General features: G+C 44.2%; 58 protein-coding genes, 1 other RNA gene, 1 riboswitch and 1 other annotated feature (1 of these 61 running past the window's edge). Of the genes, 9 read left to right on the top strand and 50 right to left on the bottom strand.

Going from position 1 to position 57,671, the window contains the following annotated elements:
* From dusB to PGZ10_RS13220, 11 genes are all read right to left on the bottom strand, one after another.
* Nucleotides 1–885, bottom strand: the 5' portion of a protein-coding gene (gene dusB / locus PGZ10_RS13270) for a tRNA dihydrouridine synthase DusB (RefSeq protein WP_182450865.1). 84 nt of this gene lie to the left of the window's left edge; the window shows 885 of its 969 coding nt (coding positions 1–885); the start codon lies at nt 883–885; the stop codon falls past the left edge of the window.
* A complete protein-coding gene (locus PGZ10_RS13265) occupies nt 882–1,220 on the bottom strand; it encodes a DUF6145 family protein (RefSeq protein WP_008370111.1) in 339 nt (112 codons plus the stop codon). Before PGZ10_RS13265 ends, dusB begins: the two co-directional genes overlap by 4 nt.
* Nucleotides 1,221–1,231: 11 nt before the next feature.
* Nucleotides 1,232–2,212 (bottom strand): biotin--[acetyl-CoA-carboxylase] ligase, encoded by a 981-nt coding sequence (locus PGZ10_RS13260; protein ID WP_118217392.1) that lies wholly within the window; start codon nt 2,210–2,212, stop codon nt 1,232–1,234.
* A gap of 5 nt (nt 2,213–2,217) precedes the next feature.
* Entirely contained in the window at nt 2,218–4,266 is a 2,049-nt protein-coding gene (argF, locus tag PGZ10_RS16855; RefSeq protein WP_117557488.1) for an ornithine carbamoyltransferase, read from the bottom strand.
* 39 nt (nt 4,267–4,305) lie between these two features.
* Nucleotides 4,306–5,097 carry a TrmH family RNA methyltransferase gene (locus PGZ10_RS13250; RefSeq protein ID WP_118217393.1) on the bottom strand — a complete coding sequence of 264 codons (792 nt, stop codon included), beginning with the start codon at nt 5,095–5,097 and terminating at the stop codon, nt 4,306–4,308.
* 31 nt (nt 5,098–5,128) lie between these two features.
* Complete coding sequence (locus PGZ10_RS13245) at nt 5,129–5,818, bottom strand: response regulator transcription factor (RefSeq protein WP_008370100.1); 690 nt, start codon at nt 5,816–5,818, stop codon at nt 5,129–5,131.
* Nucleotides 5,811–6,968, bottom strand: a complete 1,158-nt coding sequence (locus PGZ10_RS13240; protein WP_055249057.1) for a sensor histidine kinase — start codon at nt 6,966–6,968, stop codon at nt 5,811–5,813. The genes PGZ10_RS13245 and PGZ10_RS13240 overlap by 8 nt, the downstream gene beginning before the upstream one ends.
* 169 nt (nt 6,969–7,137) lie before the next feature.
* Nucleotides 7,138–8,325: a methionine adenosyltransferase gene (gene metK, locus PGZ10_RS13235; protein ID WP_118217395.1), complete on the bottom strand. Its 1,188-nt coding sequence runs from the start codon at nt 8,323–8,325 to the stop codon at nt 7,138–7,140.
* Nucleotides 8,326–8,464: 139 nt separating this feature from the next.
* Nucleotides 8,465–8,564: riboswitch (SAM riboswitch) on the bottom strand.
* A 102-nt stretch (nt 8,565–8,666) separates the two neighbouring features.
* Complete coding sequence (locus PGZ10_RS13230) at nt 8,667–9,959, bottom strand: UDP-N-acetylglucosamine 1-carboxyvinyltransferase (RefSeq protein WP_008370094.1); 1,293 nt, start codon at nt 9,957–9,959, stop codon at nt 8,667–8,669.
* A gap of 267 nt (nt 9,960–10,226) precedes the next feature.
* On the bottom strand, nt 10,227–10,727 hold the full coding sequence (locus PGZ10_RS13225; protein ID WP_117835063.1) for a shikimate kinase: 501 nt from the start codon (nt 10,725–10,727) through the stop codon (nt 10,227–10,229).
* Between the two features lie 66 nt (nt 10,728–10,793).
* Nucleotides 10,794–11,189, bottom strand: coding sequence for a hypothetical protein (locus PGZ10_RS13220; RefSeq protein WP_055249050.1), 396 nt, complete (start codon nt 11,187–11,189; stop codon nt 10,794–10,796).
* A gap of 556 nt (nt 11,190–11,745) precedes the next feature.
* On the opposite strand from PGZ10_RS13220, the gene PGZ10_RS13215 reads away from it, so the two are divergent.
* Nucleotides 11,746–11,985, top strand: coding sequence for a hypothetical protein (locus PGZ10_RS13215; protein WP_118217397.1), 240 nt, complete (start codon nt 11,746–11,748; stop codon nt 11,983–11,985).
* An 18-nt stretch (nt 11,986–12,003) separates the two neighbouring features.
* Nucleotides 12,004–12,663 carry a DUF2185 domain-containing protein gene (locus PGZ10_RS13210; RefSeq protein ID WP_270541606.1) on the top strand — a complete coding sequence of 220 codons (660 nt, stop codon included), beginning with the start codon at nt 12,004–12,006 and terminating at the stop codon, nt 12,661–12,663.
* 167 nt (nt 12,664–12,830) lie between these two features.
* Here PGZ10_RS13210 and PGZ10_RS13205 read toward each other — a convergent pair whose 3' ends face one another.
* The 16 genes from PGZ10_RS13205 to PGZ10_RS13130 all read right to left on the bottom strand — a co-directional run bounded on the left by PGZ10_RS13205 (nt 12,831) and on the right by PGZ10_RS13130 (nt 29,692).
* Nucleotides 12,831–15,032: a DNA topoisomerase III gene (locus PGZ10_RS13205; protein ID WP_270541604.1), complete on the bottom strand. Its 2,202-nt coding sequence runs from the start codon at nt 15,030–15,032 to the stop codon at nt 12,831–12,833.
* Nucleotides 15,033–15,052: 20 nt separating this feature from the next.
* Nucleotides 15,053–17,008: a diguanylate cyclase gene (locus PGZ10_RS13200; protein ID WP_270541602.1), complete on the bottom strand. Its 1,956-nt coding sequence runs from the start codon at nt 17,006–17,008 to the stop codon at nt 15,053–15,055.
* A gap of 363 nt (nt 17,009–17,371) precedes the next feature.
* Nucleotides 17,372–17,773 carry an ATP synthase F1 subunit epsilon gene (gene atpC / locus PGZ10_RS13195; RefSeq protein ID WP_008370075.1) on the bottom strand — a complete coding sequence of 134 codons (402 nt, stop codon included), beginning with the start codon at nt 17,771–17,773 and terminating at the stop codon, nt 17,372–17,374.
* Nucleotides 17,774–17,785: 12 nt separating this feature from the next.
* Nucleotides 17,786–19,177 (bottom strand): F0F1 ATP synthase subunit beta, encoded by a 1,392-nt coding sequence (atpD, locus tag PGZ10_RS13190; protein WP_008370073.1) that lies wholly within the window; start codon nt 19,175–19,177, stop codon nt 17,786–17,788.
* Between the two features lie 30 nt (nt 19,178–19,207).
* The gene (atpG, locus tag PGZ10_RS13185; protein ID WP_173687943.1) at nt 19,208–20,074 is read right to left on the bottom strand and encodes an ATP synthase F1 subunit gamma; all 867 of its coding nucleotides are present in this window, start codon (nt 20,072–20,074) and stop codon (nt 19,208–19,210) included.
* 10 nt (nt 20,075–20,084) lie between these two features.
* A complete protein-coding gene (gene atpA / locus PGZ10_RS13180; RefSeq protein ID WP_008370069.1) occupies nt 20,085–21,596 on the bottom strand; it encodes a F0F1 ATP synthase subunit alpha in 1,512 nt (503 codons plus the stop codon).
* A 36-nt stretch (nt 21,597–21,632) separates the two neighbouring features.
* Nucleotides 21,633–22,178: an ATP synthase F1 subunit delta gene (gene atpH / locus PGZ10_RS13175; RefSeq protein ID WP_008370066.1), complete on the bottom strand. Its 546-nt coding sequence runs from the start codon at nt 22,176–22,178 to the stop codon at nt 21,633–21,635.
* Entirely contained in the window at nt 22,166–22,681 is a 516-nt protein-coding gene (atpF, locus tag PGZ10_RS13170; RefSeq protein WP_008370063.1) for a F0F1 ATP synthase subunit B, read from the bottom strand. Before atpF ends, atpH begins: the two co-directional genes overlap by 13 nt.
* Nucleotides 22,682–22,722: 41 nt before the next feature.
* Nucleotides 22,723–22,989, bottom strand: a complete 267-nt coding sequence (gene atpE / locus PGZ10_RS13165; protein ID WP_117557506.1) for an ATP synthase F0 subunit C — start codon at nt 22,987–22,989, stop codon at nt 22,723–22,725.
* Nucleotides 22,990–23,053: 64 nt separating this feature from the next.
* Nucleotides 23,054–23,773: a F0F1 ATP synthase subunit A gene (atpB, locus tag PGZ10_RS13160; RefSeq protein ID WP_022220233.1), complete on the bottom strand. Its 720-nt coding sequence runs from the start codon at nt 23,771–23,773 to the stop codon at nt 23,054–23,056.
* Between the two features lie 14 nt (nt 23,774–23,787).
* Nucleotides 23,788–24,183 (bottom strand): hypothetical protein, encoded by a 396-nt coding sequence (locus tag PGZ10_RS13155; protein ID WP_117835075.1) that lies wholly within the window; start codon nt 24,181–24,183, stop codon nt 23,788–23,790.
* A 20-nt stretch (nt 24,184–24,203) separates the two neighbouring features.
* Nucleotides 24,204–24,434 carry an AtpZ/AtpI family protein gene (locus PGZ10_RS13150; RefSeq protein ID WP_022220232.1) on the bottom strand — a complete coding sequence of 77 codons (231 nt, stop codon included), beginning with the start codon at nt 24,432–24,434 and terminating at the stop codon, nt 24,204–24,206.
* 231 nt (nt 24,435–24,665) lie between these two features.
* Entirely contained in the window at nt 24,666–25,163 is a 498-nt protein-coding gene (locus PGZ10_RS13145) for a tRNA (cytidine(34)-2'-O)-methyltransferase (RefSeq protein ID WP_117557510.1), read from the bottom strand.
* Nucleotides 25,156–26,193, bottom strand: a complete 1,038-nt coding sequence (locus tag PGZ10_RS13140) for an AIR synthase-related protein (RefSeq protein WP_270541600.1) — start codon at nt 26,191–26,193, stop codon at nt 25,156–25,158. The genes PGZ10_RS13145 and PGZ10_RS13140 overlap by 8 nt, the downstream gene beginning before the upstream one ends.
* A 23-nt stretch (nt 26,194–26,216) precedes the next feature.
* Nucleotides 26,217–27,728 carry a VanW family protein gene (locus PGZ10_RS13135; RefSeq protein ID WP_270541598.1) on the bottom strand — a complete coding sequence of 504 codons (1,512 nt, stop codon included), beginning with the start codon at nt 27,726–27,728 and terminating at the stop codon, nt 26,217–26,219.
* Between the two features lie 203 nt (nt 27,729–27,931).
* Nucleotides 27,932–29,692: a B12-binding domain-containing radical SAM protein gene (locus tag PGZ10_RS13130; RefSeq protein ID WP_270541597.1), complete on the bottom strand. Its 1,761-nt coding sequence runs from the start codon at nt 29,690–29,692 to the stop codon at nt 27,932–27,934.
* Nucleotides 29,693–29,828: 136 nt separating this feature from the next.
* On the opposite strand from PGZ10_RS13130, the gene ffs reads away from it, so the two are divergent.
* Nucleotides 29,829–30,092: signal recognition particle sRNA large type (gene ffs / locus PGZ10_RS13125), an RNA gene on the top strand.
* A gap of 82 nt (nt 30,093–30,174) precedes the next feature.
* Here the strand turns inward: ffs and tadA are convergent.
* The 3 genes from tadA to PGZ10_RS13110 form a co-directional block, all read right to left on the bottom strand.
* Entirely contained in the window at nt 30,175–30,696 is a 522-nt protein-coding gene (tadA, locus tag PGZ10_RS13120) for a tRNA adenosine(34) deaminase TadA (protein WP_172676465.1), read from the bottom strand.
* Entirely contained in the window at nt 30,620–31,687 is a 1,068-nt protein-coding gene (locus PGZ10_RS13115; protein WP_270541594.1) for a hypothetical protein, read from the bottom strand. The genes tadA and PGZ10_RS13115 overlap by 77 nt, the downstream gene beginning before the upstream one ends.
* 120 nt (nt 31,688–31,807) lie before the next feature.
* On the bottom strand, nt 31,808–32,947 hold the full coding sequence (locus tag PGZ10_RS13110; protein WP_173826110.1) for a hypothetical protein: 1,140 nt from the start codon (nt 32,945–32,947) through the stop codon (nt 31,808–31,810).
* Between the two features lie 302 nt (nt 32,948–33,249).
* Here PGZ10_RS13110 and PGZ10_RS13105 point away from each other — a divergent pair, with 302 nt between their 5' ends.
* Nucleotides 33,250–33,588 (top strand): P-II family nitrogen regulator, encoded by a 339-nt coding sequence (locus PGZ10_RS13105; protein ID WP_008370035.1) that lies wholly within the window; start codon nt 33,250–33,252, stop codon nt 33,586–33,588.
* A gap of 123 nt (nt 33,589–33,711) precedes the next feature.
* Nucleotides 33,712–34,962, top strand: a complete 1,251-nt coding sequence (locus PGZ10_RS13100; RefSeq protein ID WP_117824094.1) for an ammonium transporter — start codon at nt 33,712–33,714, stop codon at nt 34,960–34,962.
* Between the two features lie 152 nt (nt 34,963–35,114).
* Here the strand turns inward: PGZ10_RS13100 and PGZ10_RS13095 are convergent, their stop codons facing one another.
* The 13 genes from PGZ10_RS13095 to proS all read right to left on the bottom strand — a co-directional run bounded on the left by PGZ10_RS13095 (nt 35,115) and on the right by proS (nt 48,231).
* Nucleotides 35,115–37,157 (bottom strand): glycoside hydrolase family 13 protein, encoded by a 2,043-nt coding sequence (locus PGZ10_RS13095; RefSeq protein ID WP_117557522.1) that lies wholly within the window; start codon nt 37,155–37,157, stop codon nt 35,115–35,117.
* A 10-nt stretch (nt 37,158–37,167) separates the two neighbouring features.
* Nucleotides 37,168–38,985 (bottom strand): ATP-dependent zinc metalloprotease FtsH, encoded by a 1,818-nt coding sequence (ftsH, locus tag PGZ10_RS13090; RefSeq protein WP_022220226.1) that lies wholly within the window; start codon nt 38,983–38,985, stop codon nt 37,168–37,170.
* A gap of 19 nt (nt 38,986–39,004) precedes the next feature.
* The gene (hpt, locus tag PGZ10_RS13085; protein ID WP_117557526.1) at nt 39,005–39,526 is read right to left on the bottom strand and encodes a hypoxanthine phosphoribosyltransferase; all 522 of its coding nucleotides are present in this window, start codon (nt 39,524–39,526) and stop codon (nt 39,005–39,007) included.
* A complete protein-coding gene (gene tilS / locus PGZ10_RS13080) occupies nt 39,471–40,919 on the bottom strand; it encodes a tRNA lysidine(34) synthetase TilS (protein ID WP_270541593.1) in 1,449 nt (482 codons plus the stop codon). The genes hpt and tilS overlap by 56 nt, the downstream gene beginning before the upstream one ends.
* A gap of 19 nt (nt 40,920–40,938) precedes the next feature.
* Nucleotides 40,939–42,357: a SpoIIE family protein phosphatase gene (locus PGZ10_RS13075; RefSeq protein WP_117824091.1), complete on the bottom strand. Its 1,419-nt coding sequence runs from the start codon at nt 42,355–42,357 to the stop codon at nt 40,939–40,941.
* Nucleotides 42,358–42,429: 72 nt separating this feature from the next.
* The gene (locus PGZ10_RS13070) at nt 42,430–42,753 is read right to left on the bottom strand and encodes an FtsB family cell division protein (protein WP_008370019.1); all 324 of its coding nucleotides are present in this window, start codon (nt 42,751–42,753) and stop codon (nt 42,430–42,432) included.
* 84 nt (nt 42,754–42,837) lie between these two features.
* Complete coding sequence (gene yabQ / locus PGZ10_RS13065) at nt 42,838–43,182, bottom strand: spore cortex biosynthesis protein YabQ (RefSeq protein ID WP_117557532.1); 345 nt, start codon at nt 43,180–43,182, stop codon at nt 42,838–42,840.
* An 11-nt stretch (nt 43,183–43,193) separates the two neighbouring features.
* The gene (gene yabP, locus PGZ10_RS13060) at nt 43,194–43,484 is read right to left on the bottom strand and encodes a sporulation protein YabP (protein ID WP_117557534.1); all 291 of its coding nucleotides are present in this window, start codon (nt 43,482–43,484) and stop codon (nt 43,194–43,196) included.
* A 121-nt stretch (nt 43,485–43,605) separates the two neighbouring features.
* Nucleotides 43,606–43,845, bottom strand: coding sequence for an RNA-binding S4 domain-containing protein (locus PGZ10_RS13055; protein WP_022220222.1), 240 nt, complete (start codon nt 43,843–43,845; stop codon nt 43,606–43,608).
* Between the two features lie 78 nt (nt 43,846–43,923).
* Nucleotides 43,924–44,199 (bottom strand): HU family DNA-binding protein, encoded by a 276-nt coding sequence (locus PGZ10_RS13050; RefSeq protein ID WP_117557536.1) that lies wholly within the window; start codon nt 44,197–44,199, stop codon nt 43,924–43,926.
* Between the two features lie 172 nt (nt 44,200–44,371).
* Nucleotides 44,372–45,367: a CotS family spore coat protein gene (locus tag PGZ10_RS13045; RefSeq protein ID WP_022220221.1), complete on the bottom strand. Its 996-nt coding sequence runs from the start codon at nt 45,365–45,367 to the stop codon at nt 44,372–44,374.
* 77 nt (nt 45,368–45,444) lie between these two features.
* Nucleotides 45,445–46,773 carry a CCA tRNA nucleotidyltransferase gene (locus tag PGZ10_RS13040; RefSeq protein ID WP_117557540.1) on the bottom strand — a complete coding sequence of 443 codons (1,329 nt, stop codon included), beginning with the start codon at nt 46,771–46,773 and terminating at the stop codon, nt 45,445–45,447.
* Nucleotides 46,774–46,785: 12 nt separating this feature from the next.
* On the bottom strand, nt 46,786–48,231 hold the full coding sequence (gene proS, locus PGZ10_RS13035; protein ID WP_008370004.1) for a proline--tRNA ligase: 1,446 nt from the start codon (nt 48,229–48,231) through the stop codon (nt 46,786–46,788).
* A 305-nt stretch (nt 48,232–48,536) separates the two neighbouring features.
* Nucleotides 48,537–48,738: a binding site (T-box leader), on the bottom strand.
* 118 nt (nt 48,739–48,856) lie between these two features.
* On the opposite strand from proS, the gene PGZ10_RS13030 reads away from it, so the two are divergent.
* A complete protein-coding gene (locus tag PGZ10_RS13030; protein ID WP_207733896.1) occupies nt 48,857–49,549 on the top strand; it encodes an RluA family pseudouridine synthase in 693 nt (230 codons plus the stop codon).
* Nucleotides 49,550–49,566: 17 nt separating this feature from the next.
* Nucleotides 49,567–49,902: a hypothetical protein gene (locus tag PGZ10_RS13025; RefSeq protein ID WP_022220217.1), complete on the top strand. Its 336-nt coding sequence runs from the start codon at nt 49,567–49,569 to the stop codon at nt 49,900–49,902.
* Here PGZ10_RS13025 and PGZ10_RS13020 read toward each other — a convergent pair.
* A complete protein-coding gene (locus tag PGZ10_RS13020) occupies nt 49,862–50,533 on the bottom strand; it encodes an HAD family hydrolase (protein ID WP_270247121.1) in 672 nt (223 codons plus the stop codon). The genes PGZ10_RS13025 and PGZ10_RS13020 overlap by 41 nt on opposite strands.
* Entirely contained in the window at nt 50,533–50,694 is a 162-nt protein-coding gene (locus tag PGZ10_RS13015) for a hypothetical protein (RefSeq protein ID WP_008369991.1), read from the bottom strand. Before PGZ10_RS13015 ends, PGZ10_RS13020 begins: the two co-directional genes overlap by 1 nt.
* A 224-nt stretch (nt 50,695–50,918) precedes the next feature.
* Between PGZ10_RS13015 and PGZ10_RS13010 the strand changes: the two genes are divergently transcribed.
* Nucleotides 50,919–51,479 carry a hypothetical protein gene (locus tag PGZ10_RS13010; RefSeq protein ID WP_022220216.1) on the top strand — a complete coding sequence of 187 codons (561 nt, stop codon included), beginning with the start codon at nt 50,919–50,921 and terminating at the stop codon, nt 51,477–51,479.
* A 192-nt stretch (nt 51,480–51,671) separates the two neighbouring features.
* Here the strand turns inward: PGZ10_RS13010 and PGZ10_RS13005 are convergent, their stop codons facing one another.
* From PGZ10_RS13005 to PGZ10_RS12985, 5 genes are all read right to left on the bottom strand, one after another.
* On the bottom strand, nt 51,672–52,532 hold the full coding sequence (locus PGZ10_RS13005) for a deoxyribonuclease IV (RefSeq protein WP_270541591.1): 861 nt from the start codon (nt 52,530–52,532) through the stop codon (nt 51,672–51,674).
* Nucleotides 52,502–54,292, bottom strand: coding sequence for an aminopeptidase P family N-terminal domain-containing protein (locus PGZ10_RS13000; protein ID WP_173826115.1), 1,791 nt, complete (start codon nt 54,290–54,292; stop codon nt 52,502–52,504). The genes PGZ10_RS13005 and PGZ10_RS13000 overlap by 31 nt, the downstream gene beginning before the upstream one ends.
* A gap of 168 nt (nt 54,293–54,460) precedes the next feature.
* Complete coding sequence (locus tag PGZ10_RS12995; protein WP_243002807.1) at nt 54,461–54,598, bottom strand: hypothetical protein; 138 nt, start codon at nt 54,596–54,598, stop codon at nt 54,461–54,463.
* A gap of 51 nt (nt 54,599–54,649) precedes the next feature.
* Entirely contained in the window at nt 54,650–55,027 is a 378-nt protein-coding gene (locus PGZ10_RS12990; protein WP_270247119.1) for a DUF3783 domain-containing protein, read from the bottom strand.
* A gap of 12 nt (nt 55,028–55,039) precedes the next feature.
* A complete protein-coding gene (locus PGZ10_RS12985; protein ID WP_117824116.1) occupies nt 55,040–55,924 on the bottom strand; it encodes a YitT family protein in 885 nt (294 codons plus the stop codon).
* A 217-nt stretch (nt 55,925–56,141) separates the two neighbouring features.
* On the opposite strand from PGZ10_RS12985, the gene PGZ10_RS12980 reads away from it, so the two are divergent.
* Nucleotides 56,142–57,590, top strand: coding sequence for a 4Fe-4S dicluster domain-containing protein (locus tag PGZ10_RS12980; RefSeq protein WP_117824086.1), 1,449 nt, complete (start codon nt 56,142–56,144; stop codon nt 57,588–57,590).
* The last annotated feature ends 81 nt before the right edge of the window (nt 57,591–57,671 follow it).

The raw sequence follows: 57,671 nt of genomic DNA, 5'->3' as shown, positions 1-57,671 counted from the left end.
CTGCATTCCCTTGGTATACCATGCCACATGCTTGCGCATTTCACGGATTCCGATATAATCTCCCTTGAACTCGATCTGCAGTCTTGCATGACGCAGCATTGTTTCCCGGATCTGGTCTGTGCCCGGCCTTTCCGGAATGGATCCGGTCTCTTCATATGCCAGTAATTCCCTGAAGATCCATGGATTTCCCTGGCAGCCTCTTCCGATCATCACACCATCACAGCCGGTCTGCTCAAACATATCCAGTGCCTTCTGTCCGCTTGTCACATCCCCATTTCCGATTACAGGAATCTTCACTGCTTCTTTCACCTTACGGATAATCTCCCAGTCTGCATTTCCGGAGTAATACTGTTCTCTGGTCCTTCCATGTACTGCGATTGCCGCTGCACCTGCTTCTTCTGCAACCTTCGCAATCTCCGGTGCATTGATACAGGTATCGTCAAATCCTTTGCGGATCTTTATCGTCACCGGTTTCTTGATCGCTCTCGCTGTCTTATATACAATATCATAGATTCGCTTCGGATCCTTCATCAACGCCGAACCTTCTCCATTGCTCACGACCTTTGGAACCGGACAGCCCATATTGATATCCAGGATCTGAAATGGAAGTTCTTCGATCCGCTTTGCCTGCTCGGAAATGATGTCCGGATCTTCCCCAAAAAGCTGAAGTGATACCGGGTATTCTCTTGGATCGATCGCAAGTAGCGCCTTGGTATTCTTATTCTTATACCGGAGCGCCTTTGCACTGATCATTTCCATGCACAGAAGCCCTGCTCCCTGTTCCTTGCATAACAGACGAAATGGCAGGTCTGTTACCCCTGCCATCGGTGCCAGCACATAACGGTTCGGAAGCTCTACATTTCCTATCGTCAGTGTCTTTATCATTCAATCTCTTCCCCCAGAAAAAATACTTTGTAATAAAGCTGAAGCTGTGTCAGAAGCTCCTGCTTCTTCTCGTCTGTCTGAATCTCCTTGATCTTCAGACGGCTTCCGATCTCGTCAAACATCGGATCTCCCTCTGCAGAAGTCACTTCAAATTCCAGCTCCCCATTCTCCTCAAATACAAGTGTAAGGATTCCCCCGACATCATGTACATACAGCACACACATGATCTTCAATTCATCTTTGATGTGCTGTGGCAGATTATCAAAATCCGGATTCATATAAAATTTTTCTTCGTAAGAGTTGGCTCCGCATAATACGATCTTATCCTGATACATAAATTCTCCTTCTATACATACCCATAAATTCCACGTACCGAAACTTCTCCGGCAAAGACAGACTTTCTGCTGCCGTCTTCGCATTCTACCTGCAATTCCCCGGTCTTGTCAATCCCCAGTGCCAGTGCATCATATTCATGTTCCGGTTCCAGTACACGCACCCGACGCCCACAGTTTACCAGCAGACGGTTATAATCTTCCATGATCGGCTCCAGACTTCCCGCCTCGCAGACCGCTTCGTAGGCTTTTTCAAAATGCTCCATAATCGCAGCGATCAGTTCAAACCTGCGAAATTCTTTGCCCGCTTCGATCCGCAGTGAAGTCGCTGTCTTTGCGATATCTTTCGGAAAAGACTCCATATTGACATTGATTCCGATTCCGATCACTACATGATTGATGTAATCGATCTCTGCGCTCATCTCCGTCAGTATCCCACTGATCTTCTTTCCACTCACGACCAGATCATTCGGCCATTTGATTCCTATATCCAACTCGGTCTTTTCACGCAAAGCTTTCGTTGCCGCATATGCCATGACAAGTGTCAACATCGGTGCATCTGACGGATTCATCACAGGTCTTAACAGAATCGACATGGAAATACTGCTGCCCGCCGGTGATTGCCAGCATCTGCCGCGTCTTCCTTTTCCCGCCGTCTGCGTCTCTGCAACAAAAAGAGTTCCATCTGCACCTCCGGCCTCGCCTAGTGCTTTGGCCCGGTTATTAGTCGAATCGATCTCGTCATAATACTCCAGATTTTTCGCCATCCATTTTGTCTCCAGACAGCTTTTTATCGCATCTTCGGTAATCCGGTCCGGAATATCCACAATGCGATAACCTTTGTTTCTCACGGCTTCAATCTCATAGCCTTCTTCTTTTAACTGATTGATTGCTTTCCACACAGCAGTCCTGGACACCTGAAAGTGGTCACAGAGCTGCTGCCCCGACAGATACCCATCGCTCTGCCGGAGCATCTTTAATATCTCCGCTTTCATGCTTATTATTCGTTCTCTCCTAAAGTTGCAACCATAACTGCCTTGATTGTATGCAGACGGTTCTCAGCTTCATCAAATACTCTTGACTGTGGTCCTTCAAATACTTCTTCGGTAACTTCTTTTTCTTTGATCGCCGGCAGGCAGTGTGAGAAGATTGTAGTATCTTTTCCTGTACGTTCCATCAGAGCTGCATTTACCTGATATGGCTTTCCGAGACGCTCTCTTTCCTGCTCTTTCTTTTCTTCACCCATGGAAATCCATACATCTGTGTAAATGACATCTGCTCCCTTTACACCATCAAGGTCATCGGTGATCTCGATAGTTGCTCCGGATTCTTTTGCATATTCGTCACATCTCTTCCACAGAGATTCCGAAGTCCAGAGTGGCTTCGGTGCAACGATTGCTACATCTACTCCGATTTTGGCGCATCCTACCAGAAGGCTGTTCGCAACGTTGTTACGTCCATCTCCAAGGTATGCAACCTTCAGACCTTTCAGGTGTCCGAATTCTTCTTTCATGGTAAGGAGCATAGCCAGACATTGTGTCGGATGTGTAGTATCTGTCAGACCATTCCATACCGGAATTCCACTGTACTCTGCAAGTACATCTGCGTATCTCTGTTCAAATCCACGGAATTCGATTCCATCGAACATTCTTCCAAGTACACGTGCTGTATCTTCGATACTCTCTTTATCGCCTAACTGGATCTCATTACCTGCAAGGTATGTCGGGATTCCACCTTCATCCTGTGCTCCTACGGTAAATGCACATCTGGTTCTTGTAGATGGCTTTTCAAAAATAAGGGCAATGTTCTTTCCTTCCAGGCTGTGTCCTTTAATTCCTGCTTTCTTCTTTGCCTTTAATTCACCTGCCAGGTCAACGAGATATTCAATCTCTGCCGGTGTATAATCTTCCAGTTTCAAAAAACTTCTTCCTTTTAAATTCATCTTGTAGTCCTTTCTCAGCTTTGCAATCGCATGGACGAATTTCGGCAGTTTTTCTTTTCCCTCATCTGTACGAGTCTCGTACTTTCTGCTCGTCTCATTCCACAGTTCATCTGCTGTATAAATATTATATTTTGGAATTCTCATGAGCTTCGCACTTGCCTCCAGCATTCCATAGAACAACTCTCTGTCTGAACAGCCGATCGGCAACTTGAGTTTGAAACGATATTCCGTCTTTTCAAGTTCGCTCAAAAGCTTCATTATTTCTACATAATAACACTCTTCTCGTGTTTCTTCAATATAGTAAATCGATCCAGTGAGCCCGTAAAGCGCTCTTTTTGCATCATAATAGCCAATTTTCAAATTCTGTCTGCTCCGCTTTGCCGAAAATTCGAGAATACTGCCAAGTCCTACTCTCGGTTCGATCTCCAACAGAGAGCCGTCTTCCGGAATCGTCGTCTTCGGCACTCTTCCCGGACCAAAGATCCTTACCTGGATCAGATCCTTATATCCCCTTTTTAGAAGAGACGCGGTTGGCACATTATTAACCGCACCACCATCAATATATGTCTTGCCGTGCAGCGGTTCATTTTTAAATCCAAGCAGATATGCGCTGGCAAGAAGAAAATCCTCCAGAAGACCTTCCGGTATATCTTCAATACTCAGATCAAGTTCCTTCATATCCGATACAGAAAATGTCAAAAGGCAGAATTCTTTTCCGCATTTCCTGATCTTTTCTTCGTCTACAACCTCATGGATCAATTCCTTAAGCGGTGTAATATCAATTCCACCATCTGCAAGCTTCTTCCAGAGACCTTTCAAAATCTCTCTTATGGATGCCTCTCCATCAAAGAACTGTTCCATCAACTCATCATCCACATCCATAACACGGGAAAATGCCATCTCTTTCCAGATATGTCCTGCTTTCTCCAGATCTCCCATACAAACAAGGGCGCCATTCAGGGCGCCCACAGAAGTACCCGCTACTGCACTGATCTTCACACCAGCTTCCGAAAGAGCCCGCCACGCACCGATCTGATACGCACCTCTGGCTCCTCCTCCATCGAATACCAATCCATATTCTTTATTTAAATCGATTATCGGTTTCATCAAATCACACTCTCCTTTGCGCTTGATTTCCCCTCATCACTACCGTCGCTGTCTTGCCGCCTCGAACATCAGAACCGAAGATGCAACCGCCGCATTCAGCGATTCTACCTCTCCACACATCGGAATCTTGATATAACACTCTGCTGCATCTGCCACTTCATCCCGAAGTCCGTTACCCTCATTTCCAATTAAAAATGCTGTCCCTCTTGTGTAATCCTCCTGATCGTAGCTGTTCTTTCCTTTCAGATGTGCCGCATAGGAATGAATCCCGGCTTCTGCAAGTACTTCCAGAGTTTCTGGCAAATGCTCTACATACACAAACGGCATTCGGTAAACCGATCCCATCGTTGAACGGATCACCTTGGGATTGTAAATATCCACACAGTCGTGACTCATGATCACGCCGGTTACGCCTGCCGCTTCCCCTGCACGGAGAATGGTTCCCAGGTTTCCCGGATCCTGCAGATTATCCAGCACCATCAGAAGCGGTTTCCTTCCCTGCGCGTCCAGATCCAGCATCTCACATATCTCACAGCTTCTCTGCTCCATCACAAGCAGGATCCCCTGTGGTGTCTTTGTATCTGACACGTGGGAAAATACATGATCTGACAGGATTTCCAGCTGTCTTCCCCATGCCGAAAGTCCCAGCTCTTCTCCATATCGGCTGTAAAACTGCTCCGATACATAAACCTCTCTCACCTGCGCACGCGGAGCTTCCCGGTACATCCGGATCCCTTCTACGATATAGACGCCTTCTTCATCACGTGCCTTTCTCTTTTTCTGCCATGTAACAAGCTGTTTTACCCTGGCATTTCCTGTACTGGTTATCATACTGTAATCTCTTTCCTTTTATTCTTTTTCATTACATCTTGAAACGATATCCCACACCCCAGATTGTCTCAATATACTGTGGGTTTGAGGTATCATATTCAATTTTCTCACGGATTTTCTTGATGTGCACAGTTACCGTTGCGATATCTCCGATGGATTCCATATCCCAGATCTCACTGAAAAGTTCATCCTTGGTATATACATGGTTCGGATGACTGGCAAGGAAAGTCAGAAGATCAAACTCTTTTGTTGTAAAATTCTTCTCCACTCCGTTTACCCACACTCGGCGTGCAGTGGTATCAATCTTAAGTCCACGGATCTCAATCACCTTATTCTCTTCCACGGCACTTCCGATCAGCCGCTCATAACGTGCCAGATGTGCTTTTACCCTTGCCACCAGCTCGCTTGGACTAAACGGCTTGGTCATATAGTCATCAGCCCCAAGTCCGAGTCCTCTGATCTTGTCGATATCATCTTTTTTCGCAGATACCATGATGATCGGTGTATTCTTTTCCGCACGAACCTTACGACAAATCTCAAAGCCATCCACGCCCGGAAGCATCAGATCCAGGATCACCAGATCAAAATCACCGAAAAGCGCCTTATCAAGCCCTGTCTGTCCATCATTTGCAACCTCTACCTCAAATCCACTCAGCTCCAGATAATCTTTCTCCAGATCTGCAATACTCTCTTCGTCTTCTACAATTAAAATCTTACTCATTTATCGGTACCTCCTGATATTTTCTGATTACAAAATACATCACTGTGCCAACACCTTCCCGGCTGGTCGCCCAGATTTTGCCACCGTGATCTTCAATGATCTTCTTCACGATCGAAAGACCGATTCCGCTTCCGCCCTTGGATGAATTCCTTGAAGCATCCGTCCGGTAGAACCGGTCAAATATATTTGGCAGATCTTTCGCTGCGATTCCTTTTCCGTTATCCTCAAGCTCTACCTGAATAAAATCACCTACGTCTTTTACCCGCAGATTGATCAGCCCGTGCTCTCGTTCCATGTATTTCAAAGAATTGCTGACAATGTTGTTGATCACTCTCTTTAACTGTTCCGGATCTGCAATGATCTTCTGATCACCCTCTACATAATTGAAATAACCAAACTCTACATTCTTTGAATCCAGCTCCATCTCAATATCTTCGGCACAGTCATTGAAATAATCGTTGACTGAAAGCGGTGCAAAGTTGTACGGGATCCGGTTTGTATCGATCTTCGCATATAAGGTCAGTTCGTTGATCAGCGTATCCATCTCATTCGCCTTATTATAAATGGTTCCGATATATTTTTCCATCTTCTCCGGCGTATCTGCAACCCCGTCACGGATTCCTTCCACATAGCCCTTGATCGCTGTGATCGGCGTCTTTAAGTCATGGGAAATATTGCTAATCAGTTCTTTGCTTTCCCGGTCACTCTTCAGCTTCTCCTCTGCATTATCTCTCAGACGGATCCGCATCTTTTCAAATGCCTGCATCAGCCGTCCCATCTCATCATCTTTTTCCGGCTTGATCTCAAAATTCAGATTGCCTTCTTCTACGTTCTGCGCTGCTTCCTGCAACTTGTGAATCGGACTGATGATACTTCCATAAATCCACACCATCATGATCATCGCTGTAAATGCCAGAATCAGGACTACTGCGATACATGCGCTTATAATAAACTGCTGGATCTCCGGCATATCTCCCAGCACTCTGATGGATTTTGCAAAATCTTTATATTCCTCACCGGTAATTCCATAAGTATGCTCGATGACTCCGATCTGATAACGCGCAATTCCAAATATAAATGCCGTTGTCAGGATAGTCGGTATCATGATCATCGTCACAAAAGAAATCACCAGTTTCGTCCTTAGTTTCATGCTATATTCATCCTCCATTCATCGTGCACGCCCGGTTATGAGGTCCGTATGGCGCTCACGCAAGTCTGCCTGATAACTAATAGCATATCATAAAAACGGGTGCTTCACATCAAAGCACCCGTAAAATTTTCTAAATTTTTTCTAAAACGATCAAATTCAGAACCTGTTATTAAAGATATTTCTTCAAAGTATCCACTTTATCCAACTTCTCCCATGGAAGATCCAGGTCGTTACGTCCAAAGTGTCCGTAAGCTGCTGTCTGTTTGTAGATCGGACGTCTCAGATCAAGCATCTTGATAATTCCAGCCGGACGAAGGTCAAAGTTCTCTCGAACGATTTCCACAAGCTTATCATCTGCAATCTTTCCTGTTCCGAAAGTATCTACCATGACAGATGTCGGCTGTGCAACACCGATTGCATAAGAAAGCTGGATCTCGCATTTTTTGGCAATTCCTGCTGCTACGATATTCTTAGCAACATAACGTGCTGCATAAGCTGCTGAACGGTCTACCTTTGTACAGTCTTTTCCTGAGAAAGCTCCACCGCCGTGACGCGCCATTCCCCCATAAGTATCTACGATGATCTTACGTCCGGTAAGGCCGCTGTCCCCATGTGGTCCACCGATCACAAAACGTCCGGTCGGATTGATGAAGAATTTTGTATTCTCATCTACCATATCTGCCGGAAGGATTTCATCAAAAATGTATTTTTTCACATCTTCATGGATCTGTCCCTGTGAAACATCCGGATCATGCTGTGTAGAAAGTACTACTGCATCAAGGCGGGCCGGAACTCCATTTTCATCATATTCTACTGTTACCTGTGTTTTTCCATCCGGACGAAGATATGGAAGTGTTCCGTTCTTTCTTACTTCTGTAAGACGTCTTGCAAGTTTGTGTGCAAGAGCGATCGGATAAGGCATATATTCTTCTGTCTCATCAGATGCATATCCGAACATCATTCCCTGGTCTCCTGCACCGATTGCTTCCAATTCTTCATCTGACATCTTGTGTTCCTTTGCTTCAAGAGCTTTATCAACACCCATGGCAATATCGCTTGACTGTTCGTCAATTGCTGTCAGAACGCCACATGTGTCAGCATCAAATCCGTACTTTCCTCTTGTATAACCAATTTCACGAACAGTATCACGAACGATTCTCTGAATATCTACATATGCATTTGTAGTAATTTCTCCCATTACCATAACAATTCCTGTAGTCGCGCATGTCTCGCAAGCTACACGGCTCATTGGATCCTGCTCCATAAGTGCATCCAGGATCGCATCGGAAATCTGGTCGCACATCTTATCCGGATGTCCTTCAGTTACTGATTCAGAAGTAAATAATAATCTCTCCATCTTTTTTCCTTTCTTTTCTTCTTTGTATCTGCCTCTCTTATCTCTGGAATAATGAAAATCGACAAACAGAATTTCTCTTCTGTCTATGCAAATTTAAAGGTCAGCCCCAAAGGACTGACCTGATATCTCATCATCAATCCTCTTATTGTTCGATTGCTCGCTCAGGTTGGCACCTTCCGGCTTACCGGGGTTGCCGTGGCTTCGCAGGTCCTTTGTACCTCCACCACTCTGAATAAGAGAAAGCGTATTTAATTGTTACCGCTACACATCATAACACTGTCCATAGCTTCCGTCAATATACATTTTGGGAAATATGTTCTATCAAAACAGGAATTCCTGTCTTAACCTACTTTTAACTTGAATTTCTGGATCTCACGTTCTGTAGAAACTCTCTCGATCACTGCGCCGAGACTTCTGAGCTTCTCTTCAAAACGTTCGTATCCCCTCTGGATATATACGATGTCATCTACGATCGTAATGCCATCTGCGGCCATTCCTGCAATCACAAGTGCTGCTCCTGCACGAAGATCCGGTGCACTGACCCTTGCTCCCGAGAATTTATCTACGCCTTCGATAGTCGCTGCATTGCCTTCAACCTTGACATTTGCACCCATTCTTGCAAGTTCTGAAAGATATTTGAAACGATTCTCGAAAATACTTTCTGTAATCGTGCTTGTCCCTTTACAAAGAGCAAGTGTAACACCGATCTGCGGCTGCATATCTGTCGGGAATCCCGGATATGGAAGAGTCTTCACCTGTGTATTATGAAGATCTCCTTTAGACACAACACGCACTGCATCATCAAATTCTTCTACTTCACATCCGATCTCAACAAGCTTTGCAATCGTAGCTTCCAGATGCTTCGGAATGACATTCATAACAGTCACATCACCTCTGGTTGCTGCTGCCGCAAACATAAATGTGCCGGCTTCGATCTGATCCGGAATGATAGAATAATCTGTCTTATGAAGGCGGGATACACCGCGGATCTTGATCACGTCCGTACCTGCTCCACGAATGTTCGCTCCCATACTGTTCAGGAAGTTTGCCACATCGACAACATGAGGCTCTTTTGCCACATTCTCAAGGATCGTAAGTCCTTCTGCCATCGATGCTGCCATCATAACGTTGATCGTAGCTCCTACGCTTACCACATCAAAATAAATGTGCTTTCCGATCAGACGCTCTGCTTCTGCGATAATCTTGCCATGCTCGATATCCACATAAGCACCAAGCGCACGAAAACCTTTCAGATGCTGGTCGATCGGACGGCTTCCGATATTGCATCCTCCCGGAAGAGCAACTTCTGCTCTTTTATACTTACCAAGAAGTGCTCCGAGCAAGTAATAAGATGCACGGATCTTCTTGATGTAATCATATTCTATATCAAAATTTTCAATGTTGCTTCCGTTGATTCTGACTGTGTGCCGGTCAATACGGTCAACCTCGGCACCAATTCCACTGATTGCTTCCAGCAGAACGTTGATATCGTTGACATCCGGAAGATTATCGATAGTAACTGTCTCATCTGTCATAATCGCAGCTGCCAGAATTGCCAGTGCTGCATTCTTTGCTCCACCGATCTCAACTTCGCCGACCAGCGGATTGCCACCCTTAATAATATACTGTTCCATTTCGCACCTCAATTAACGATTTCTTTCCCTCTGAAATATATCCTGTTCTATACTTCTGTCAAACACTCTATTCATACTCTTTATTATTTCATGAATAAAAAACCTCATACTTTTTATTCTTTCCAGATCTCTCAGGATTTGTATGAAGCTTTTTGTATAATCCTCTTTATCACATATCAGTATAGCATATTTCTATATTCATTGCAAAATTATTTATCTTGCCTTCTTCATTTTCGTAAAACTTTTGTAATAATTTCTTTAAAAAATTTATTGATTTTCCAAAATTTCCATTACATTTTCAATGGTTTCTTCCAGCTCCAGTCCATCCTCTGAAACAGTAATATCTGCATATTTTTCAAATAATACTACTCTTTCGTCATATAGATCCTTCAGCGTCTGCCCGTCCCGAAGTGCTACTCCCCTTTTCTTTGCATTCTTCAGTCTGGAATTGATAACCTCAAATGACGCATGCAGATAAACAATGGTTCCGATCTCTTTGTAATGCTTCATTGCTTCTTCACAGTAAACTACGCTTCCTCCCGGGGAAATCACCGCATGTTCCGCTTCCACATCACGATTGACCTGATTCTCAATACTTAAGAATCCGTCCAGACCTTCTTCTGCGATAATCTCCCGCAAAAGTCTGTTCTCCTGCTTCTGAATCAACAGATCTGTATCAATAAACTCGTATCCAAGCCGCTTTGCGACTACCACTCCGACGGTACTTTTTCCAACTGCCGGCATTCCGATAAATATAATATTCTTCATATGTACCCTGGCTCACTCCTTACCGAAACTGTGTTTCAGATGCTGTCATTTTTATATCGGACGATATTATAGCACAAGTCCTGTGCATGAAGCAACTGTTTTTTCCTGTTGCCGCCTGCCTTTTCCTCTTCTTTCCATCAATTCCTGGTACATCAGGATTTCTACGATCTCCCGGATCTGTTCCGGAGTATAGGTCTCTTTTTCCCATTTTTCCTGTTTCATGACCTGTTCATACGCCCTACGACACATCAGGCACAGCTGGAGCTTATCCGGGTACTCATCATAGATCATGCTTCCTTCATATTCTTGGCGGTCGCATTCTTCCTGTATATATGGAAAAATCTTTTTTGCTGTTGCCGGATACATACTTTGCAGGTATTCCCGGTCGCGCTTCTGGATTTTGTCTTCGTCAAATGCGTATGGAATCGGATACATCATATAATAAGGCAATCTCAGGTCCATGTCTGGCACTTCCATTTCTTTTTTCTATGCTTTAGTGTATGCGGTATGGGGGAGTGGGGTTCCTGGGAGGTGGGTGTGGAAGGGGGACGATTTTCGGGCAATCCTGTTTCCGGGGCGGATTCGGAATGTAACAGGGAGGTAACGGGGAAGGAAGCGGCAAGTGGCGGCACCGGACAGATTCGCCCCGAAATCTGATGATTTCGCGGCTCAGGCTGTCCTCACCAGTCGTGCGGGAGGCACGGCTGGTGTCCACCTCTTGCCGCTTTCTTCTCCTAACTCCCTGTAACGTTCCTGCATATGCCCTGGAAATAGGATTGCCCGAAAATCTGCGTGCTTCAAGACGGGAAGGGCGCCCCGGAACTCTACTCGCGAAGTTGAGTGTTGTTCAGGACGGGCGCCAGGCGGACATTTGTCCTGTGGCTTGGGATATTGTGTGGAGATTTATTTTACTGGATTTTGGTTGTAAAAAGGACATATTCTATATTGAAATAATTGGGTTTATGGTATACTGAATTATAGGTATATATTTTTTCATGCTTTACGAGGGAGGACATATATGGATATAATTATCAGACCTGCGGAAACCAGTGATTTTGACAGTGTAGTACATATCCTGAATCAAGTTCAGGCTTTGCATGTGAACTGGCGGCCTGATATTTACAAAGAAAGTAAGGATTTTTTCTCTTTGGATGCTTTTCAGGATGCTTTAGGTAGAGAAACTTTTTATGTTGCTGCATATGAAATGTACAAAAAATATGGCTTTACAGAAAAATCAATCAACATAGAATTATTATAAGTAGTGAGGTGCAAAGTTATGAATAATGAAATTGTGAATGCTATGGAGGAACTTGAAAACTGGTTGGCTGATCCGGCTGAGCTGGGGCGGAAACCGGCGAAGATTGAGTATACAGCTTCTTTTGAGGATGAGGATGGGATCAAATGTATGATCTTTAAATTCAAGAAATCTTTCTTTGGAAAATGGCTTCTTGGGATCGTCAGTGAATCCGGAACCTTTAGTGAGATGAAGGAATACAATTCTTCCACAGAAACAGAAGATGCAAAATCGTTACTTCATATATTAAAAGAATACTGGAAAAAAATAGCAGAAAAAGAACAGGGATTTATCGAAATCCCGATTGAAAATCTAATCGAATGGGGCGAGCCGAATGGGGAAGGTTGTATCGTTTCCGATAAGATCACAAAAGAAGGCTACAAAGTCGGCTACATGCTCCGCGAAGAGCCAACAGAAGGGAATCCGGACAGTGGCTGGAGATTCATGGCTGGTAATGAAGATGACGAATATATGGACAATCCGGATAATCATCATGTCTTTGCACTCAACACCATCTGCAATTACGACAGCGATATTATCCCTTATCTTCATGCCAAAATCGGATCTGCTTTCATACGTGTAGATGAGTCCCATTTTGAAAAATATCATGAATTTAAGCCTATGTTCATCCAAAAGCAATAAATAAGTAAAAATAAACTCTGTTTTTTCCACTTCGCCACAACATCCTCGTCTGCCAATGCACAGGCGTGTGGAAGGTTTGACTTTTCGGTTCCGTTTTGTACTACAGCCATCAAGTCAATGAGACGTACCAGAAAGCCAAACCTTCCACACGCCATCCCATTCGCCACCTACAACTTAATCTTAGCCAGCGCATCCGCAAATGGATTATTCACCGGCTCATCCTTCTGCTGTCTTAAATATTTCTGCACATCCTTCTTGCTGACTCCCGCACCTTCTTTCTTCCGTCTCTCCTGGAACGATGTCAGCTTCTCCTTATGTCCGCAGACACACACAAAAATCTGTCCATCCCCTCTTCCTTTCAGCTGCATCTTCTTGTGACACACAGGACATCTCGCATTCGTTGTCCGTGATACTGTTTCGCGGTATCCGCACTCTCTGTCCTGACAAACCAGCATCTCACTGTTCTTTCCTTTCACTGCAAGCATTCTCTTACCACATCGCGGACATTTACTATTCGTCAGATTATCATGCCGGAACGTTCCAGCTCCTGTCTTAATCTCAGAAACCACCTGATCCGTGTATTTATCAATATCCTTCATAAAATCCTTCCGTGAAAGCTTTCCCTTCGCAATTTGCGACAGACGCATTTCCCAGTCTGCTGTAAGTTCCGGCTGTTTTAACTCTTCCGGCACAAGTTCCAGAAGCTGCTTCGCTTTCGATGTAAGATAGATATCTTTTCCACGCTTTTCCAGCAAAAAGCTTTTAAAAAGTTTTTCAATAATATCCGCTCTTGTCGCAACCGTTCCCAATCCTCCTGTCTCGCCAAGCGTTTTCGCCATCGCTTTGTCATGGCTTTCCATATAAGCCGTCGGGTTCTCCATTGCTGACAGAAGTGTTGCTTCATTAAAATGTGCCGGTGGCTTCGTTTTACCTTCTGTCAATGACAACACAAGTCCTTTAATCTCCTGTCCTTTTTCCAGTTCCGGCAGTGTCTGTCCTTTCAAACCCTTTCCAGACTCATATGCTTCTTCCTCTTCTTCATCCTCAGCCGAATAGATTTCCTCTTCATAAACAGCCCGCCATCCCTGCGCTTTCACAATCTTTCCAGACGCAAGGAAAGTTTCACCGCCAACCTTCACCGTAACCTGTGTCTGCTCATACTCAAATGGTGGATAAAGCACAGCAAGAAAACGCCGCACAACCAGATCATAAATCTTCCGCTCTTCATTTGTCATATGACTCAGATCCACAAACTGCTCCGTTGGGATGATCGCATGATGATCCGATACCTTCGCATCATTTACAAAAGCGAGCTTTCCGCTCAGATCCTTTTTCTTCGCTGTCATTGCAAGCTTACGGTACGGTCCTGTACCACACGCCTCCAGACGGTCCTTGATCGTCGGAACAATGTCTTTGCTCAGATATCTGGAATCCGTTCTTGGATAGGTCAGCACCTTATGATTCTCATACAGTCTCTGCATGATATTCAGCGTCTCTTTCGCCGAATATCCAAACCGCTGATTGGCTTCTCTCTGCAGCTCTGTCAGATCATACAAAAGCGGTGCATACGTTTTTTTCGGTGTTTTTTTAATCTCTTCCACTACCGCTTTTTGTTCATCCAGCTTTTTCATCAGTCCGGTCATTTTCTCTTTATCGAATGAGCGATAACTCTTTGACTTCTGATCCTGCCAGGTCAGCATAATATTTTGTCCTTTTGCAGTCATTCCATAATAACCTTCCGGAATAAAACTACGGATCTTTTCTTCTCTCTTTGCAATCATTGCAAGCGTTGGTGTCTGCACACGTCCACAGGAAAGCTGCGCATTATATTTACAGGTCAGTGCCCTTGTTGCATTGATTCCAACCAGCCAGTCTGCCTCGGCACGGCACATTGCAGCATCATAAAGCGCATCATACTCATGCCCGTTCTTCAACTTTGCAAAACCTTCTCTGATTGCTTTATCTGTTACAGATGAGATCCACAGCCTCTTGATCGGCTTTTTGCTTCCTGCTTTTTCCAGAATCAGCCTTGCTACCAGCTCTCCTTCTCGTCCTGCATCCGTAGCAATGATAATTTCATTCACATCCTTGCGGTGAATCTGTGTTTTCACCGCTGCGAACTGTTTTCCGGTCTGCTTTATTACTTCAAGCTTAAATGGAGCCGGCTTCATCGGAAGCACATCCATTTTCCACTCTTTATATTTTTTATCGTAATCTTCCGGATCTGCCAGGGTAACCAGATGACCAAGTCCCCAGGTTACAATATAACGCTCTCCTTCAATTGCTCCATTTATCTTTTTCCCACATTTAAGTACACGCGCAATATCACGCGCAACAGAAGGTTTTTCTGCAATTACAAGTGCCTTCATTCTGTCTTTTCTACTCCTTTTTATTCTTTTTCTGCTACTTCCATCATTGTCTTTAATTTATCCTGTGCTTCGGTCATACACTGGAGTAACAGTGGGTTAAATGTACCGCATTCACCATTTTGGATCATTTCCAGTGCTTTTTCATGCGAAAATGCCTTCTTGTAAACACGTTCACTCACCAGGGCATCGTACACATCCGCCAGCGATACTACTTGTGCCGAAATCGGAATTTCTTCTCCGACAAGTCCGTCCGGATATCCCTTTCCATCATATCTTTCATGATGCCAGCGGCAAATCTCATATGCAAGCTTGAGCAGCTTTTCACTCCGGTACATATCCAGATTATCCAGCATTTGTGCACCGATCAAGGTATGTGCCTTCATAATCTCAAATTCCTCTTTGGTAAGCTTTCCCGGTTTGTTCAGAATTCTCTCGTCAATTCCAATCTTTCCGATATCATGCAAAGCCGATGCTGTTGCAATCAAAAATCTATCTTCCCATGAGAGCTGATATTTTCCTGTCTTTTTCACCAGTTGTTCCAGTAAAAGCTGTGTGATCAGATTGATATGGATCACATGCCGACCGCTTTCTCCGTTTCTGAACTCAACAATCTGACTCAGGATACCAATCAGCATTCGGTTATTTCTCTCTTTTTCGTAAATCTGTCTGGTCACCAGACGGATCAGTCTCCTCTGTTTTGCATATAGCTTGATCATGTTCAGGACGCGTTGATATACGATTTTCGCATCAAACGGGCGGCTGATGTAATCTGAAACGCCCATCTCATATGCCCGTCTGATATAGCTATCTGAATCTTCACTGGAAATCATGATTACCGGAATATCTTCAATCCAATGATTCTGGTTCATCGCAGCAAGGACTTCAAATCCATCTATTTCCGGCATCACAATATCGAGCAGCACTAGTGAAATCCCTGTTCCATACCGTTCCAGTTGTTCCAGACATTCTTCTCCATTAGCCACCTCCAGGATCCGGTAGTCCTCTTTCAGGATCTCTTTCAGAATCTCGCGGTTTATTTCCGAATCATCCACGATAAGGATCTGTTGTTTCAGTTTTTCTGATGCAGAATTTTCTTCCTTTTTCTTTCCATTTTCATCCCATTCTGTGACAACCATATTTTTATAATTTTTAGCTATATACATCTGTCTGTCAGCACTGGCAACAGCATCTTCAATATTGCCTTCGCGGAATATAGCTCCGCCGATGCTGACCGAAAGCTGCATTTTCTCATAATTCGGCACAACCGCATCGTGGATTTTTTCCTGGATCAGTTTCAGCTTATCCTCAAAAATATGCTTCTTAATCGAAGGTAGGATCAGTAAAAATTCATCTCCACCATACCGGATCAGAATATCTGTCTTCCGGATATATTTTTTGATAATGTTCGCAGTCGTTATAAGTGCCGCATCTCCTGCACTGTGTCCATAAGTATCGTTATGGAGCTTAAAATCATCCAGATCGATCACTGCAATTCCGGCTTCATCCTCCATCTTTTTGATCTCTTCTTCAAAAAAACGCCGATTATATATCCCGGTCAGTACATCCGTATATAACTTTTCATTATATCCTGAAAGTTTACTGATCAGCTTCTCATACCCTTCCTGATCAATCTGAATACTCTCATCAAGATTCTGAATCATTTCCATAACATAAGGTCTGCCATCAATCTCAACATAACGCGAGATGACCTGAAATACCTGCGAATCCAGAAATTCAAATTTTATCTTCTGCGTCTGTTCTTTCAGTGCCAGAAGAGAGCTGCAGTTCTTGCATTCCTTGTCTTTTTTCCAGAAAGTGTAACACTGACACGTTTCAGATAAATCTCCTGCATTTATCCGTTTTTCCCGATCCATCAGCATTTTCCCGTCTACCAGTCTGACAACCTGAAACACTTCCCTCAAAGATTCCATCTTTCTTTCCGCTTCCTGCATTGTCATTTGGTCCTGTTTGTTCATCCCTTTATCCTCTCAATTTTATCCTGCCATTCATACTCTTTTTTACGCTATATAATGATGTTGGGGTCAAAAAGTATTTTGACCCCTTTGATACCAGATTGCTACGTGCTTTGGCACTCTCGCAATCCTCAAAAACATTCGTAATCCGCTCATTTTTCTTTGAAAAATGGCTACTTACTCATGTTTTTGGCGGATCAAGAGGTCAAAAATCCTCTTGCAAGCAAGCTTGCATCGGCTTTCTGACCTTTTGACCCTGGTATCATCATATAATAAAATTATTATAGGCAAATTCCTCCTTATTGTCCAGTTTTCCTTCATTAAAAAAACCGAAAATCCAACAAAGGATTCTCGGTTTTTAATGCTTTATGACTGAGCTGCTCCAATTCGGGCAACTGCTCTTTTCAGTGCCGCCTCTGCACGGCGCATATCTGTGCCTTCCTGCTTCGCAGCAATTCTGTCCTCAGCGCGCTTCTTCGCCGCTTCGGCACGTGCCACATCAATTTCATCCGGCCACTGTGCATCTTCTGCAAGCACCGTTACCCTCTCCTGCAGGATTTCTACAAATCCTCCGAGAATTGCCGCTTTCTTAATCTCCCCGTCATTGTGGATTCGCATCACGCATGGTTCAAGAATCGTCGTCAGCGGAATATGCTTTGCATAGATACCAAGTTCTCCTTCAGTACTTACAAATTCAAGGAATTCGCAATCACCCTCCAGAAACTTCTTTTCCGGCGAAATAATGTTAAGTTTAAATTTATCTGCCATAGGACGTCCCTCCTATTTCACACGGGCAAGCACGTCATCGATATTACCTGCATTCAGGAAATATCCCTCCGGAATATCATCATGCTTTCCTTCGAGGATCTCTTTAAATCCTTGAATTGTCTCGCCAATTGGAACATAACGTCCTTCCAGACCTGTAAACTGTGTCGCAACGTGGAATGGCTGGGAAAGGAATCTCTGGATCTTTCTTGCTCTGGATACGACCAGCTTATCTTCTTCGGAAAGTTCATCCATACCAAGAATTGCAATGATATCCTGCAGTTCTTTGTATTTCTGAAGAATTTCCTGTACTCCACGGGCTACTTTATAGTGTTCTTCTCCGACAATGTGTGGATCCAGAATACGTGAAGTAGATTCCAGTGGATCTACAGCCGGGTAAATACCAAGCTCTGTGATCGCACGGGAAAGTACGGTCGTTGCATCCAAATGGGCAAATGTTGTTGCCGGAGCCGGGTCAGTAAGGTCATCGGCTGGCACATATACTGCCTGCACGGATGTGATGGATCCGTTCTTCGTGGATGTGATACGCTCCTGCAGCGCACCCATTTCTGTCTGCAGTGTCGGCTGATAACCTACCGCTGAAGGCATACGTCCAAGAAGCGCTGATACTTCGGAACCTGCCTGTGTAAAACGGAAAATGTTATCAATGAAAAGAAGTACATCCTTTCCACCTTTATCACGGAAATATTCTGCAAGAGTCAGTCCTGTAAGTCCGACTCTCATACGTGCTCCAGGTGGTTCATTCATCTGACCGAATACCATCGCTGTCTTTTTGATAACTCCGGATTCTGTCATCTCATAGTAAAGGTCATTTCCTTCACGGGTACGTTCTCCTACACCAGTGAATACAGAATAGCCGCCATGCTCCGTTGCAATATTGGTAATCAGTTCCTGGATAAGAACGGTCTTTCCTACACCAGCTCCACCGAACAGACCGATTTTTCCACCTTTCTGATATGGGCACAGAAGGTCAACAACCTTGATACCTGTCTCCAGCATCTCTGTCTGTGTTGCCTGCTCTTCAAAGCTTGGAGCTTTTCTGTGAATCGGTGCATATTCAACATCCTTCGGAGCCTCTTTTTCATCAATCGGCTCACCCAGTACGTTGAAGATACGTCCGAGTGTTGCTTCGCCAACCGGAACTGAAATCGGTCCCCCGGTTGCTACGGCGTCCATGCCTCGCACCAGTCCGTCTGTCGGTCCCATGGCGATACATCTTACGATATCATCACCCAGATGCTGTGCAACTTCTACCACAAGTTTTCCTCCATCCTTGCGCGTAATCTCAACCGCATCGTTGATCTCCGGCAAGTATCCTTCCGAAAACTTAAGGTCAAGAACGGCACCGATAACCTGGGTAATCTTCCCTATATTTTTATCTGCCATTTTCTCCTCCTTACATACAGAAACCTATATTTATCCGATCGCCTCTGCTCCGGCAATGATCTCGGTAAGTTCCTGTGTGATCGCACCCTGACGTGCTCTGTTATATTTCAATTCCAAATCATCTATCATCTCTTCCGCATTGCTGGTTGCCGAATCCATCGCCTGCATACGTGCACCGTTCTCACTGGCAACTGCTTCCACAAATGCGCCATACAGAATGCTGCTGATATATTTCGGAACAAGAAGGCTGATTGCCTCTTCCGCTTCCGGTTCAAAGTTCATCGGTGTAAGCTGCGCCTTTGCATCCTCTTCTCCCGCTTCTTCCTGCACCTCTGCCGGAAGGACTTTGATCATCGTCGGAATGTGACTTACCGTATTTTTGAAAAATGTGTAGATCAGATAGATCTCACCAATCTCACCATTTTCAAAATCTGTCAGAAGTCTTTTTGTAATACTCTTCGCATCATCATAGGACGGTTCTTCGATCATCTCTGAATAATCAGCGACAATATCATATCCTTTGTGTTTCAGAAGTTCCAGTCCTTTTCCTCCAACTGCATAGATCCGGATATTCTCCTTCGTAAAGGCTTCGTTTTCAGTCACCATCTTCACTACATTGGAGTTATATCCACCTGCCAGTCCACGATTGGATGTTACAACAATGACTGCTTTCTTCTTCGAATCATCTGCTTTCAGATATGGATGATTGATATTCCCTGCCTTTGCAAGCAGAGAGGTCATTGTTGCATACATACAGTCAAAATACGGCTTTGATTCTTCTGCCCGGGTTCTTGCTTTCTGCAGCTTTACGGTAGAGACAAGTTTCATGGCTTTTGTAATCTGCTGCGTGCTCTGTACACTGGTACGGCGACGCTTGATATCTCTCATAGATGCCACTTTGTATCACCTACCTTGCCTGAAATTGTTCTTTATATTCTCCGATTGCTTTTCTGAGAGCTTCTTCTACTTCTTCTTTCAGCACTTTGTCATTCTTGATAGATTCCGGAATTTCCGGATATTTTGTCTTAATATAATCAAAAAGTCCGCTTTCAAAAGCCAGAATATCTTCTACCGCAATATCAAGAAGAAGCTTCTTAACTGCTGCATAAATGATAATAATCTGGTATTCTACCGGCATCGGCTGGTACTGCGGCTGTTTCAGGATCTCTTTGATCCGGACTCCCTGTGCCAGACGTTCGGAAGTCTCTGCATCCAGTTCCGATCCGAACTGTGCAAAGGATGCCAGCTCACGGTACTGTGCAAGATCAATACGGATTGTACCAGCGATCTTCTTCATCGCCTTGATCTGTGCCGATCCACCTACACGGGATACAGAAAGTCCGGCATTAACGGCCGGTCTGAAACCAGAGTTGAACATCTCTGTTTCCAGATAAATCTGTCCGTCTGTGATGGAAATAACGTTGGTAGGGATGTATGCTGATACGTCACCTGCCTGTGTCTCGATAATCGGAAGTGCAGTAAGTGAACCTCCGCCAAGTTCATCTGAAAGACGGGCTGCTCTTTCAAGAAGTCTTGAATGCAGATAGAATACATCTCCCGGATAAGCCTCACGTCCAGGTGGACGTTTCAGAAGTAAGGAAAGGGTACGGTATGCAGTTGCATGTTTGGACAGGTCATCATAAACGATCAGTACATCATCTCCGTTCTCCATCCATTCTTCTCCCATCGCACATCCTGAATACGGTGCGATGTACTGCAGTGGTGCAAGCTCACTGGCTGTTGACACAACTACAGTTGTATAATCCATTGCCCCAAAGGTCTCCAGAGTCTTAACAAGGGAAGCTACGGTCGAAGCTTTCTGACCGATTGCTACATAAATACACTTTACACCCTGCCCTTTCTGGTTGATGATCGTATCGATCGCGATCGCTGTCTTACCGGTCTGTCTGTCACCGATGATCAGCTCTCTCTGTCCACGACCGATCGGAACCATGGAGTCGATCGCTTTAATACCTGTCTGAAGCGGTGTATCTACTGACTTACGGGAAATAACCCCCGGTGCCACACGCTCGATCTGACGATGCCTGGTTGCCTGGATTGGTCCTTTTCCATCGATTGGCTGTCCAAGTGCATTAACTACACGGCCAAGCATACAGTCGCCTACCGGAACCTCTACAACTCGTCCGGTTGTCTTTACAGTATCACCTTCATTGATATTCTTATGATCTCCAAGAAGAACAGCACCTACGTTGTCCTCTTCCAGGTTCAGAACCATTCCGTATACTTCTGAAGGGAACTCCAAAAGTTCACCCTGCATTGCATTTTCAAGGCCGTGGACACGCGCAATACCATCTGCCACCTGAATAACCGTTCCGACATCCGATACGTTCAGCTCAGAGGAATATCTTTCAATCTGTTCTTTGATCACAGAACTTATTTCTTCTGGTCTTAAATTCATGGAGCGAATCCACCTTCTTTCTACTAATTCTAACTGCTATACCTGAATTTTCTTCAGGCTCTTTGACAGTTCATACAGCTTTGTCTTAATACTTGTATCCACAACTCTGTCACCGATACGGATCACCATTCCGCCGATCAGAGAAGCATCTACCTGATAATTCATCTCAAAGGATTCATATTTTGTCGTCTGAAGAAGCCGCTGCATGACTGCTTCTTTCTGTGCCTCGCTCAGTTCTACTGCTGTAGCGATATATGCAATCCCGATTTTCTTTTCTTCTTTTACAAGTCCGATAAAATATTCAAATACAGAATCTATCTTGCTGTAGCGCCCTTTTTCGATCATCAGCTTCATCAGCTCTACAATCTCATTTGAAACACGTCCGCGGAAAATCGTCTCGATCATCTGCTCTTTGTCTTCACGCATAACTCTCGGATTTCCGAGAATCTTCTGAAGCTCTGCATTTTCTTCGAGGATCACTCCGATACTCTGTACTTCCTCGAATATCTCATCCATTTTTCCGCAGTCACGGGCAGCTTCAAACAGGGCGTCACCATATACCTTTGATACTAGCTTAGCCATGTCTGTTCTCCCATTTCTTTTAATGTCTCTTCGATCAGTTCATCCTGTACACTGGTATCGATCGAAGCTGCTACTACTTTACCTGCCATTGCTGATGCAATGGAGATCATCTCCTGCTTCATATCATCAAGCGCACGCTTCCGTTCCAGTTCGATCTCATTATTGGCACGTGTGATGATCCTTGCTGCTTCTTCTTTTGCTTCTGCAACAATTTCATTTTCGGTCTTCATCGCTTTTTTCCGTGCTTCACTGAGAATAGCCTGCGCCTCTTTATCGATTTCTTTCAATTTCTGTTCGTATTCTTCTTTGTAAACGGCTGCCTCTTTCCGGTCATTCTTTGCTGACTCCTGTTCATCAGCAACTCTCTGCTTTCTGTCCTCCAGAAGTTTTCTTACCGGTTTAAAAAGCAGATATGACAGAAACGTGAACATGACAAGCATACTGAGTGCCATGACACAGGCATCAAAAAGAAGCTGCGCATCCAGATTAAACAAACGTTCCAAGGCGTTGCCTCCTTTCTCTTATTTTACAGGCAAAACCTTTTTTACAGCTTTCCAAGAAGCGGGTTTGCGAACAAGAGAATAAGTGCAATAACCAAACTGTACAGACCTGTTGTCTCTGCTACTGCCTGTCCTAAAAGCATTGTAGACGTGATGTCTGATCTTGCTCCCGGGTTACGTCCTACTGCAGATGCACCATGACCTGCCGCAATACCCTGTCCTACACCAGGACCAATACCTGCGATCATCGCAAGTCCTGCGCCGATTGCTGAACACGCTAAAACTAAAGCTTCATTTGAAATATTACCCATAATAATTTTCCTCCTTAATCACTGCAAACCTGATACTGTCTGAACTTAGATCCCAGTTTGCTTTTTACTCCGCTGACGGCATCTTGTCATTGATATATACCATCGTCAGCATGCAAAATACATATGCCTGAATTGCTCCCGAGAACACATCGAAATAGATGTGTAGAAATCCCGGCCATGCCCATGCGATCTTATACAGAAGACCATAGATAAGTCCCATGATTACAGTACCGGACAGCACATTTCCAAACAGACGAAGTGAGATGGAAAATGGTGCTGCGATCTCCCCGATCAGATTGATTGGGAACAAGAACGGCAATGGTTTGAACAGGCCTGTAAATGCCTCAATTTTGTTGTATTTGATGTTATTGAACTGAATCAGCACAAATGTGATAAGTCCAAGTGGAAGTGTTACACCATAATCTGCAGTTGGTGGCCGAAGCCCCAAAAGTCCCGAAAGGTTTGCCACAATCAAAAACAAAAACAAAGACCCGATATAATTCCGGAACGCCAGTCCGTTTTTCCCCATGCTTCCTTTTACCATATTGTCAAGCATCTCAACGATAAGCTCGGCAATATTCTGCAGGGTTCCGGGTTTGCCTTCGGCATCGCTCAGCTTAGCTCGGACAACCAACGCAAAAATCAGCAGTAATAACGCTACGATCAATATGCTGACATGTGTAGTGGTGAGCCATAACTCCTGCCCAAATAACTGGAATTTAACGAGACCGTGAATTTGAAAATCCGGCTCCTTAGCTGCCAGCATTCCTAAGCTGTTCCCCACGCGCTCTACCTCCTTTACTTAGATTTTTTGAATTTAGCGAAAAGCTTATGCATAATTGGCTGCAAATATGCCGCAAGCTTTAAACTCATAATTCCTGCAAACAGTGTAAGTACATTCGCAATCCGAAGCCAGCTGACGGCTATAAATACTACAACTACAACCAGATATCTTATCGCGTAAGATTTCTGCATGTATCTCTGTGCTTCCTGTTCTCCATAAAGTACCGCCTCATCCAACGAGTTTTTCATATGGATTACCATGAAAACACCTGCAGCCACCCCGATCCAAAGCCCTGCTGTCATTCTCAGATGATCCCCTGGGATAATCAGACATACAATCTGTACGATTATTCCATACAGAAGCATAGTGATGATCATATCCTTCAGTACGGTATTGTCTGTCTTACTCATGTTGTTTCATTCCTCCCTGCTCAATTTTTGTTTTTGTCTTCCGGATCTTCATTCGCATGTCTCGCAAGTACCCATGCATTGCGCAGACCTGCCAATACACCCACTATCACCAAAGGGATAAAAACTGGAAAAGAAACCTTCTTTTCCAGCCATGTACCAAAAAAAGTGCATAGCAAAATGGGAACCAGTATACTGATGCCTAACTGACTGATGAGTGCAAAGGTTTTATATACGCTTTGTTTATATTTCATGATACTTATCTCCATTCTCTATATCACTTTCCATTTATTATATCCTTTTTTATGAAATATGTCCACTGGTTTACACACGATTGTATTTTTTCTTATACAATTTCCAAATATTGTCATCACTTTTACCGATAAATGCCATTAAATGCGTTGATTATTTAAAATATTTTATATGGTCATTTTTTTCACAATAGTAAAAGTGCTGCAAAGCGTTTTTAGCCTTGCAGCACTTTTTTATTCATCCCATTCCAGTCTGTGAAGATGTCCTTCTGTATTCATTCCGGCAAACCCATTCTGCCGGAGCGCTTCATATAACACGATCGCAACCGAATTTCCAAGATTCAGTGAACGGATATCTCCGATCATCGGAATCCGGATGCTGTCTTCCTTGTGGTGACAGAGGATTTCTTCCGGAATCCCTGCGCTTTCTTTTCCGAACATGATATAACAGTCCGGTTCATATTTAACATCCGTATAAAGATTCGGTGATTTTGTAGTTGCCATATAAATCTTCGCTCCCGGATTTTTTTCCATAAAATCCCGGTAATCAATATAAGTCGTCACATCCAGATGCTCCCAGTAATCCATCCCTGCCCGTTTCAGGTTCTTTTCATTTAACCGGAAACCAAGTGGCTCGATCAGATGAAGTCTGGTATTCGTCGCCACACAGGTCCTTCCGATATTTCCAGTATTTGCCGGGATTTCCGGTTCAAAAAGTACAATATTAAGCATTTGCATTCTCCTTCATTTCGTAAATTCGTGCCAGTTCGTCCGGTGCCGGTCTGTCGAGAAATCTTTTTTCTCCCCCACCCCAGATAATCCGCTCGTTTCCTTCTGTTGTGTGTCCGATGATCTCTGCCGGAATACCTTCCCTTTTCAGTCTTTCCTTTAGTTCTTCACCCTTCGGTGTCACCATAAGAACCGCTCCTGTACTGGTAAGCTGGTAAGGATTCAGATGAAATACTTCACAGACTTCAATCGTTTCCTGACGTACCGTCATTTTCTTCATCTCTACCGAAAGACCAATTCCTGCACCTTCTGCCATATCCCAAAGTGCTGCAAGAATTCCTCCTTCTCCGATCGGATGCATTGCTGACACCCCGTTCCGGCCGGCAATCTCCATTGCCCTGTCACTGAAAATTTCATCTCTCATATCTTCCAACTTATTTAAGAATCCCGGCGCAAACCGCTCTGCCAGAGCCGCCCCTTCTTCCCGTATGATCCGTAAGGTTCCTTCCATACCAATCCATTTAACCAAGACAATCTCTTCGCCTGCTTTTGCCGATCTGCTTGCAAGCAGCTGTTCTTTTTTTGCCTCACCGTGTGCTGTTACATGAACAATACTTGTCTGGATCCCATTTATACTTTGCGCATCTGCAAAGAAAACCCTGAGACCTTTTTCTTTACATATCTCCGAAATCTCCACCATCATCGCTTTCAATCTGGACTCATAGGCAAACGTCGGGAGCATGATCCGGACACTGATCCCATATGCCCGCGCTCCTCTGGAAGCCAGCTGATCCACTGCCTGCGCTATGGCAAATACTCCAAGATCTTTTTCATTTCCGGCTAATGAAACATCCGTTGCGATTGTGATCCGCTCTTCACTTTCATCTGCTATATAACAGGTTTCCTCCTGTGACGGTCTTAAAAAATCTATACCTTCTATATTATTCTGTATCTGTTTTAAAACCGAACGTCGATAGACGGTCTGTGACACTCTTCCTGCTTTCATACTTTTATCCTCTTTCTGTTCTGCCATTCTTTCCAACAGCCGCCTGCTTTTTATTGCTTAAGTGCAGATGCCTTGCTGATCGCCGCATTAATCTTCTCCTGATCCTGGGTTGCAATTGCTTCCTCCACCAGCTTAGTTGCCTCTGCATTATCTGATTTTGTCCCGACTTTCACGGTAACATCAGAAGTCTGATAGGTGCTGTTATTGATTACTTCCCGGCTGACCTCTTCTCCGTTTTCATAGGTAACTTTCCAGAGCCGTGCCGTGCTTCCATCCATTCCGGCTCCCTCTGTTTCCTGTGAGCCGACCGCACTTTCCGTATCTTCTACATACTTTTTCGTATACTCTGTCGTCTCCAGAGTCTCACTTTCAAATTCCACGGAATGTCCTGCAGCTCTGGTATCTTTTCCGTAAATATAAAAACCAAGCTGGTTATTGCCATCAATATATCCTTCGATCAGGATCGGTGTATCGTAATTATTGACAAATTTAAAATCACTGATTCCTTCCGCTATCATTGCATCCCTTGATGGTTCTACATAGCTGACACTCATGGAATGCGGTGCACGCCGGGTGACCTCCAGTTCCGCATAAAGAACCGCATTATAAAGCGTCGTAGATACCTGACACAGGCCACCTCCGATACTCTCTACAATCTGTCCGTTCTCATAGGCACTTCCTGCCACATAGCCATTCTCTTCTGTGTAAGGAAGTGTGGCCTGTTCCACTGAAAATTCTTCTCCCGGCATAACAACAGTTCCGTTGATCAGCTCCGTTGCACGCCTGATGTTCTGCACGCGATCCCCCCATCCGGCGTTTGTCGTATAAGAACCAAGCTCATCCTGCAGGGATTCCAGATCTGTCTTTTTGATCGTCGGCTCTTCCGTATCCAGTTTTAACGCGACTTCTGCGTCCTCGTAATTCCATTTTTTGTTCATGAAATTCTTAATCTTCTTCACGGATTTATCTACATCAACCGTATAACCTTCTGCTTCATCTGTCAGATCGAATCCGCTTCCGTTATAGGATGCCGATGCATTGACCGCTTTCTGTTCCAGCGGAACCGCACGTTCCTGGATCAGCTCTCTGAGTTTTGCTTCCTCAACTTTAAAGCTTTCATCTATGACATATTTCTTCTTATCTAAATTATGTATCTTCTGATAGCGGCTCCAGATGCTTCCATTTTTTCCGTATCCGACCGCCTTTTCTGCAAGCTTATCAATATTTTCTACTTCCGCTCCCATTTCCTCGATTGACACATCTGCGCCCTGATCTTTTACCTTCAGTACAAGTTGCTTGTTCCGATAATCTCCAAGTGTATTGTCTACCGCTTTCACTGCTTCTTCCTTGGTCATTCCGGATACATCTGTCTTCCCTATAAAAACATTTTTGCAGATATGCTCCTCATCTACCTTGCTCACATACCGCCATAATGTGAACTGAATCACGGAGAAAATAATCACGATGGCTGCAATAACCGTAATCCCCACATGCAGATTTCTCTGCCGGATACGCTTTTGTGCCTTTTCACTTAACTCTCTCTTTTTCTTTCGTGCCGCCATCAAAAAAATCCTCCTGATTTTATATGATATATGGAATAATTGATGTTGCTACCATTGCAACAATAACAACAAGAATAATCACTGCCGCTATCTTTCGTGTCTGTTTTGGATTAAACACTTTTTTTCACCTCAAATCACACATTTGTTTTCATTCTATACTCTTTCATTTCTTTTTTCAAGATATCCATTACTACTGTCAGATGTTACTGTTTGCATAATTCCCGGATTTCTTCTGTAACACAAAATACCTTTGCCTGATGATCCAGTGGGTTCCGGTTCTGGTAGTCAAACAGAAGCACACATTCTTCCTCTTTCATATCCCCCAGAACATCATAAGAAAACCTCTCGATGTGCGTCATTTTTCTAAGCTGCCGCTTCTCCATATTTTCATAATTTTCCAGATAACGCCTCTCTTCATCCTCACGGTCATAGAACAGGCGGAACTCTTCTTTGGAAATCCGCTCATCGCCTGCAAATAACGGACGGCTCTTTGCATTCTCCCTCAGATAAAAGTCCAGTGTCAGAAGCTGCTTATACGCCTCACATCTTTCTGCATCATAAAATCTTGCAAAATCATACAGGATCTCATATCTTGCCGTGCGTGCATGACTTAAAGTATCCAACCCATTTTCTTCATAATACTCTGCCAGCTTTTCAAAAAGCGTAAATGGTCTTTTAAAGTGTCGGATCAGATAAGGAAGCGTGTAACAGAACTGCCTGCTGTTATAGTAGGTCTCCACCATTTCCTCGATCCCTTTCAGGCGCAGGGTATCCTCATATGGAAGCCACTTTGTATACAAAACTTCATACGGTGGCATTCCTTTATAAACCAGTCCGTAATCGTCTTTCTTCTCTTCCATATAAGAACCCTTCAGTACTTTCAGAAAACCAAGCTGCAGCTGCTCCGGTTCCAGTGCATAAACATCATCAAAGGATTTCCCAAAGCTTTCATAATCTTCATACGGCAATCCTGCGATCAGATCCAGGTGCTGATGTACATTACCATAAGAATTGATTCTCCTTACCACTTCTGCAACCTGTTCAAATTTCATTGTCCGGTGAATCTCACGTATCGTATCCAGGTTGGTAGACTGCACACCGATTTCCAGCTGGATCAGCCCCGGTCGCATGGTTTTTATCAATTCCATTTCTTCTTCATTCAAAAGGTCTGCCGCAACCTCAAAATGGAAATTGGTAATGCCGTTATCATGCTCTTTGATATAACGCCAGACTGTCATGGCGTGATCATGTTTGCAGTTAAATGTACGGTCTACAAATTTAACCTGAGGTACTTTATGATCGATAAAAAACTGCAGTTCTTTTTTTACCAATTCCAGATCACGGAACCGCAGACACTTATCTATAGAAGAAAGACAATAACTGCACGAAAATGGACAGCCACGGCTTGTCTCATAATAAATAATCTTATGTTCAAAAAGCCCCATATTCTCATATACAAACGGAACCTTACTCAGATCCATGGTCTTGCGCCATTCATTTTCCACAATCTGTCCGGTCTGTTCACGGTAAACGATTCCTTTCATATTCTGAAGTCCGTCCGCCGTCTTGTTCTGATAAAAGTGTAAAAGATCGCAGAAAGTCTGCTCCCCTTCTCCTTTCATGACGCCATCCACTTCTGGCAGACGTTCCAGCACCTTTACTCCATCATAAGATACCTCCGGTCCGCCTATCCAGATGATGATCTGCGGCATCACTTTCTTGATCTCCCTGCAGATCTCTTCAACATAAGTAAGATTCCAGATATAGCAGGACAGACAGAGCATGTCCGGCTTCCTTTTGTAGATATCCCGCAGAATCTCATCGAGCTGCTGATTGATCGTATATTCTCCAATACTGATCTCATCTGATGTATCACCATACTTTTCCACATATGCTTTCAGACAGTAGACTGCCAGATTGGAATGTATATATTTCGCATTGACTGCACCTAAAAGTACTTTCATATCGTTTCCTTTCCGTTTCCAAAAAGTTTTATCTTTAGTATCATACTCCATTTTCAGATTGGCGTAAACCAAAATGATAAAATAAAATCTCCTCAGATACATTGACATTTTTACAAAAACACGGTAAAATAATGTTCTGTGCAGCCGGGGTGCTAGCGGTACCCTGTACCTACAATCCGCTATAGTGGGGGTGATGCTGTGCCGAGGGCTTTACTTGTCAAAGCTGCCTCTGGTTTGTGGCGTTGAGATTTGGGTCTTACGCGGCGGGACTCTGTGAACCGTGTCAGGTCGGGAACGAAGCAGCACTAAGCAGAACCTCTCGGGTGCCGTAAGGTAGCCTGGGTTGAGTTTACAGCCAGAGTAACGTTTGGTAGGCTTTAGTTCGACGCACAGCGCACAGAAAAAAGAAATTACAAAAGCTACGGATTTTGCTTCCGTAGCTTTTTTCATACAAAAAAGCCTGCCTTTGACAGGTTCTTCGATTAAGGATTTTCTTCCGGCATATTTGCTGATTCCTGTTCTTTCTTTTTCATCTTCTGCTTCTTGCGCAGTTCCTTGAAAAAGCTCTTCATCATCTGTGAGCATTCTTCTTCCAGAACTCCTGTCGTAAGCTCTGCCTGATGATTAAACGCTTCCACCTGTAGAAGATTCAGGATGGAACCGGCGCATCCGGCTTTCGGATTCATACATCCAACAACCACTCGTGGAATCCTTGCCTGTACAATGGCTCCGGAACACATCTGACATGGTTCCAGCGTTACATATAAGGTGCATTCTTCCAGCCGCCAGTCACCCATTACCTTACTTGCCTTTTTGATTGCAGAAATTTCTGCATGTGCAAGGGGATTCTTATCCGTTGTCCGCCTGTTGTATCCTCGTCCGATAATTTTCCCCTGATATACGATCACACAACCAATCGGTACTTCCTCAATCTTCCATGCTTTTTTCGCCTGACGGATCGCTTCCTTCATGTATTTTTCGTCTTCGGTCAATATCTGCCGCATCTTCCTTCTCCTTTACTTCTTTTCGAATCACTGCCCCTACCGGTCTGCACCAGTAACCGAAATGTTCCTCATCTTCAATCTCATATTCTTCCAGATCCAGTTCACCATCAGATGGCTTCATGAACTGACTGAATCCAAATGCTCCTGCCGCCCGCTGCTCACCAGGAAAATAAAGTCCCGGAACCCCAATCCAGCATTTCCCTTCTTTTTCAAATGATACCAGATGATGGTAATTATAATATCCATGGAGAAGAAAATGATTATTCGCAAGCTTCCATTCCTTTCGCGGAAGTCCGGCAATCTCCTGACGGGTGATTTTATAGATGATATCCTTTGTGGTTTTTGGTGGTAAATCTGAATTTGCGTTCTGAGAGTTTCTTTCTTCCGGCACATTTGGGTTGCTTTTCGATTTCCTAACTGCATCTGTGTTTTTAGATTGTTCTGAGGTATCCTGTTCTTCTATATTCTCAGATTTTCTCTGGCTTGTTTTCTCCTCAAGTATTTTCTCATTTCCTGGCTTCTCGTATTTTTCATTGCTTAGCACGTCTCCGCCATTTGCAATTTTTTTATTTTTCCCCGATTTGTTTAGCTTCCATTCTTCTTCCGTAATCATCCTGCTAACATCTACCGGTCTCGCCTCATCCCAGACTGCTCCATAATATCCTGCATCCGCTCCGTTTCCAACCCGAAGGATCATTCCACCAATCCTGCCAAACTGTCCATCTCCTCCCACATCGTCTGTCGTATAGCTCAGCTTATAACCAAATGCTGCCTGCGCCCCTCTGATCTCTCCCATTAAGATCCCTATGCACTGTCCATCCTCTTCATAAAACAGATAAATTTCCAGTGTACGACCTCCCGCTACGGGAAATCCTCTCCCATAAATCTGGACCACGGTCGCCTCTTCCTGCTCAAGAACCTTTACAAAACCTGTATTTCTTGTCCTTTTTCCATTCTGATATTCATATAAATACCGGATAAAGCTTTTCATAATCTAGCACCTGCACCTTCCTTCTAACTGCCTGTTCTAAACTATTCTGACTTTCCGGTAAAAATTACCATTTTTAAAAAATCAGAGCGGAATCTTCCGCTCTGACAAATAACTCATTGATTAATCCAGATAAATCGGTGGCTCGTAGTCTTTTCCCATCGTAGCTTTCTTTCGCTCTTCCACCCCAAGGAACGCCCACTCTGTCATGTCTGTCCACTTGTGATCTTTTCGGTCATATACCTGTACATAACCGATTCTGTGTGGATGCATACGCACACTGTTTGTCCGATACTCATGTCCGGTATATGGGTTCACATCTCCATTTACCAGATCTTCATCAATATCCTCCCGACGCTTGATCGGCTGGAAATCTTGCGGCCATCCGGAAGATTTCTTTTCCTTTTTCGGAGTGATCAGCTTTGTAAGTTTTGAAAATGGTGATTTTTTCTCCTCATGAACATTTTCAGTTTCCGCATCTTCTACTGCAGGAGTTTCCTCTTCCTGATAGGTTTCCGGCTGATTCTCTTCATAATAAGCCGGCTGTTCCTGGTACGCTTCCTCCTGCGGTCCTGCCTCTTCCTGGTAAGCAGCTTCAGAAGTTTCCTCCGGAATCTCCTCACCCCCGGCTTCTTCAACCGCTTCCGCTTCTACTTCCTGTTCGGGCTCCTGCAATTCTTCTTCAATCTGTTCTGCGTCTTCTGCAGATACTTCCACATCATCTTCTGCCGGTTCTGTGTACGGCTCTGTTTCTTCTTCAGTCAGAATATCCTCTTCCAAAGTATCTGAATCCGCAACGCTTTCTGTCTCCCTGGCAGTCTGTTCTTCTGCATCAAGATCCAGTTCCATCTGTACAGCTTCTTCCTTCGGTTCTGCTGTGGTCTCTTCAAGTATATCTACAATCTCTCCAACTGTAATATCACGTTCTACATTCTTTTTTGCTTCTTCTCTTGCTGCCTTTCTTTCTTTTTTCGCAGTAAGCTTCTCAAGCTCTCTTCCCGTCGGCATCTCTTCTTCATCCAAAGCTTCCTTTTCCGAATCCGCATTACCAAGAATGCTGAGCTGGAACGGGCATCCAAGAATGTCTGCGATCATACGCATATCCTGCTCCTGAAAATTATCTCTGCCAAGCCGCTGTGTCAGATTTTGACGGGACATCTTTTTCCCGGTTCTTGCTTCGATTTCTTCTGCAAGCTCTTTAATTGTCATATCTTTTCTGCTTAAAACAATTTTTACCTGCTCTCCGAATGTGAGATTAATCATGTATTTTTCCTCCTTTTCTCCCCGTATAAATATATCTTCTTTCTAAATACAGACTTATTGCTTTGTTAACTTAAAACTTTCTTGATAAAGGAATCTTTTTCACTTATCTTTTATTCTAGCAAATGACATTTTATCCGTCAACACCTAATAAATGCGCGAATTTTTTGTATTTTTTCAAAAAATAATTTGACAAATCAAAATCAGTCGCTATAATAAAGCGTATCAAGAACGACGGCGTTCCCTATTATCCGGGGAACGCCTTTTTTGTTCTTTTTTTTAAATCGAGAAGGAGGGACTCAGTTATGAAAAAACTAGAAATCATTATCCAGCCGGAAAAACTGGAAGCCCTGAAAGCAATCCTGGATGCTTCCAATGTCAGCGGTATTATGATCAGTAACATTATGGGATATGGTAATCAGAAAGGACACAAACAATTTTATCGCGGTGCTGAATACAGCGTAAATCTTCTTCCTAAGATCAAAGTAGAAACTGTTGTTGAACCGGAAGTTGCAGAACCTCTGATTCGGAAAATTGTCGAAGAGATCAAAACCGGTGCGTACGGCGATGGTAAAATTTTTGTTTACGAAGTACAGGATGCTGTAAGAATCCGTACCGGCGAACGTGGCTCTGCTGCTCTTTAGCTAAAAATATATGTGAATTAGAATAGTGTTGAATATCGTTATCAAAGAGGATAACTACAAATGAACTGCCTGTAGATCATTCATTGTAGCTATCCTTTTTATTTGAAATGGAGGATGTTAAATATGGGATTATCTGATTTAATTGCGGGCGGAATGGATGCAACCGCCGCCACTGAACTACTGCTTAATGTTGTCTGGACAATTGTCGGTGCAACTCTTGTTTACTTTATGCAGGCTGGATTTGCAATGTGTGAAGCCGGATTTACCAGAGCAAAAAATACTGGAAATATACTGATGAAAAATATGATGGACTTTGTACTTGGAAGTTTGTTCTTTTTCATCTTCGGATTTGCGATCATGCACGGAACCGACTGGAATGGTATCATCGGTATAAAAGGGTTCTTCAATCCTACAACACTTGCCGATGCCGACGGACTTTTCAACGGACTGCCAATCGGAGTCTTCCTTATTTTCCATACAGTATTCTGCGCCACATCCGCTACTATCGTATCCGGTTCTATGGCAGAACGTACAAAATTCCTTGCTTACTTATTATATAGTGCAGCAATCAGTATTTTTATTTACCCGGTAACCGGCCACTGGATCTGGGGCGGTGGATGGCTCGCTCAGATGGGATTCCACGATTTTGCAGGTTCCACAGCAGTCCATATGGTCGGCGGTATCTGTGCACTTGTTGGTGCCAAAATCCTCGGACCTCGTATTGGAAAATATGATAAAGAAGGGAATGCCCGTGCGATTCCCGGACACAACCTTTCCATTGCAGCTCTTGGCGTATTTATTCTCTGGTTCTGCTGGTTCGGTTTCAACTGCGGCTCTACCACAGCAGCTTCCACAAACCTCGGTGATATCGCAATGACAACCAATCTTGCCGCTGCTTCCGCAACACTTGCAACCCTTGTTGTAACCTGGATCCGCTATGGAAAACCAGATGTATCCATGACATTCAACGGTTCCCTCGCCGGACTCGTAGCAATCACCGCCGGATGCGACACCGTCAGCAACTACTCTGCAATCATCATCGGACTGATCGCTGGTATCCTCGTCGTATTCTCTGTAGAATTCTTCGACAAAGTAGCCAAGATCGATGACCCGGTAGGTGCGATCAGTGTCCACGGCGTATGCGGTTTCACAGGCAGTATCCTCGTCGGAGTCTTCTCCCCGGAATACACCCTCAAAACCCAGGTGATCGGTGTCCTTTCAACCGTAGCCTACGTCCTCGTAATGGCGATCATCGTATTCACCATCATCGATAAAACCGTAGGCCTCCGCGTCACCAAAGGAGAAGAACTCGACGGTCTCGATATCCACGAACACGGCTGCTCAGCATATGCGGACTTTAACTTTCGTTTATAGCCGGGCGAAGTAAAATAAAAAAATACAGTCTCTGGGATGCTTGCATTTCAGAGGCTGTATCTTTTTATTTTAATGAGCGGCTACGCGACTGAGGAAAGTCGCCAGACTTTCCGAGGTTCGCCCGGCGGATGGCTTGTACTACTTATATCATTCTACCACTTCTTATTCTTCAGCACGATCGCCGATTTCTTCCCCATCATCAGTGAAATATTTCCCTCTTTCACGATATACTCTTCGAATTCTCCAATATACCCATCTTCATAAGAATACATCACTCGCGCCATATTATGTCCTTCGGCAACTTCTGCCTGCCATACCGGAACCCTTACTTCCTTCAGATGATCGGAATTATTGATAATAACCACGATCTGCTCATTCCCCCAGAATCTTCCATAGGCCAGAAGATCCGGTTCTGCTTTCAGCATCTTGATTGACCCCTTTCTGAGAGCCAGCGACTTTCTGTGGATTTGGATCATCTCACGGTAGAAATTGATCAGATCCCGTTTTTCTCTTCCCCACGGATAAGTTCTCCGGTTATCCGGATCCGTGAAACCACAAAGTCCTGCTTCGTCTCCATAATAAAGGGTCGGTGCTCCCGGCCAGGTCATCTGCATGATGATCGCTTCCCGCATAACTGCAAGGCTTACCCCTTCTTCTGCCGCACGCGACCCAAGCTGTCCCACACGGCCAACCTTGTGGTTGGTACGCGTCAGAAAACGGGAATGGTCATGGTTTGACAACTGGTTCATCGCCGTCTGAAGTGACGGTGTCATCATATTTGCCATATGATGTTTCATAGCATTCACAAAATTGTCTGCATTTCCGAGAAGATCGCCGCGATATTCATCACTGTGCTTCTCCATCCCGGTCAGGAACCAGGTGACCGGCTCCATAAATGCATCGTAATTCATAACGCTGTCCCATTCATCGCCCTGCAACCAGTCACTCGGATCTCCATAGTGCTCGGCAAGGATCAGTGCATGTGGATTTGCTTCTTTTACTGCCTTACGAAATTTCTTCCAAAATTCATGATTGTACTCATTGCTTCTTCCAAGGTCTGCCGCAACATCCAGTCTCCAGCCGTCTACATTATACGGCGGTGAAACCCATTTCTTTGCGATACCAAGAACATACTCTTCCAGCTCTTTTGAATCTTCATAATTCAGCTTTGGCAGCGTATCGTGTCCCCACCAGCCGTCATAGCTTCCATTGCCCGGCCATTCATTCTCCCCGGTACGATGGAATAGAAAATAATTCCGGTACGGACTCTTCGGTGACACAAAAGCACCTACTTCATAACCATCGGCGCTCTCGTAGATCAGCTCTCTGTCCAGCCATTTATTGAAAGAACCACAATGGTTGAAGACGCCGTCAATGATGATTCGCATTCCCCTCTTATGGAGTTCTTCTACCAGCTTGATGAACAGCCGGTTACTTGCTTCCAGATTCTCTTTTCTGGTAGTTCTTGTCCGGTAACGGTCCGCATGGATATTGTTATTTTCTCCCGGATCCAGAAGTCTTCCTTCATCGACTTCAATTTTACCGACATGCGGATCAATATAATCGTAATCCTGTGTGTCATATTTATGATTAGATGGTGATACAAATAGTGGATTACAATAGACAACTTCTACTCCAAGTCCATGCAGGTAATCCAGTTTATCAATGATCCCCTGGATATCTCCTCCGTAAAATTCCCGTACATCCATCGGCTGCGGATCCCGGTACCAGTCATCTACATGATGAACCTGCTCTCCAATATAAAAGTACTCTCCCGTCTGTACATCATTATCCGGGTCGCCGTTACAGAAGCGGTCTGTATAAATCTGATACATGACCGCTCCTTTTGCCCAATCCGGTGCCGTAAAGCCTGGCACGATTTTAAAATCATAATAATCCACAAGTTTGCTCTCTGCTCCCCATTTGTTATAGTAGCAGATCTCATTTCCTGATCTGATCTTAAAATGATACCGGAATGGTTTATCTTCTAATTTGTATTTCACTTCATAAAAGTCAAATGCCTTATTTGAGATTACTTTGTTCATTGGAATGCATAGTTCGCGGTTTTCCAGATAGACTTCGTCTACGTCGTGAGCTGCTGTACGGAACCACAACTGAAGTTCATCTCCTGCCTCCGGTTCCGGCGGACTCACATACGCCTCTGTTCCATCACAAAACAATGCTTCTTTTTTCATAATCTAGCCTCTATTCTTCAAATAATGCTTCAAATTCTTCTCTTGTAATCTTCTCTTTTTCAAGAAGCAGATCTGCACATTTATAAAGAACAGCTTCATGCTCTTTAATAATGGTCTTTGCACGGTCATAACATTCGTCAATGATCCGCTTCACTTCACTGTCGATCGTTGTGGCAACCTGTTCACCATAACCTCTGGAGGTATGACCAAAATCTCTTCCGATAAATACTTCATCATTATCATCTCCATAGCTTACAAGACCAAGTGCTTCCGACATACCGAACTTCGTTACCATGGATTTGGCGTATGCTGTTGCCTGCTTGATATCCTGGGATGCCCCGGTTGTAATATCATCAAAGATCAGCTCTTCTGCCACACGTCCACCTAGTGATACGGTAATATCCTGCAACATCTTTCCTTTGGTATTGAACATCTCATCCTTTTCAGGAAGCGGCATCGTATATCCGGCTGCCCCTACACCGGTAGGAATGATCGACACGCTGTACACCGGTCCTACATCCGGAAGTACATGGAATAAAATGGCATGTCCTGCTTCATGGAATGCAGTGATCTTCTTCTCTTTATCCGAAATCACACGGCTCTTCTTCTCTGCACCGATTCCGACTTTTACAAATGCTCTGCGGATATCCTCCTGTTGCAGATACACTCTTCCATCCTTTGCTGCAAGGATCGCAGCCTCATTCAGAAGATTTTCCAGATCAGCTCCGGTAAATCCTGCCGTTGTTCTCGCAACCTGTTCCAGATCCACATCATCCCCGAGCGGTTTGCCCTTGGCATGAACCTGAAGGATTTCCAGACGTCCCTTTACATCCGGTCTGCCGACCATGACTTTACGGTCAAAACGTCCCGGTCTTAAGATCGCTGGATCAAGAATATCGACACGGTTGGTTGCTGCAAGTACGATGATTCCTTCATTCGCGCCAAAACCATCCATCTCTACGAGGAGTTGGTTCAGCGTCTGCTCTCTCTCATCATGTCCGCCGCCCATACCGGTTCCACGACGTCTTGCCACGGCATCGATCTCATCGATAAAAATAATACAAGGTGCATTTTTCTTGGCATCCTCGAAAAGATCTCTTACACGGGATGCTCCGACACCGACAAACATCTCCACAAAATCAGAGCCTGAAATGGTAAAGAACGGGACACCTGCTTCTCCCGCAATTGCTCTTGCAAGAAGTGTCTTACCTGTTCCCGGAGGTCCTTCAAGAAGAACACCTTTCGGGATTCTGGCTCCTACCTGCGTATATTTTCCAGGACTCTTGAGGAAATCCACGATCTCTGCAAGCTCTTCCTTTTCTTCCTGCAGTCCGGCAACCTGTGCAAACGTCACATGGTTTTCTTCCTGCGTGCTCATCTTTGCCCTGCTCTTTCCGAAATTCATCGCTTTTGCATTCGATCCGCCCTGACGATTCATCATCATCACAACAAATACCATGATGCCTGCCATCAATATGATCGGAACCAGTGTTGTTGACATCCAGCTATCCTGCGGGACGTTGTCCACACTGTAGGAAATGTCATAAGATTCAAGCAGATCCTCTGCACTGTTGACATCGGATACATGAAGCTGTTCGATGTCATCATTCTTCAGCCGGATCTTCAGTGTCCCAGTCGGTGCGACTTTGTTCTGCTTGACCTCTACACTTTCTACCTTCTCTTTTTTCAGATCTTTCTGAAAATCCTGATACGTGTATGCTGTCTGCTGCACACCCGACTGGCTCATAAACCAGTACACACCTGCCAGCACCAGAACACAGAGCAGAATCGAAAGACCACTGATTCCTCTTGTCTTATTATTATTCAAAACCTGCTCCTTCCACCTGTTACATCTCTACAATTCCGATGTACGGTAAGTTTCTATATTTTTGTGCATAGTCCAGACCGAATCCTACCACAAATTCATCCGGAATATTAAATCCGACATAATCTACATGTACGTCGCGCACACGACGATCCGGTTTGTCAAGAAGTGTACAAAGCTTCATGCTCTTCGGTCCTCTCTTCCGAAGGATGTCAAGCAGATAATAAAGAGTACGTCCTGAATCTACGATATCCTCAACAACAATTACATCTTTCCCCTCCAGAGACTCATCCAGATCTTTTGCAATCTTAACGATTCCACTGGACTGAGTTCCGTCACCATAGCTGCTGACGCTCATAAAGTCCATTGTTACCGGCACTGTAATCCTTTTTGCCAGCTCACACATAAAGAACACTCCACCCTTTAAAACACAGATCAGATGAACCTGCTTTCCCGCATATTCTTCACTGATCTTTTTTCCAAGTTCTTCAATTCTGGCATTTACTTCTTCTTCCGGAATTAACATTTTCACTTTCTCGGCCATTTAAAGTTCCTCCATTTATCGTAATTTCTAATATTTTCGTTGTCTGCTCTGTCACCTGGTATGCCTTGCTCTGCCGGCAGCCCACAATCCATAAAATCTCGCTTCCCTCTGCGATCAGAGGAATTCCGGCGCGTTCTGCCACTGGTATTTTTTTATTGATAAAATAGGATTTCAGCTTCTGCCTTCCTCCGCTTTCATCAATTACAATAAAATCGCCAGCCCTTCTGGTGCGTACAGCGACACTCTGTTTTATTATATCATAATCAAACCATTTCGTGTACGTTTTTTTCGGGATCTGGCATCTGCATTCTTCTTTTTCAAAAATACGGTAGGAAATTTCCCATTTCCCGTAAAATATCTTTCCCGAAACCTGCTTCAGATCCAACTTTTTCTCTTCTTCTGCCAATTCCGTGTCCTTCTTTTTCCGCTTCAGTTCAATCCCTTCATAGGTTCTGCATGCACAGACCCCATAAGGAAGATCCAGTCTTTTTCCAACCTGCTTTTCAAACAGTCCCTCCAGCTTCTCTACATGAACCTGCTCCAGATCTTTTTCATGTTCTGCCACCAATGCCAATGCTTTCCGGAGAATCATTTTCCGGATCAGCCGTTCCTGTCGGTGATATGCATCTGCATGGATGCAGATTTTTTCTCCATTTTGGTCAGTACAGATCTGATATGCACTTTCTGTCTGTCGTTCCATATAATCCCAGATCTCCCTAAGCTGATCCATAGACCGGTTCATATGCTCCACGGTTTTTTCATTGATATTTTCTTTAAAATACGGAATCACATGGTTACGGATGCGGTTTCGCATATATGCATCTTCCATATTTGTCGCATCAATGCAGTAAGACATCTCCCGTCCTTTCAGATAATCCTCGATCTCTTTTCTCCCCACGCAAAGAAGCGGCCGTATATACATCCCGTTTACCGGATATATACCGCCGAGCCCCCGAAGTCCGCTGCCGCGGGCAAGATGCAGGAAAAATGTCTCTGCATTGTCATCCTGATGATGTGCCAGTGCGATCCTGGTTCCTCCCCATTCTTCCGCTGCCTGCTCAAATATTTCCCTTCGTGCAGTCCTTCCCGCCTCTTCTTCTGACATCCTGTATTCCACTGCCATTTTCGGAATATCCACCGAAACACTCCTGCATGGGATTTCTTTTTTCTCACACAGTGTCTTTACAAATTCTTCATCAGCTTTTGCCTCTTCCCCACGGATCCCGTGATTCACATGTACCGCAAGCATCTCAAATCCGATCTTTTTTCGCAGCTCTTCCAGTATCAGAAAAAGGCATACAGAATCTGCCCCTCCGGAAAGGCCAACGACAACTTTATCTCCTTTTTCAAGCATCTTCCACTGCCTGATATAGTTCTCTACTTTTTCTAACATGGTAAATTCCTCTCGTCTTTTATCTACTGTAACACATCTTCCAGATTCCCGCCACAAGGACTGTCATATCATCTCCTGCTTTTCCGGCCGCCAGCTCCAGCACCTTATCCAGAATATAATTCGCCAGTTCCTCCGGATTCTCCAGCGGACTTCCCCCAATCATCAGATCCAGTAAATGCTCCTGCTCTCCTGCCGGAAGCGCATCCAGGATCCCGTCCGATACCATGACCACCACATCTCCGGATTCCAACTGTCTGGTTTCCTTTTCACTTTGCTGTCTCTGGATTACCCCCAGCGGAAGACTTTCCGAACGGATATGCTCCACCCCGTCTTTAGTCCGCAGAAATGTCACTGCCGCTCCTGCTTTTACAAACTCACATTTTCCATTATAGAGATCAAAAATGCTCATATCAACCGTAGAAAAGCGAACCTCTTCCCGTCCCATAACAAGAGCCGTATTGATCATGGAAAGTGCAGTTTCCACAGGAAATCCTGCTCCAAGAAGCTCTTCCAGCATTTCTACCAGCATCCCGCTTTCCTGTAGCGCCCTCTCACCAGATCCCATTCCGTCTGACAAGATTGCCGCCTCTTTTCCACCCGGAAGTGTCTTCATAAGAAAGCTGTCGCCAGATATCTTTTGTCCGTTCTTTCCCATTTTTGCCACACCCTGCAGCACATAATATCCCGGTCCTTCCACACATACAATAGTTTCATACTCCTGTCCCAGAACCTGCCTCTCGTTCTGAGCCGGGCACATCCTTCTCTTAGTACAGACTGATAAAAGCTCTGCCGCTTTTCTGGTTGGGATACAGTTTCCCTTCTCACTTTTTACCGTTACATGAATTTCATATCTGCCATGCTCATCCACAAAAAAAACGGAACTCAGCATCCGGATCCCTGCCTTTTTGAAATGCTGCGCAACCTTTTTTGCAAGCGGCGGATCCGTAAAAATACTCGCATCCAGATCTCTCGTCACATAGCAGAGCATGTCCGCAAAAGAATCCAGCTGTGCCGCACATCCCTCACGGCTCTGTACCATCTTATTATTCCACACCAGAATCCTTTTTGCCTCCTGGAAAGTTTCCAGTGATTCTCGTAAAAACCGTGGTGCCTGAATACACTCCCTCTGAAGATGCTGTTTCATCTCTTTATTCAGTTCTGCACCATATCCTTCAATCGTACACAAAAGATCATAAAAAAGCTGCCAGTGTTCTGCCTTCTTTCTCTCCAGACACTCCGATTTCCTGCTGCATCCTCTGCACACCTTTTCCGTAATCCGATCATACATTTCTGTCATTTCTTCGGGTGTAAAACACTGCTTTTTCGGCTCCATTTTCAGAAACCTGTCTGCCAGATGCCGAAGCGACACTGCCATTTTATCTGCCTGCGTTACATATGGACTTGTGATCACTTGCTCCTCTCTGTATTTAACCTCCATTTGCCACCACCCTCTAAATTTCTATGAATGAAAAAAGCTTCGGGACATTTTCTTCCCAAAGCTTTTCTTACGTTACTGCTGTGCACGGAACAGAATCTCATTCTCCTTTACAAGTCCCAGCTTCTCTCTGGCGACTTCCTCGATGTATTCATCTGTTCCTACATATTTTTTCAGTTTATTAATTTCTTCTGAGCGTTCTTTTTCCGCATCGATCTGTGTCTGCAGTTCTTCTTCCTGCACCTTATATGCATCATTGCTCTTTTTGAGCGCCATCCCATGTACAATAACCATGCCGCATAATAATATAATAACTGCGGTAATCGCAACAATACTTCTTTTGTGCTTCTGAAGCCCGCTCCCCGGACGCTTTTTCCGGTTCTTCTTTAAGCTTCCCATCTAATCTATTCACCTTTCGCTATCAGTTGATCTTGTATAGCTTCTTACTACTAAACCCATTTAGTCTTCTACAGTGTACCGTTTTTAACCAGATTTATCAACTCTTTTTACTCTTTTTTCACAAATTCGTGTAGAAATCTTTTTGTAAGCTCTTACAAAGACAGCTGAAAGCAGCGCCATCCAGATTGCTCCGAGCGCAATCCCCAGTCCGATATACCACCGCAGAACACCATCACTCGTATGATAGATCTGCACAAAGGTATAAACGGAAATCCCTGCCCAGTAACAGGCATCCTCCAGATTGATCAGCCACAATCTGTGAGCAACCAGTCTGCGCAAAACCCTGATCCACAGATAGACTGCCACGATCAGGACACCGGTCAGGATTGCATAACAGAAAACCCTGATCTCTGTTCCGATACCAGACATTTTTTCTCCTCCTACCGAAACAGTTTTGACAACAGATTTTCTCCGGCTTTTACTCCAGAATGGATATCCGAATAAGAAATATTGTCAATATTGCCTGCCAGGTCGACCTCCCCTTTTTCAAGATTCAGCCGGTTTACATGCATGTCCGTACCTTTTACCATCAGCATTCCCTGCTCTGTCTCAAGCAGGATTTCATTTAAATCAAAAGAAAGAACGTCCAGCACTCCCGTTACTGTACCTGTCTTCCGGTTATTGATAACCAGCCTGTGATTCTGAGGTTTTACCAGCTGTCTCTCTTCCATACAAATCCCAACCTTTCCTATACTGTCTTTCTAGTTATTGTATGAATAACATCTGGTAAATATGCCTCGGATCCGCTGCCGGAATGATCTCAAACCACATCTTTTCTGATGTTCCGGAGTTTTAAAGATAACGGAATAAATCTGCCGCCTCTTCTTTTTTAGTCGTATCTCGCAGATCCAGAACCTCTGCCTTTACAGTCTTGGTCCCAAACTGGATCTCAATGATATCACCTTTTTTTACTTTCGTGGAAGCCTTCGCCACCGCCCCGTTGATCAGGACTCTTCCTGCATCACAGGCTTCATTTGCAACGGTGCGCCGTTTGATCAGGCGGGACACCTTTAAAAATTTATCAAGTCTCATTTTGATTTTTCCTTCCCGTAATACGAATAAAGCGCAGCCCTTTTCAGACTGCGCCATTTTTCAAAAATGTTTTACAAATTATGCATTAACAGCATCTTTTAAAGCTTTTCCTGCTTTGAATTTCGGAGCCTTGCAAGCTTCGATCTTCATAGTTTTTCCAGTCTGTGGATTTCTTCCTTCTCTTGCAGCTCTTTCGCTTACTTCGAAAGTTCCGAATCCTACTAACTGAACTTTTTCACCTTTTTTCATTTCTTCTGTAACAACATCAACAAATGCTTTTAATGCTTTTTCTGCATCTTTCTTTGAAATATCTGCCTGTTCTGCAACTGCAGCTACTAATTCTGTCTTGTTCATGACTTACGTCCTCCTGTAAAATATACTCCCGGAACACCCCGGCATTTTGTCTTTTTGCTAGGTTTATTCTGCGTATCCATGCGGTCTGACACGCCCCTTACCCTACATATGTTATATAAGTTTTTACCTTCTTTGTCAAGTCTAAACCCTTAAAATCTAAGAAAACTGAACACTATATCTGAAACGCAAACAGATTCCGCAAAAACCGCTTTTTTTCTTCTGTCTGTGCGACAGAAAGTGAAAGTTTTTCGACATTTTTTGCAGGAATCCATGCCTTTCCCGAGTGGTAATAAGAATTGGTGATCTTCCAGAATTTTTCCGGATAAGCAAGACGGATCGCAAGGTAATCCCGTTCTTTTTTCCCAAGATTATTCACCGAATCATACGCTCTCATCATCCGATATCCAAGCCGTTCATCATAATGATGCTTTTCCATACATTTGCGCAGGAAATAATACAGATCTTCCATCTGAACATCCCGGTGTGCATGTTCAAATCCAGTCACCGCCATGCCTTCCTGACAGACCAGAAGATTATGATAATTATAGTCTCCGTGGACCATATGATTTTCTGCCTCCGCTTCTTTAAAAACACTGTCCAGATCCATATTTTCCAGTATTTTCAGCACTCTGTCTGCCCAAAAATACATCTGGTCATATCCCTTTAAAAATGCGATCTCAAACGGGCTTTTCACACTTCTTCTGCAGACAAATTCCCGAACCTTTCTGAGTTCTCTGTTATGCCTTGCGTACTCCTTGATCACCGGATTTTCTTCTCTTCCTGCAAATCCGTTTTCTTCCCCAGCCAGACGCATGCATAGATGGATCCGGGCAAGATTTTCCGCACCGGCGATCAGTTCATTTTCACGTCTGACATCACACTCACGTCCCTGAAACCATTTCTTTAAGATATAGCCTGTTCCATCCTCGGCTTTACTGACATAAGCATCCTCTTTATTAAGCAGAGGCGTATCTACCCATTCAAATCCATTCGCATTTAACTGCTCATATATTTTTGCAAGCGCGCAGATCCGGCTCTCCTCCATGCGCGTCTCCTTCAAGAGGAGCAGCCCCTTATCTGTATCGCATAAAATAGCACCCCTTACTTTGTGGGTGCCGAATACTTCCATCTGATATTGTGTCAATACACTGATTCCATAATCTTTCATGGCTTCCCCCTGCCGCTTTGTTTTACCGGTCTTTCTAATGTATGCAGGGGGAGACTTAAGTCATGCATGATTTTTGATTATTCCAATTCTTTTATTCTGGCAAGTAAATATTCCCGTGTATTTTTCTCCGGTTCCTCGATCACTTCCTGTAAAAGTGTCTGGAGTGTCTGACCAATTTTCGGTCCTTTTTCAATACCTGCCGCGATCAGATCCTGACCGTTTACTTTTAGTTCTTTTAAAGAAACACATTGCTTTTTCTCCAGAATCTCCTGGTAGCACTTCTCGATACCAGCCAGATTTTCCAGCTTCTTATCACGCTGATAATCACTCTGTGCCAACGTATCAGCCATCCGTACCTTCATATAATACGGGAACAGTTCCGCACTGATCCGGTTCATTGCGCGGCGTACATGCTTCATCGTTGCAGGCATCCGGTCATCATGATACAGCACCAGCTTTGACACCTTACGCAGTGTATCATTATCGAATTTCAAGCGATGCATGATCGACTTTGTGAGTTCTTCGCTGACGTATGCATGCCCTTTAAAATGTGCCGTCCCATCCGGATCGACCGTCTTTCGTGCCGGTTTCCCCGTATCGTGAAACAGCATTGTAAGACGCAGCACTTTATCTGCCGGAATGTTCATCAGCGCATGGATCGTATGCTCACCTACATTATAACAGTGATGCAAAGTTTCCTGTGTTGTTTCCATCATTGCATCGAATTCCGGGAGGATCACCTTTGTGATCCCAAGCTCATATGCATCCAGGATCTTTTCCGGATGATCGGAGACCAGAAGCTTTACAAGCTCTGTCTGAATACGTTCTGCACTGATATAGGAAAGATTTGGTGCAAGTTTTCGGATTGCCTGTCTGGTCTCTTTCTCAATCTCAAATCCAAGCTGCGCCGAAAAACGGATCGCCCTCAAAATCCGCAGGGCATCCTCCGAAAAACGTGCCTCAGCATTTCCCACACAACGGATCACACCTTTTTTCAGATCCTCCATCCCATGAAACAGATCCACCAGTCCATCCTGTTCATTGTACGCCATCGCATTGATCGTAAAATCTCTGCGCAGCAGATCCTCTGACAGACTTCTGGTAAACTGCACTTTACTCGGATGCCGGTTGTCTTCGTATTTCCCGTCAATCCGGTATGTCGTCACTTCAAATCCTTCTCCATTTAAAAGCACCGTAATCGTTCCATGCTCGATTCCGGTGTCAAAAGTTCTGGCAAATAATGACTTCGTCTCTTCCGGCGCTGCCGATGTTGTGATATCCCAGTCACCCGGCACACGTCCGAGAAAAGAATCCCGGACGCAGCCGCCGACTGCATATGCCTCAAAGCCATGTTTTTGTAATGTAGTTATAATTCGATTCACCTTTTCAGGTAACTGAATTTTCATATACATTCGCTCCTAGTATGCTTTTCCAAAATAAACAACATGTTTAGCCTGTTTGCCACAGAAAATACAGGTATCTCCGTCTTTTACCTGATCCTCTTTGCAGATACAGCGGGTGGTTGCTCCACCTGTTGCTGCCTTGATCTCATCTTCACATTCTGCGCTTCCACACCATTTTGCTTTGATAAATCCACGTTTGGTGTTGAATTTTTCATTCATTTCATCCATGGTTTCAGCAAAATCAATGTGGCTGTCAAGGAATGCTTTTGCACGGTCATACATATCCTTCTGGATTGTTTCAAGGATCTCGCCAAGTTTTGTCTCGATCTCATCTAAAGAAACAACGATCTTTTCTCTTGTATCACGACGTACAACAACAACCTGGTTCTGTTCGATATCCTTTGGTCCGATCTCGATACGTGTCGGGATACCAAGCATTTCCTGCTCACTGAATTTCCATCCAGGGCTCTTCTCAGAATCGTCGATCTTCACGCTGTAGCCAGCTTTTTTCAGTCTCTCTGTCAGTTCATTTGCTTTTTCAAGAACGCCTTCTTTGTGCTGTGCGATCGGAATGACTCTTGTTTGAACCGGTGCGATTCTCGGTGGAAGAACAAGTCCGCTGTCATCACCATGAACCATGATCAGGGCTCCGATGATACGTGTAGACAGTCCCCATGAAGTCTCATATACGCTGTGAAGTTCATTGTTCTTATCCAGATATTTGATGTCAAATGCATCCGGGAACGCATTTCCGAAGAAATGGCTGGTTGCAGACTGAAGTGCTTTTCCGTCATGCATCAGAGCTTCTACGGTGTAAGTGTCCTGTGCACCTGCGAACTTCTCGCTCTCTGTCTTCGGACCTGATACGAACGGGATTGCAAGGGAATCACGGATCAGTTCCTGATATACACGAAGCATGGTCAGTGTTCTCTGTTCTGCTTCTTCATAAGTTGCATGAATGGTGTGTCCTTCCTGCCATAAGAATTCTCTGGAACGAAGGAACGGTCTGGTTGTCTTCTCCCAGCGAAGTACCGAACACCACTGATTCCATACTTTCGGAAGGTCACGGTAAGACTGTACGGTTCTTGCCCACAGGTCGCAGAACAGAGTCTCCGATGTCGGACGGATGCACATTGGCTCCTGAAGAGTCTCAAGACCACCTTTTGTCACCCATGCAACTTCCGGTGCAAATCCTTCGATATGATCGCTTTCCTTCTGAAGAAGATTCTCCGGGATCAGCATTGGCAGGTATACGTTTTCAACACCTGTCTCTTTAAATCTCTTGTCAAGGTCTGCCTGGATCTTCTCCCAGATTGCATATCCATTTGGAAGATAATTAAGACATCCTTTTACACTTGAATAATCACAAAGCTTTGCTTCTCTTACAACGTCGGTATACCACTGTGCGAAATCTTCATCACGAGAGGTAATCGCCTGTACAAATTTCTTTTCCTTAGCCATTGATAAAGTTCTCCTTCTCTTCATTTTTGATTTGTAACTGTTCAGAGCCAAGCAAAATTTCATAAAACAGGTGTAAAATGCTTGCATTTTTAAGACTGTTTTTGAAATTTTATTTGGCGGATACGCCACACCGACGAAATGCGTAGCATTTTGGAGGTTGGCTCTGAACAGTTACTTTGATTTTATAAATAAGGTTATCATAAAACCAGAAGATGCTGCTCTCTGCAGCCTCTGCCGGATGCAGGGGATTCAGATCAGACATGCTTTGCCCGTAAAATAAAAAACACCAAATCTTCATGCCCCTGACAAGGGACCGAAAATTCGGCGGTACCACCCTAATTAATCGTATTACGATTCACTTCATTACCCGTTAACGCCAGGCATACGCCACACTTTTCATGCGGAACTCCAAGGTCGGTTCTATAATTTCCATGCAGCTTCCTCCCACCAGCCAGAAGCCTCTCTGTGCCACTTTCATCATATACTAGTCCTCTTCATCGTCAAATCTCTTCGATTTACTATAGAGTTTAATTGAGATTTTCGGATTTGTCAACCCAATTGACAAGCCCTTTCCGTTATGTTTTAATCAAAGAAACAAAATTTTCGCATATGGGGAGGAATTATTTTGCAAACACCTGAAATTCTATATGAAGACGACCAGATTCTGGTCTGCCACAAACCTGCCGGTGTTCCCGTGCAGACAAAAAAGATCGGTACACAGGACATGGAGAGCATTCTGAAAAATTATCTGTTCATCCATTCTTCACATCATGCCGGACATAAGCCACCTTATCTTGCCGTGATCCACAGACTGGATCAACCGGTTTCCGGCATCCTGGTTTTTGCCCGCACACCTGCGGCTGCGAAAAATCTGAACCAGCAGTTACAGAACGATCAATTTGAAAAATACTACCAGGCTGTAGTATGTGGAGCCCTTCCGGACTCCGGCACTCTGACCGATTATCTGGTAAAGGACGGCCGCACCAACACCTCCCGCATCTGCAGTAAAAATACACCCGGTGCCAAAAAAGCTGTCCTTTCGTATGAAATACTGGAAACTTCCGAAGTGACTGGCTTATCCGTTGTTCAGATCCATCTCGGAACCGGACGCCATCACCAGATCCGTGTCCAGATGGCAGGTGTAGGCGCACCACTCTGGGGTGACAACAAATATAACCCGGAATTTGTAAATAAAAGAGGATATTTCCCGATTGCACTGCGGGCTTTCCGGCTTTCTTTCTGCCATCCGACCACCGGAAAACGTATGGAATTTGAAGTCCCATGTAACTGGGAACAGTTGGAAACAAAAGCAGATTAGAATGGAGAATACAAAAAATGAACTTATTAGAAGAATTCAAAAAAAATCCCGGATTCGTCTACCGAATCGGGACTGATTACTATTATATAGGAAAATGGATCTGCAAGCCATGCACAGACGAAGCCGTTACAGACTGCCATGCCATGTATGAAATGTGCATCCAGGCAAAAGAACAGGCAAACGCAGCCCTTTATTTTCAGAAGCTGCGTGCCTACAGTGAATTTGCCCTGGACATTCCATACAATCCGGCAAAGATCCTTCAGTACCAGACCGCTCTTGTCGAAGCACTTTCCGATGCTGATATCCAGTCTCTTACCGACCAGCTTCGGCATTTTCACGATCAAGCATCTTAATCACATCCAGAAGTGTAGGATACACATACCGGCATAATCCTCTCACTTCTTCATCCGGCTGTGCAAGATCCGGGATCATCACCGGGATCATACCCGCAGCCGAAGCCGAGCGGATTCCTGCCGGTGCATCTTCAAGCGCAATACTATGTACCGGCTCGGCTCCGATCGCCTCGCACGCTTTGAGGTAAATTTCCGGATCCGGCTTTGCATGTTTCACCGAATCGCCAAAAACCCCGCCATCAAAATATTTCCACAAACCGACTTTCTCAAGAGATGCCTTTGCGTGGATCTCTCTGGAGGACGTCGCAAGTCCGACCTTGTATCCGTGTTCCTTCGCATAGATAAGAAGTTCCCTTGCTCCCTCTTTTACGCCGATCCCTTCTTTGTCACAAATGCCGTAATACTTCTCCCGTGTCAGCTCATTAAACTTATCCATCGGAAAATCTTCGCCATATACACTTTTAAAATATGCTTCTCTGCGGACTACGTTGAATCCCAGCGTATGATAAATATGCTCCCCGATCCGTCCGTATCCGAGCTTCTCTCCTGCATAATTCCAGGATCTCTGCACAACACGTTCCGAATCAAGGAGCAGTCCGTCCATATCAAATACCAGTGCTTCTACCTTCATCAGAATTCAATTCCCTTTCCGAGGGCATCTTTTAAATACGTGGTTACGTCTTCCAGTTTTTCCAGAATTTCTTCACGTTCTTCCCACTCTTCGCCGGTCATATCTTTGCTGACCAGTGCCTGCTTGACATCTTTTAATTTTTTGATCAAATCTTCTGTCATAGTAAATCCCCCTTTTCTTATCAATTACTGTTTTTCTATAAATTTATTTTACCGATATTGTCAGCAAATTTCAACAGTTCATCCGAAAATGTAAACAAATCTTAACATTCACCGCTATAAAAAACTCTTAGCTAACTTCCATTTTTCTACTTCCATTATATAGCAAATGTGCTATAATAATTCAGTATGTAAAAAAGTGTTATAATCATAAGGGGATTAAGAAATTGGATGACAACAAATTAGAAGCAAAACTGCTGAAGATTAAAGCGCTTGCCGAACGGGGAGAAGGTGGCGAGAAAGAGGCCGCCATCAAAATGTATCATAAGCTTCTGAAGAAGTATGATATTGATGAAAAAGCATTACAAAAAGACAAGCTCAGCAAGCACTGGTTTACATATGAGACAGATATCGAGGAAAATCTTCTGGTCCAGATTTTTTACATGGTGACCGGAGATCCCGAATATTTCCGCCGGACAAGCCGTACACGCGGAACCCAGTGCGGATGCATATGTACCGATTTTGAGAAAACTGAAATTCGTTTTTATTTTGAATTTTACAAAGATGCACTCAATCAGGAACTGGAAGCCTTTTTGATGGCTTTCAAATTAAAAAATCATCTGTTTCCGGATGAAAGTGCAAGATGCTTTGTTCCTGAGGAAGAGGAAGAGATATCAGAAATGCTGTTAAAAGCGCAGAAATTTGCAGAAGATATTGATAAGTCCAACCCGGTTCGCCGGATTGCATCTGCCGATCTTTCTGCTGATCCGGATGCACTGGAATCATAGGTATATACGTCGTTCTTTTGCGATATGCATTATAGCAAAAAAGCTGTTCTTAAAACAGGAGGGTATGACTCATATTAAATCATACCCTCCTGTTTTGATTTCTCGCGCTGTATCTGTGATAAAACTTATCTTCTGTACAATCTATAGCCTGCAGATACCGCCTTAACAACTCTTTTCCATCTGTCTGACCACCTAGGCAAGATCCCGAAGCCTTGCAATTTCTTCTTTATGCCCCGCATCATCCAGTGGCGTTTCCAGATAAAACGGCAGATCTTTTAATTTCGGGTGACGCATGACATTTAAAAGCGCCTCTATCCCGATCTCTCCGCCGCCGATCACCGCATGCCGGTCTTTTCTTGAACCAAATGGCATCATACTGTCATTTAAATGAATCGCTCTCAAAAGCTCAAGTCCAAGTACTTTGTCAAACTCTTCCAGCACCCCGTCCAGATTATTTACAATATCATATCCTGCTGCAAACACATGACAGGTATCCAGACAGATTCCGATCCGCTCCGGATGTGATACCCCGTCGCGGATTGCTTTCAGCTCTTCAAATCTCCAGCCAATCTCTGTCCCTTTTCCGCTCATTGTCTCAAGCAGAACCGTAATATTCTCTTTTCCGGTAATCGCCTGGTCAAGCCCCGCAATGATATTTTGAATTCCTGCTTCTGCGCCAATTCCGGTATGGCTTCCCGGATGAAACACCAGATTCTCAATCCCCAGTCTGTCCATCCGCATCACATCTTCCCGGATCACCGTGCAGGCGAATTCATACACCTCCGGCTTCGCACTCGCCAGATTCATCGTATAAGGTGCATGCGCCAGAATCGCTCCAAAACCGGCCTCTCTCCTGATCCTCTGAAACTCCTCCGCTTCCTTCACCGTCGGATCCTTATAATTCGATCCCCGCGGATTCCTGCTGAAAATCTGCATCGTATCTGCATTCATCTTCACCACATTCTCTGCAGTCTTCACAATCCCTTTCGCAATCGACATATGTGTTCCTATTACCATATTTATTAGATCGCTCTCGTATACTTCTTCAGCCATTCTTTCTCTTCATCATTCAGATAAGGAGACACCTTCTCATATACAGTTGCATGATAAGTATTCAGACGTTCCTTGTCTTCTGCATTCATGATATCCGGATTGATCGCATCCAGGTCAAATGGCACATAAGTAATCGGTTCAAAATACAGGAATTCTCCATACTCATTCTTCTCGCCTTCACAGACAAGCAATTCATTTTCCAGACGCACACCGTGAGATCCTTCGATATAGATTCCCGGTTCATCCGTAATGACCATACCTGGCTGGAATGCATCAGACTCACCGGCTCTGTAAGTATAACGGAAGCCTGCCGGTCCCTCGTGGATGTTCAGAAGGTATCCAACCCCATGTCCTGTTCCGTGATTAAAGTCCAGTCCTCTGTCCCAAAACGGCTTTCTTGCCAGATAATCAAAGTTCATTCCGCAGCAGCCTTTCTTGAAGATCGGACTTGCAAGATTCAGGTTACTGATCGCAACCAGTGTAAAATGATCTTTCATGATCTGTGAAACTTCTCCAAAAGCATATGTTCTGGTGATATCAGTAGATCCTTCGTAGAATCCTGCTCCTGTATCCGTCATCAGGAAAGTTCCCTCATGAAGCTCTACATCGGTCTCCGGTGAAGAAGAATAGTGTACGATCGCACTGTGCTCCCCGAATGCAGAGATCGGTCCGAAGCTTGGACGGATAAATCCACCCATCTCAGCACGGAACTCATCCAATTTGTCAGAAGCGCTCATCTCTGTGATCGTCTCTTTGCCAACATTTTCTTTCAGCCATTTCATAAATCTGACATGAGCCACGCTATCCTTGATCTCAGCGATACGGATATTTTCGACCTCTGTCGGATTCTTTACACATTTGAATAAGATCGCCGGATTTCTCTCTTCCACTTTCTTCACATTCTCCGGAATGTTCTTATAAAGTGCAAAGTTCAGTCTTCCCGGATCTACCATCAGGACTTCTTCTGCTGCAACCTTTTTGATGTCCTCATAAATATCATTGTATGGGTGCAGAATAACCCCGTCTGCTGCAAGATGTGCTTTGATCTCATCGCTTAATTTTTTCTCATTTACAAAAAGATCCACCTTGTCCATTCTGATCACTGCATAGGTCAGAACCAACGGAAAATATTCTACGTCATTTCCACGAATGTTCAATGTCCAGCAGATGTCATCCAGTGTGGTAAGAACGTGTGCTGTCGCACCTGCTTCTTTCATTGCTGCACGTGTACGTGCAAGCTTGCTCTCCACAGTCTCTCCTGTGTATTTCTGTTCCAGTTCAAATACCGGCTCTTCTGAAAGAATCGGACGGTCTTCCCATACTTCATCGATCAGATCATATGCATATACGACCTTTCCGTTCTTCTCAGATGCGATCTTCTCGTATTCTTCTCCTTCTGTTACAGAAACAACACGTCCATCAAATCCTACATTTTCGCCTTCTGCCAGAGCTGTTTCCAAATATTCCCCAATCTTCGGAACGCCCGGCTGTCCCATCTTCATCAGTTCTACTGTTGTTCCCTCTAGCTGCTTTGCCGCTTGGATAAAGTATCTTCCGTCTGTCCACAGGCGTGCTTCTGTCTTTGAAACCACTGCTGTTCCTGCAGATCCCGTAAATCCGGTAATATACTCTCTTGCTTTAAAATGCTCCCCCACATATTCGCTCTGATGAAAATCTGCAGTCGGAATAATATAAATATCTATTCCCTTTTCCTGCATTTTTGCACGCAATTTTTCAAGTCTTTCCGGTATTGTAGACATTTTAAAAAACCTCCTTTAATTTTTCCATTCTCTGACCATTATAACCCGTAAACTTTTGAAAAGCAACCTAAGAAAAGGAGCTGACTTCGGCAAAACCAACATGCCTGTTCCAGCTCCTTTTTACTGCCTGCATTTTCTATCACAGACAGCTTTCTTCAAATGCTTTCGCTACTCAAAATAATACCCGTCAAAAGAATATTTATATACTCTGTAGATAAATTTTTCCACGTCCATCGTATAAGATGCCAGCAAGTTATGGGCTGCATCATACTCTGCAAAGACTCCTGCAAATCCACTGTCGATCACGTAATTTTCATCCAGATCCTGTGCACTGCTTACATAACCGGAATTGTGAAATTAAAGCTGATGCATCGCCGCATGCTCCTTTTCCAGTTCTTTAAAAAGTTCCGGCACAGTCCACTGACTGTTTGTGTCTGTCAGAACCGCTTTATAATCAATACGTTTCATACCCTTCTTTCGCATCATAAATAAAATCTGATCCAGATGGCTGCCTGTCACTCCGGCAAATACCATCATCTCATCTGCCAGCTCTTCACCCTCATAAATCCTGTCTGTCTCTGACGCTTCTTTCATTCCGGCAAGTACACCAACCGTCTGAAAATACTCTTCTTTTTTTATCAGCCGCACCCGGATCCTGAGTGACATACAGATCATCTGCAGCTCCTGCGCACGCTTCTTATCTTTTATATTAAATAATAATACTGTTTCTCTCATGAATTTCCTCGACTACTCCGCTTTTCTCAAACGGTTCTTTTTATGTTTATTCCACTCTCCGATTACCTCACTGACAGTTGATACCGTAACAAACGCACTCTGGTCTGTCTCATGGATAAATGCAAGAAGCTTTGCATATTCACTCTTTTCCAGAATTGTAACCACTTCTGTCTGTTCCTGATTGCCCAGTCCTCCGACTGCCGGATAAAGAGTCGCCCCTCTGTGCAGCTCATGTACAACAAACTGCTGGATCTCCGGATATTTCTTTGACAGGATACACACCCTCTTACGGATACTGAAACCATCGATAAAATTATCCAGAACAATCCCATAAAGATAAGTTCCCAGAAGGCTCACTACCAGTGTCTTTCTGTCGTAGACAAGGATAGACGTCGCAGCGGTCACAAATCCTGCGATCGTAAGACTCTTTCCAATTTCAAAATGCAAATATTTATTTAAAACTTTTGCAACAACATCAAGCCCACCAGAAGATGCATTGACATTAAACAAAATCGCCTGTCCAATGCTGATCACCAGAATATGGCACAGCATATTGATAAACATATCATCCGTGAGCGGCGGAACATCTGGTGTCACTGTTTCAAAAATACGCAGATAAACCGGGAGCATTAAAGATGTAATGACCGTCTTACCTCCGAATTCTTTTCCGACAAACACAATCCCTATGATCAGAAGTGCTACATTTAGAATCATCGTCATCGTCGAAACCTTCAGCGGAATAAAATTTGCCAGAACCATGACAAGTCCCGAAATACTTCCCACAACAAAGGAATTCGGCATCATCAGATAATACACTGCTGCCGATACAATAAACATTCCTACCGTGATCGTTGCATACTCTTTCAATATGTTTTTTGCTTTGTTCTTCTCTTTCAATTTTCTTTCCTCTCTTTCATACCGGTGCCTCTTATTTCCCCAAATATGCGGCACACTATATTTCCCAACATAGCACATTCATCATAACATACTTCTCATCAAACTTCTACGCTATGTTTCTCATTAAAAACATGAAATCTTCTTTCCATTTATAGTAGTTTCAATTATAATAAAGGAAGAGTGAATTTTTTAACAATTAGAGAAGAGAGGGTTAATTATGAATGCTGATGGAAACGTAATCAAAATCAAACATGACGTACTGTTCGAAATAGCAAAGCTTGCTTTTGCAGGTGAACTTGAAGAACAGCGTGATCACCTCCCGCTGAAGCTTATTCCGGGACCGACCCCGCAGTTCCGCTGCTGTATCTACAAAGAGCGTGAGATCATCCGCCAGAGAATCCGCCTCGCAGAAGGCAAAGCTCCGGGACCGGAAGATGATGGCAATATCATCCAGGTTATTTCTTCTGCCTGCGAAGACTGTCCGATCTCCAGCTACACAGTAACAGAGAACTGTCAGAACTGTCTTGGAAAGGCATGTATCAATGCCTGTAAGTTTGGGGCAATTGAACCGGGACATTACCGTTCCCACATTGACGCATCCAAATGTAAAGAATGTGGTCAGTGTGCCAAAGCCTGTCCGTACAATGCCATTGCACATTTAAAACGTCCGTGTAAATTCAGTTGTCCGGTCGATGCGATCACCTACGACGAGCATGGCATTTCCATAATCGACAAAAACAAATGTATCCGCTGCGGTAAATGTATCCACAGCTGTCCATTCGGTGCAATTGCTTCCAAAACATTTATTGTTCCGGTAATCAATGCTTTAAGAGAAGGAAAACACATCTACGCAATGGCTGCTCCTGCCACAGAAGGTCAGTTTGGTGCTGACATTACCATGGAAAGCTGGCGCAAAGCAATGAAAGAGCTCGGATTCGTAGATTTCTACGATGTAGGACTTGGTGGAGATATGACTGCTGCTTATGAAGCTGAAGAATGGGCTGAAGCTTACAAAGAAGGGCAGAAAAAAGTAACTTCCTGCTGCCCTGCATTTGTAAATATGGTTCGCCTGCATTACCCACAGCTTGCTGACAATATCTCAACAACTGTTTCTCCGATGTGTGCAATTTCCCGTATGATCAAAGCACAGGATCCGGAAGCGATCACTGTATTTATCGGACCTTGCCTTGCTAAGAAATCCGAAGTTGTCGATCAGCAGATCGAAGGAAATGCAGATTATGTTCTTACATACAGCGAGATCCGTGCGATCATGAAAGCAAAAGACGTTGAACTCGAGGCCTGTCCGAACGACAACCAGACCGCTTCTACCTTCGGAAAACGCTTTGCAAATTCCGGCGGTGTAACAGCAGCTGTTCTGGAAAGTCTGAAAGAATCTGACAACTGCATCGATGCGAAAGTCTGTCGTGCAAATGGTTCTCAGGAATGTAAGAAAGCCCTCCTTCTCATGAAGGTTGGACGTCTTCCGGAAGACTTCATCGAAGGCATGGCATGTGACGGCGGATGTGTCGGCGGTCCAAGTTCATTCAATGACCAGATGGCTTCCAAGAAGAACCGTGATGCCTTGATCTCTCAGGCTGACGATCGTGGAATTCTTGATAATCTAAAGAATTACGATATGGATAAGTTCTCTATGCATAGAGACTAAAATTATAAGGGAGTTTTGCTCTATCACTGAAATCAGTTATAAAGTAAAACTCCCTTATTCTACTACAATATATTTATGGAT

Source organism: Coprococcus sp. AF102-57 (assembly GCF_027686195.1).
GTDB lineage: Bacteria > Bacillota > Clostridia > Lachnospirales > Lachnospiraceae > Allocoprococcus > Allocoprococcus comes.
The sequence above is the reverse complement of the archived record's forward strand: the minus strand, read 5'-3'. Positions and strand labels throughout refer to the sequence as shown.

Bases quoted from the DNA above. Each gene is read 5' to 3' on its own strand.
- PGZ10_RS13265 (WP_008370111.1), bottom strand. From the start codon at position 1,220: ATGTATCAGGATAAGATCGTATTATGCGGAGCCAACTCTTACGAAGAA.
- PGZ10_RS13260 (WP_118217392.1), bottom strand. From the start codon at position 2,212: ATGAAAGCGGAGATATTAAAGATGCTCCGGCAGAGCGATGGGTATCTG.
- argF (WP_117557488.1), bottom strand. From the start codon at position 4,266: ATGAAACCGATAATCGATTTAAATAAAGAATATGGATTGGTATTCGAT.
- PGZ10_RS13250 (WP_118217393.1), bottom strand. From the start codon at position 5,097: ATGATAACCAGTACAGGAAATGCCAGGGTAAAACAGCTTGTTACATGG.
- PGZ10_RS13245 (WP_008370100.1), bottom strand. From the start codon at position 5,818: ATGAGTAAGATTTTAATTGTAGAAGACGAAGAGAGTATTGCAGATCTG.
- PGZ10_RS13240 (WP_055249057.1), bottom strand. From the start codon at position 6,968: ATGAAACTAAGGACGAAACTGGTGATTTCTTTTGTGACGATGATCATG.
- metK (WP_118217395.1), bottom strand. From the start codon at position 8,325: ATGGAGAGATTATTATTTACTTCTGAATCAGTAACTGAAGGACATCCG.
- PGZ10_RS13230 (WP_008370094.1), bottom strand. From the start codon at position 9,959: ATGGAACAGTATATTATTAAGGGTGGCAATCCGCTGGTCGGCGAAGTT.
- PGZ10_RS13225 (WP_117835063.1), bottom strand. From the start codon at position 10,727: ATGAAGAATATTATATTTATCGGAATGCCGGCAGTTGGAAAAAGTACC.
- PGZ10_RS13220 (WP_055249050.1), bottom strand. From the start codon at position 11,189: ATGGACCTGAGATTGCCTTATTATATGATGTATCCGATTCCATACGCA.
- PGZ10_RS13215 (WP_118217397.1), top strand. From the start codon at position 11,746: ATGGATATAATTATCAGACCTGCGGAAACCAGTGATTTTGACAGTGTA.
- PGZ10_RS13210 (WP_270541606.1), top strand. From the start codon at position 12,004: ATGAATAATGAAATTGTGAATGCTATGGAGGAACTTGAAAACTGGTTG.
- PGZ10_RS13205 (WP_270541604.1), bottom strand. From the start codon at position 15,032: ATGAAGGCACTTGTAATTGCAGAAAAACCTTCTGTTGCGCGTGATATT.
- PGZ10_RS13200 (WP_270541602.1), bottom strand. From the start codon at position 17,008: ATGAACAAACAGGACCAAATGACAATGCAGGAAGCGGAAAGAAAGATG.
- atpC (WP_008370075.1), bottom strand. From the start codon at position 17,773: ATGGCAGATAAATTTAAACTTAACATTATTTCGCCGGAAAAGAAGTTT.
- atpD (WP_008370073.1), bottom strand. From the start codon at position 19,177: ATGGCAGATAAAAATATAGGGAAGATTACCCAGGTTATCGGTGCCGTT.
- atpA (WP_008370069.1), bottom strand. From the start codon at position 21,596: ATGAATTTAAGACCAGAAGAAATAAGTTCTGTGATCAAAGAACAGATT.
- atpH (WP_008370066.1), bottom strand. From the start codon at position 22,178: ATGGCTAAGCTAGTATCAAAGGTATATGGTGACGCCCTGTTTGAAGCT.
- atpE (WP_117557506.1), bottom strand. From the start codon at position 22,989: ATGGGTAATATTTCAAATGAAGCTTTAGTTTTAGCGTGTTCAGCAATC.
- PGZ10_RS13155 (WP_117835075.1), bottom strand. From the start codon at position 24,183: ATGAGTAAGACAGACAATACCGTACTGAAGGATATGATCATCACTATG.
- PGZ10_RS13150 (WP_022220232.1), bottom strand. From the start codon at position 24,434: ATGAAATATAAACAAAGCGTATATAAAACCTTTGCACTCATCAGTCAG.
- PGZ10_RS13145 (WP_117557510.1), bottom strand. From the start codon at position 25,163: ATGCTTAATATTGTACTTTTTGAACCGGAAATCCCGGCAAATACTGGA.
- PGZ10_RS13140 (WP_270541600.1), bottom strand. From the start codon at position 26,193: ATGGCAGAACAGAAAGAGGATAAAAGTATGAAAGCAGGAAGAGTGTCA.
- PGZ10_RS13135 (WP_270541598.1), bottom strand. From the start codon at position 27,728: ATGGCGGCACGAAAGAAAAAGAGAGAGTTAAGTGAAAAGGCACAAAAG.
- PGZ10_RS13130 (WP_270541597.1), bottom strand. From the start codon at position 29,692: ATGAAAGTACTTTTAGGTGCAGTCAATGCGAAATATATACATTCCAAT.
- tadA (WP_172676465.1), bottom strand. From the start codon at position 30,696: ATGCGGCAGATATTGACCGAAGACGAAAAATACATGAAGGAAGCGATC.
- PGZ10_RS13115 (WP_270541594.1), bottom strand. From the start codon at position 31,687: ATGAAAAGCTTTATCCGGTATTTATATGAATATCAGAATGGAAAAAGG.
- PGZ10_RS13110 (WP_173826110.1), bottom strand. From the start codon at position 32,947: ATGATTAATCTCACATTCGGAGAGCAGGTAAAAATTGTTTTAAGCAGA.
- PGZ10_RS13105 (WP_008370035.1), top strand. From the start codon at position 33,250: ATGAAAAAACTAGAAATCATTATCCAGCCGGAAAAACTGGAAGCCCTG.
- PGZ10_RS13100 (WP_117824094.1), top strand. From the start codon at position 33,712: ATGGGATTATCTGATTTAATTGCGGGCGGAATGGATGCAACCGCCGCC.
- PGZ10_RS13095 (WP_117557522.1), bottom strand. From the start codon at position 37,157: ATGAAAAAAGAAGCATTGTTTTGTGATGGAACAGAGGCGTATGTGAGT.
- hpt (WP_117557526.1), bottom strand. From the start codon at position 39,526: ATGGCCGAGAAAGTGAAAATGTTAATTCCGGAAGAAGAAGTAAATGCC.
- tilS (WP_270541593.1), bottom strand. From the start codon at position 40,919: ATGTTAGAAAAAGTAGAGAACTATATCAGGCAGTGGAAGATGCTTGAA.
- PGZ10_RS13075 (WP_117824091.1), bottom strand. From the start codon at position 42,357: ATGGAGGTTAAATACAGAGAGGAGCAAGTGATCACAAGTCCATATGTA.
- PGZ10_RS13070 (WP_008370019.1), bottom strand. From the start codon at position 42,753: ATGGGAAGCTTAAAGAAGAACCGGAAAAAGCGTCCGGGGAGCGGGCTT.
- yabQ (WP_117557532.1), bottom strand. From the start codon at position 43,182: ATGTCTGGTATCGGAACAGAGATCAGGGTTTTCTGTTATGCAATCCTG.
- yabP (WP_117557534.1), bottom strand. From the start codon at position 43,484: ATGGAAGAGAGACAGCTGGTAAAACCTCAGAATCACAGGCTGGTTATC.
- PGZ10_RS13055 (WP_022220222.1), bottom strand. From the start codon at position 43,845: ATGAGACTTGATAAATTTTTAAAGGTGTCCCGCCTGATCAAACGGCGC.
- PGZ10_RS13050 (WP_117557536.1), bottom strand. From the start codon at position 44,199: ATGAACAAGACAGAATTAGTAGCTGCAGTTGCAGAACAGGCAGATATT.
- PGZ10_RS13045 (WP_022220221.1), bottom strand. From the start codon at position 45,367: ATGAAAGATTATGGAATCAGTGTATTGACACAATATCAGATGGAAGTA.
- PGZ10_RS13040 (WP_117557540.1), bottom strand. From the start codon at position 46,773: ATGAAAATTCAGTTACCTGAAAAGGTGAATCGAATTATAACTACATTA.
- proS (WP_008370004.1), bottom strand. From the start codon at position 48,231: ATGGCTAAGGAAAAGAAATTTGTACAGGCGATTACCTCTCGTGATGAA.
- PGZ10_RS13025 (WP_022220217.1), top strand. From the start codon at position 49,567: ATGAACTTATTAGAAGAATTCAAAAAAAATCCCGGATTCGTCTACCGA.
- PGZ10_RS13020 (WP_270247121.1), bottom strand. From the start codon at position 50,533: ATGAAGGTAGAAGCACTGGTATTTGATATGGACGGACTGCTCCTTGAT.
- PGZ10_RS13015 (WP_008369991.1), bottom strand. From the start codon at position 50,694: ATGACAGAAGATTTGATCAAAAAATTAAAAGATGTCAAGCAGGCACTG.
- PGZ10_RS13005 (WP_270541591.1), bottom strand. From the start codon at position 52,532: ATGGCTGAAGAAGTATACGAGAGCGATCTAATAAATATGGTAATAGGA.
- PGZ10_RS13000 (WP_173826115.1), bottom strand. From the start codon at position 54,292: ATGTCTACAATACCGGAAAGACTTGAAAAATTGCGTGCAAAAATGCAG.
- PGZ10_RS12990 (WP_270247119.1), bottom strand. From the start codon at position 55,027: ATGAGAGAAACAGTATTATTATTTAATATAAAAGATAAGAAGCGTGCG.
- PGZ10_RS12980 (WP_117824086.1), top strand. From the start codon at position 56,142: ATGAATGCTGATGGAAACGTAATCAAAATCAAACATGACGTACTGTTC.